60 protein-coding genes (1 of these 60 running past the window's edge) are annotated in these 56,405 nt (G+C 69.6%); 28 read left to right on the forward strand and 32 right to left on the reverse strand.

Features of this window, described 5'->3' with window-relative positions:
* On the reverse strand, positions 1-717 hold a 717-nt coding region (locus tag VET29_RS39525), incomplete at its 3' end, for a glycine betaine ABC transporter substrate-binding protein (RefSeq protein WP_324931024.1).
* A gap of 19 nt (positions 718-736) precedes the next feature.
* Entirely contained in the window at positions 737-1,543 is an 807-nt protein-coding gene (locus VET29_RS39530) for an ABC transporter permease (RefSeq protein ID WP_324931028.1), read from the reverse strand.
* 151 nt (positions 1,544-1,694) lie between these two features.
* Here VET29_RS39530 and VET29_RS39535 point away from each other — a divergent pair, with 151 nt between their 5' ends.
* From VET29_RS39535 to VET29_RS39545, 3 genes are all read left to right on the forward strand, one after another.
* Positions 1,695-1,934: a hypothetical protein gene (locus VET29_RS39535; protein WP_324931031.1), complete on the forward strand. Its 240-nt coding sequence runs from the start codon at positions 1,695-1,697 to the stop codon at positions 1,932-1,934.
* A gap of 113 nt (positions 1,935-2,047) precedes the next feature.
* Positions 2,048-2,605: a flavin reductase family protein gene (locus tag VET29_RS39540; protein ID WP_324931034.1), complete on the forward strand. Its 558-nt coding sequence runs from the start codon at positions 2,048-2,050 to the stop codon at positions 2,603-2,605.
* On the forward strand, positions 2,569-3,771 hold the full coding sequence (locus VET29_RS39545) for a sulfite oxidase (RefSeq protein ID WP_324931037.1): 1,203 nt from the start codon (positions 2,569-2,571) through the stop codon (positions 3,769-3,771). The genes VET29_RS39540 and VET29_RS39545 overlap by 37 nt, the downstream gene beginning before the upstream one ends.
* Positions 3,772-3,785: 14 nt before the next feature.
* On the opposite strand, the gene VET29_RS39550 is transcribed toward VET29_RS39545, so the two are convergent.
* A complete protein-coding gene (locus VET29_RS39550) occupies positions 3,786-4,133 on the reverse strand; it encodes a hypothetical protein (RefSeq protein ID WP_324931040.1) in 348 nt (115 codons plus the stop codon).
* A complete protein-coding gene (locus VET29_RS39555) occupies positions 4,085-4,234 on the reverse strand; it encodes a hypothetical protein (protein WP_324931043.1) in 150 nt (49 codons plus the stop codon). Before VET29_RS39555 ends, VET29_RS39550 begins: the two co-directional genes overlap by 49 nt.
* Before the next feature lie 91 nt (positions 4,235-4,325).
* On the opposite strand from VET29_RS39555, the gene VET29_RS39560 reads away from it, so the two are divergent.
* Positions 4,326-4,541 carry a hypothetical protein gene (locus tag VET29_RS39560; RefSeq protein ID WP_324931046.1) on the forward strand — a complete coding sequence of 72 codons (216 nt, stop codon included), beginning with the start codon at positions 4,326-4,328 and terminating at the stop codon, positions 4,539-4,541.
* Between the two features lie 29 nt (positions 4,542-4,570).
* Here the strand turns inward: VET29_RS39560 and VET29_RS39565 are convergent, their stop codons facing one another.
* Complete coding sequence (locus VET29_RS39565) at positions 4,571-5,185, reverse strand: HSP18 transcriptional regulator (RefSeq protein ID WP_324931049.1); 615 nt, start codon at positions 5,183-5,185, stop codon at positions 4,571-4,573.
* A 102-nt stretch (positions 5,186-5,287) separates the two neighbouring features.
* Here VET29_RS39565 and VET29_RS39570 point away from each other — a divergent pair, with 102 nt between their 5' ends.
* Positions 5,288-5,731 (forward strand): Hsp20/alpha crystallin family protein, encoded by a 444-nt coding sequence (locus tag VET29_RS39570; protein WP_324931052.1) that lies wholly within the window; start codon positions 5,288-5,290, stop codon positions 5,729-5,731.
* A gap of 71 nt (positions 5,732-5,802) precedes the next feature.
* Here VET29_RS39570 and VET29_RS39575 read toward each other — a convergent pair whose 3' ends face one another.
* Positions 5,803-7,323, reverse strand: coding sequence for a multicopper oxidase family protein (locus VET29_RS39575; protein ID WP_324931055.1), 1,521 nt, complete (start codon positions 7,321-7,323; stop codon positions 5,803-5,805).
* Entirely contained in the window at positions 7,281-7,703 is a 423-nt protein-coding gene (locus VET29_RS39580; RefSeq protein ID WP_324931058.1) for a hypothetical protein, read from the reverse strand. The genes VET29_RS39575 and VET29_RS39580 overlap by 43 nt, the downstream gene beginning before the upstream one ends.
* A gap of 100 nt (positions 7,704-7,803) precedes the next feature.
* Between VET29_RS39580 and VET29_RS39585 the strand changes: the two genes are divergently transcribed.
* Positions 7,804-8,136, forward strand: a complete 333-nt coding sequence (locus VET29_RS39585; protein WP_324931061.1) for a PadR family transcriptional regulator — start codon at positions 7,804-7,806, stop codon at positions 8,134-8,136.
* Positions 8,133-8,828: a permease prefix domain 1-containing protein gene (locus VET29_RS39590; RefSeq protein WP_324931064.1), complete on the forward strand. Its 696-nt coding sequence runs from the start codon at positions 8,133-8,135 to the stop codon at positions 8,826-8,828. The genes VET29_RS39585 and VET29_RS39590 overlap by 4 nt, the downstream gene beginning before the upstream one ends.
* Before the next feature lie 9 nt (positions 8,829-8,837).
* On the opposite strand, the gene VET29_RS39595 is transcribed toward VET29_RS39590, so the two are convergent.
* The 5 genes from VET29_RS39595 to VET29_RS39615 form a co-directional block, all read right to left on the reverse strand.
* Entirely contained in the window at positions 8,838-11,621 is a 2,784-nt protein-coding gene (locus VET29_RS39595) for a hypothetical protein (protein ID WP_324931066.1), read from the reverse strand.
* A gap of 121 nt (positions 11,622-11,742) precedes the next feature.
* On the reverse strand, positions 11,743-12,855 hold the full coding sequence (locus VET29_RS39600) for an AAA family ATPase (RefSeq protein WP_324931069.1): 1,113 nt from the start codon (positions 12,853-12,855) through the stop codon (positions 11,743-11,745).
* 15 nt (positions 12,856-12,870) lie between these two features.
* Entirely contained in the window at positions 12,871-14,205 is a 1,335-nt protein-coding gene (locus VET29_RS39605) for a VWA domain-containing protein (protein WP_324931072.1), read from the reverse strand.
* Complete coding sequence (locus VET29_RS39610; RefSeq protein ID WP_324931075.1) at positions 14,202-15,578, reverse strand: hypothetical protein; 1,377 nt, start codon at positions 15,576-15,578, stop codon at positions 14,202-14,204. Before VET29_RS39610 ends, VET29_RS39605 begins: the two co-directional genes overlap by 4 nt.
* The gene (locus VET29_RS39615; RefSeq protein WP_324931078.1) at positions 15,578-16,072 is read right to left on the reverse strand and encodes a hypothetical protein; all 495 of its coding nucleotides are present in this window, start codon (positions 16,070-16,072) and stop codon (positions 15,578-15,580) included. The genes VET29_RS39610 and VET29_RS39615 overlap by 1 nt, the downstream gene beginning before the upstream one ends.
* A 569-nt stretch (positions 16,073-16,641) precedes the next feature.
* On the opposite strand from VET29_RS39615, the gene VET29_RS39620 reads away from it, so the two are divergent.
* Entirely contained in the window at positions 16,642-17,220 is a 579-nt protein-coding gene (locus VET29_RS39620; protein ID WP_324931081.1) for a hypothetical protein, read from the forward strand.
* 18 nt (positions 17,221-17,238) lie between these two features.
* Here VET29_RS39620 and VET29_RS39625 read toward each other — a convergent pair whose 3' ends face one another.
* Positions 17,239-17,790: a hypothetical protein gene (locus VET29_RS39625; RefSeq protein WP_324931084.1), complete on the reverse strand. Its 552-nt coding sequence runs from the start codon at positions 17,788-17,790 to the stop codon at positions 17,239-17,241.
* A gap of 88 nt (positions 17,791-17,878) precedes the next feature.
* On the opposite strand from VET29_RS39625, the gene VET29_RS39630 reads away from it, so the two are divergent.
* The 4 genes from VET29_RS39630 to VET29_RS39645 all read left to right on the forward strand — a co-directional run bounded on the left by VET29_RS39630 (position 17,879) and on the right by VET29_RS39645 (position 21,296).
* Positions 17,879-18,616: a hypothetical protein gene (locus tag VET29_RS39630; protein ID WP_324931086.1), complete on the forward strand. Its 738-nt coding sequence runs from the start codon at positions 17,879-17,881 to the stop codon at positions 18,614-18,616.
* Positions 18,617-18,790: 174 nt separating this feature from the next.
* Positions 18,791-19,060, forward strand: a complete 270-nt coding sequence (locus tag VET29_RS39635; protein WP_324931089.1) for a hypothetical protein — start codon at positions 18,791-18,793, stop codon at positions 19,058-19,060.
* 1,058 nt (positions 19,061-20,118) lie between these two features.
* Positions 20,119-20,457: a PadR family transcriptional regulator gene (locus VET29_RS39640; RefSeq protein ID WP_324931092.1), complete on the forward strand. Its 339-nt coding sequence runs from the start codon at positions 20,119-20,121 to the stop codon at positions 20,455-20,457.
* Positions 20,454-21,296, forward strand: coding sequence for a hypothetical protein (locus VET29_RS39645; protein WP_324931095.1), 843 nt, complete (start codon positions 20,454-20,456; stop codon positions 21,294-21,296). Before VET29_RS39640 ends, VET29_RS39645 begins: the two co-directional genes overlap by 4 nt.
* A gap of 632 nt (positions 21,297-21,928) precedes the next feature.
* On the opposite strand, the gene VET29_RS39650 is transcribed toward VET29_RS39645, so the two are convergent.
* The 9 genes from VET29_RS39650 to VET29_RS39690 form a co-directional block, all read right to left on the reverse strand.
* Entirely contained in the window at positions 21,929-22,789 is an 861-nt protein-coding gene (locus VET29_RS39650; protein ID WP_324931098.1) for a hypothetical protein, read from the reverse strand.
* Between the two features lie 865 nt (positions 22,790-23,654).
* Positions 23,655-25,571 (reverse strand): tetratricopeptide repeat protein, encoded by a 1,917-nt coding sequence (locus VET29_RS39655; RefSeq protein ID WP_324931101.1) that lies wholly within the window; start codon positions 25,569-25,571, stop codon positions 23,655-23,657.
* The gene (locus VET29_RS39660; RefSeq protein WP_324931103.1) at positions 25,568-25,978 is read right to left on the reverse strand and encodes a hypothetical protein; all 411 of its coding nucleotides are present in this window, start codon (positions 25,976-25,978) and stop codon (positions 25,568-25,570) included. The genes VET29_RS39655 and VET29_RS39660 overlap by 4 nt, the downstream gene beginning before the upstream one ends.
* Positions 25,979-26,118: 140 nt before the next feature.
* Positions 26,119-26,622 carry an SRPBCC family protein gene (locus VET29_RS39665; RefSeq protein WP_324931106.1) on the reverse strand — a complete coding sequence of 168 codons (504 nt, stop codon included), beginning with the start codon at positions 26,620-26,622 and terminating at the stop codon, positions 26,119-26,121.
* 259 nt (positions 26,623-26,881) lie between these two features.
* The gene (locus VET29_RS39670) at positions 26,882-27,523 is read right to left on the reverse strand and encodes a hypothetical protein (RefSeq protein WP_324931109.1); all 642 of its coding nucleotides are present in this window, start codon (positions 27,521-27,523) and stop codon (positions 26,882-26,884) included.
* A gap of 54 nt (positions 27,524-27,577) precedes the next feature.
* A complete protein-coding gene (locus tag VET29_RS39675; RefSeq protein ID WP_324931112.1) occupies positions 27,578-28,294 on the reverse strand; it encodes a response regulator transcription factor in 717 nt (238 codons plus the stop codon).
* Positions 28,284-30,266, reverse strand: coding sequence for an ATP-binding protein (locus tag VET29_RS39680; RefSeq protein ID WP_324931115.1), 1,983 nt, complete (start codon positions 30,264-30,266; stop codon positions 28,284-28,286). The genes VET29_RS39675 and VET29_RS39680 overlap by 11 nt, the downstream gene beginning before the upstream one ends.
* Before the next feature lie 30 nt (positions 30,267-30,296).
* On the reverse strand, positions 30,297-30,638 hold the full coding sequence (locus VET29_RS39685; protein WP_324931118.1) for a hypothetical protein: 342 nt from the start codon (positions 30,636-30,638) through the stop codon (positions 30,297-30,299).
* A gap of 368 nt (positions 30,639-31,006) precedes the next feature.
* The gene (locus VET29_RS39690) at positions 31,007-31,300 is read right to left on the reverse strand and encodes a hypothetical protein (RefSeq protein ID WP_324931121.1); all 294 of its coding nucleotides are present in this window, start codon (positions 31,298-31,300) and stop codon (positions 31,007-31,009) included.
* Here VET29_RS39690 and VET29_RS44260 point away from each other — a divergent pair.
* From VET29_RS44260 to VET29_RS39720, 7 genes are all read left to right on the forward strand, one after another.
* Complete coding sequence (locus tag VET29_RS44260) at positions 31,254-31,370, forward strand: hypothetical protein (protein WP_414636726.1); 117 nt, start codon at positions 31,254-31,256, stop codon at positions 31,368-31,370. The genes VET29_RS39690 and VET29_RS44260 overlap by 47 nt on opposite strands.
* A 116-nt stretch (positions 31,371-31,486) precedes the next feature.
* Complete coding sequence (locus VET29_RS39695; RefSeq protein WP_324931123.1) at positions 31,487-32,359, forward strand: helix-turn-helix transcriptional regulator; 873 nt, start codon at positions 31,487-31,489, stop codon at positions 32,357-32,359.
* 44 nt (positions 32,360-32,403) lie between these two features.
* A complete protein-coding gene (locus VET29_RS39700; RefSeq protein ID WP_324931125.1) occupies positions 32,404-33,318 on the forward strand; it encodes an SAM-dependent methyltransferase in 915 nt (304 codons plus the stop codon).
* 192 nt (positions 33,319-33,510) lie between these two features.
* Positions 33,511-34,272 (forward strand): GNAT family N-acetyltransferase, encoded by a 762-nt coding sequence (locus VET29_RS39705; RefSeq protein ID WP_324931128.1) that lies wholly within the window; start codon positions 33,511-33,513, stop codon positions 34,270-34,272.
* A 14-nt stretch (positions 34,273-34,286) separates the two neighbouring features.
* Positions 34,287-34,511 carry a translation initiation factor IF-1 gene (infA, locus tag VET29_RS39710; protein ID WP_324931131.1) on the forward strand — a complete coding sequence of 75 codons (225 nt, stop codon included), beginning with the start codon at positions 34,287-34,289 and terminating at the stop codon, positions 34,509-34,511.
* Positions 34,512-34,553: 42 nt separating this feature from the next.
* Positions 34,554-34,880, forward strand: a complete 327-nt coding sequence (locus VET29_RS39715) for a metalloregulator ArsR/SmtB family transcription factor (RefSeq protein WP_324931134.1) — start codon at positions 34,554-34,556, stop codon at positions 34,878-34,880.
* On the forward strand, positions 34,877-35,272 hold the full coding sequence (locus VET29_RS39720) for a VOC family protein (RefSeq protein WP_324931137.1): 396 nt from the start codon (positions 34,877-34,879) through the stop codon (positions 35,270-35,272). The genes VET29_RS39715 and VET29_RS39720 overlap by 4 nt, the downstream gene beginning before the upstream one ends.
* A 54-nt stretch (positions 35,273-35,326) precedes the next feature.
* On the opposite strand, the gene VET29_RS39725 is transcribed toward VET29_RS39720, so the two are convergent.
* The gene (locus VET29_RS39725; protein WP_324931140.1) at positions 35,327-37,024 is read right to left on the reverse strand and encodes a discoidin domain-containing protein; all 1,698 of its coding nucleotides are present in this window, start codon (positions 37,022-37,024) and stop codon (positions 35,327-35,329) included.
* A gap of 271 nt (positions 37,025-37,295) precedes the next feature.
* On the opposite strand from VET29_RS39725, the gene VET29_RS39730 reads away from it, so the two are divergent.
* Both VET29_RS39730 and VET29_RS39735 read left to right on the forward strand, forming a co-directional pair.
* The gene (locus VET29_RS39730) at positions 37,296-38,144 is read left to right on the forward strand and encodes a DUF1996 domain-containing protein (RefSeq protein WP_324931143.1); all 849 of its coding nucleotides are present in this window, start codon (positions 37,296-37,298) and stop codon (positions 38,142-38,144) included.
* 32 nt (positions 38,145-38,176) lie between these two features.
* Positions 38,177-38,668: a DUF305 domain-containing protein gene (locus VET29_RS39735; protein ID WP_324931146.1), complete on the forward strand. Its 492-nt coding sequence runs from the start codon at positions 38,177-38,179 to the stop codon at positions 38,666-38,668.
* Between the two features lie 111 nt (positions 38,669-38,779).
* Here the strand turns inward: VET29_RS39735 and VET29_RS39740 are convergent, their stop codons facing one another.
* Positions 38,780-39,418 (reverse strand): class I SAM-dependent methyltransferase, encoded by a 639-nt coding sequence (locus VET29_RS39740; protein WP_324931149.1) that lies wholly within the window; start codon positions 39,416-39,418, stop codon positions 38,780-38,782.
* A gap of 70 nt (positions 39,419-39,488) precedes the next feature.
* Here VET29_RS39740 and VET29_RS39745 point away from each other — a divergent pair, with 70 nt between their 5' ends.
* On the forward strand, positions 39,489-40,415 hold the full coding sequence (locus tag VET29_RS39745) for an AraC family transcriptional regulator (RefSeq protein ID WP_324931153.1): 927 nt from the start codon (positions 39,489-39,491) through the stop codon (positions 40,413-40,415).
* A 38-nt stretch (positions 40,416-40,453) separates the two neighbouring features.
* On the opposite strand, the gene VET29_RS39750 is transcribed toward VET29_RS39745, so the two are convergent.
* Positions 40,454-41,350, reverse strand: coding sequence for a LysR family transcriptional regulator (locus VET29_RS39750; protein ID WP_324931156.1), 897 nt, complete (start codon positions 41,348-41,350; stop codon positions 40,454-40,456).
* A gap of 100 nt (positions 41,351-41,450) precedes the next feature.
* Here VET29_RS39750 and VET29_RS39755 point away from each other — a divergent pair, with 100 nt between their 5' ends.
* Positions 41,451-42,242, forward strand: a complete 792-nt coding sequence (locus VET29_RS39755) for an inositol monophosphatase family protein (RefSeq protein WP_324931159.1) — start codon at positions 41,451-41,453, stop codon at positions 42,240-42,242.
* Entirely contained in the window at positions 42,242-42,850 is a 609-nt protein-coding gene (locus VET29_RS39760) for an NAD(P)-dependent oxidoreductase (protein ID WP_324931161.1), read from the forward strand. The genes VET29_RS39755 and VET29_RS39760 overlap by 1 nt, the downstream gene beginning before the upstream one ends.
* 38 nt (positions 42,851-42,888) lie before the next feature.
* Here the strand turns inward: VET29_RS39760 and VET29_RS39765 are convergent, their stop codons facing one another.
* From VET29_RS39765 to VET29_RS39790, 6 genes are all read right to left on the reverse strand, one after another.
* Positions 42,889-43,593 (reverse strand): S1 family peptidase, encoded by a 705-nt coding sequence (locus VET29_RS39765; RefSeq protein ID WP_324931164.1) that lies wholly within the window; start codon positions 43,591-43,593, stop codon positions 42,889-42,891.
* Positions 43,594-43,745: 152 nt separating this feature from the next.
* On the reverse strand, positions 43,746-44,006 hold the full coding sequence (locus VET29_RS39770) for a hypothetical protein (protein WP_324931167.1): 261 nt from the start codon (positions 44,004-44,006) through the stop codon (positions 43,746-43,748).
* 120 nt (positions 44,007-44,126) lie between these two features.
* Entirely contained in the window at positions 44,127-44,909 is a 783-nt protein-coding gene (locus VET29_RS39775) for a hypothetical protein (RefSeq protein ID WP_324931170.1), read from the reverse strand.
* Positions 44,906-49,348 carry an RHS repeat-associated core domain-containing protein gene (locus tag VET29_RS39780; protein ID WP_324931172.1) on the reverse strand — a complete coding sequence of 1,481 codons (4,443 nt, stop codon included), beginning with the start codon at positions 49,346-49,348 and terminating at the stop codon, positions 44,906-44,908. Before VET29_RS39780 ends, VET29_RS39775 begins: the two co-directional genes overlap by 4 nt.
* Positions 49,345-49,671 carry a type VII secretion target gene (locus VET29_RS39785; protein WP_324931176.1) on the reverse strand — a complete coding sequence of 109 codons (327 nt, stop codon included), beginning with the start codon at positions 49,669-49,671 and terminating at the stop codon, positions 49,345-49,347. The genes VET29_RS39780 and VET29_RS39785 overlap by 4 nt, the downstream gene beginning before the upstream one ends.
* Positions 49,668-50,147, reverse strand: coding sequence for a YbaB/EbfC family nucleoid-associated protein (locus VET29_RS39790; RefSeq protein WP_324931178.1), 480 nt, complete (start codon positions 50,145-50,147; stop codon positions 49,668-49,670). Before VET29_RS39790 ends, VET29_RS39785 begins: the two co-directional genes overlap by 4 nt.
* A 384-nt stretch (positions 50,148-50,531) precedes the next feature.
* Here VET29_RS39790 and VET29_RS39795 point away from each other — a divergent pair, with 384 nt between their 5' ends.
* Genes VET29_RS39795 through VET29_RS39810 form a run of 4 tightly spaced genes read left to right on the forward strand, consistent with a single transcriptional unit; the run spans position 50,532 to position 53,710 of the window.
* Positions 50,532-51,047: a toxin-antitoxin system HicB family antitoxin gene (locus VET29_RS39795; RefSeq protein WP_324931181.1), complete on the forward strand. Its 516-nt coding sequence runs from the start codon at positions 50,532-50,534 to the stop codon at positions 51,045-51,047.
* 54 nt (positions 51,048-51,101) lie between these two features.
* Positions 51,102-51,947: a DUF4097 family beta strand repeat-containing protein gene (locus VET29_RS39800; protein WP_324931184.1), complete on the forward strand. Its 846-nt coding sequence runs from the start codon at positions 51,102-51,104 to the stop codon at positions 51,945-51,947.
* A gap of 18 nt (positions 51,948-51,965) precedes the next feature.
* Positions 51,966-52,910, forward strand: coding sequence for an ATP-binding cassette domain-containing protein (locus VET29_RS39805; RefSeq protein ID WP_324931187.1), 945 nt, complete (start codon positions 51,966-51,968; stop codon positions 52,908-52,910).
* Positions 52,907-53,710, forward strand: a complete 804-nt coding sequence (locus VET29_RS39810) for an ABC transporter permease (protein WP_324931190.1) — start codon at positions 52,907-52,909, stop codon at positions 53,708-53,710. The genes VET29_RS39805 and VET29_RS39810 overlap by 4 nt, the downstream gene beginning before the upstream one ends.
* Positions 53,711-53,756: 46 nt before the next feature.
* Here the strand turns inward: VET29_RS39810 and VET29_RS39815 are convergent, their stop codons facing one another.
* Positions 53,757-56,405 carry the final stretch of a non-ribosomal peptide synthetase/type I polyketide synthase gene (locus tag VET29_RS39815; RefSeq protein WP_324931193.1) on the reverse strand. It continues 5,328 nt past the right edge of the window, so the window shows 2,649 of its 7,977 coding nt (coding positions 5,329-7,977); the start codon falls outside the window, past its right edge; the stop codon is at positions 53,757-53,759.

Genomic DNA, 56,405 nt, shown 5'->3' on the forward strand with positions numbered 1-56,405 from the left:
GGCGAGCCATTCGTCCAGCACCTCGGTGTCGGTGAAGTCCTTGCTCGCCACGGTGAACGTGAGGGTCGGCCGGCCCTGTCCCGCCAGCTTCGCGCTGTCGGTGAGCGTCACGCCGTCCTGCTGCAGCACGCTCAGCACCGGGGTCCAGACGTAGGCGCCGTCGATGTCGCCGCGCTGCCACGCGGCCTGGATGTTCTGCGGTTCGAGGTCGACGATCGTGACCTTGCTCGCGTCCACTCCGGACAGTTCGAGCGCGGCCAGCAGGCTGTAGTGGGAGGTGGAGCTGAACGGCGCGGCGACCTTGCGGCCGACGAGGTCGGCGATCCGCGTGATCCCGCTTGCCTTGCGCACGACGAGCGCCTCGCTGTCGCCGATGACGTTCAGCAGCTCGATGACCTGGTACGGAATGGAAAGCGGCGGGCAGAGGCCGGCGGCGGCGGGACTGCTGCCGATCACCGCGAGGTCGATGGACCGGCCGAGGAAGGCGGTGTTGATGCTCGCGCCGGAGTCGAACGCGGTCCACTTGATCGTGTGGTCCGGCAACGCCTTCTCCAGCGTCTTGCGGTCCTTCACGAGCAACGTGCTGTCCGCGAAGTTCTGGTAGGCGATCCGCACGGTCTTGCCGCCGACGCCGGACGACGAGCCGCCGACGCCGCACGCGGCGAGCACCGGCGCCGCCGCCAGCAGTGACAGGACGTTCCTGCGCGAGAGGGACATCAGTTTTCTCCTCGGAAGGTCATACCAGGCCACGCCACGGCGACAGGGCACGTTGCGCGGCCACGATCAGCGAGTCGATGACGAGCCCGGTGACGCCGATGACGAACAGACCGAGGATCACCACCGCGGTCTGGTTGTAGCGCTGGGCGTTGAGCACCATCCCGCCGATGCCGTCCGCGCCGTTGACGGTCTCGGCGGCCACCACCGAGCTGTAGGCGATGCCGACGGCGAGCCGCACGCCCGTGATGATCTCGGGTGCCGACGCCGGCAGGATCACCCCGCGGATCACCTCGAACCGGCTGGCGCCCAACGCCTGCGCGGCCTCGACGTACTGCCGGTTGACCCCGCTGACCGCCGCCGCCGCGGCCACGGCGACCGGCGGGAAGGCGGCGACCATCAGCAGGTAGACCTTCGGCTCCTCGTCGATGCCGAACCAGATCACCAGCAGGCTCAGGTATGCCAACGGAGGCAGCGCGCGCAGGAAGGTGACGGCCGGCTCGGTGACCGCCCTGACGACCGGGATCAGGCCCATCGCCAGACCGAGCACGACACCGATCACGATCCCGTACACACAGCCGTAGCCGACGCGCCGCAGGCTCACCCCCAACCGCTCGACCAGCGTCGACCCGGCGTACCCGCCCTGCCCGTTCGCGGAGTCCGATGTGGACAGAAGCTGGTGCCACACCTGGCCGGGCCCGGGCAGGATCGCCGGCGGCCAGATCCTCGCCGACGCGGCCAACCACCAGATCGCGAACAGGACGAGGACCGCGATCACCCGCACCAACAACGACCGAGACCGCCGGCGGACGACCTGTCTTTCTGACACGACGGCCAACGTACAGACGTACACACCGGCGGTCCGGATCGTTCCGTATCGTGGATCGCGAGCAGCTGCCCCTTGCGCGGAGGCAGGCGCATAGGGCAGGGGACGCGATCACCACCCGAACACACCGCGCACCGGGACAGTTGAGTCCGAAGTGGACGAGCCGCTACGCAAACGCCTGCCCGCGGGACCCCCGAGCCGGGTCCAGCCGAGGGCGGGGGCCACCGTCCTGGCGCGGTCGGTGAGCAGCCGGACGTTCTCCGCGAGCCCGAAGGCCGGCGGGAGGAAGAGGACGACGAACGCGAAGTCGACCGTGCCCCCTGCCGACGGCCTCGGCGAGCCGGGGACCGGCCGATCATCAGAGCTGATGCGGCATGGTTTCCGGGATGCGTGACCGGCATGTGGGACGCGTCGACAGGAGCACCCGCCATCGATCACACTCCCTCATGGGAAGCGATCGGGAAATGCGTTTGGACGCGAGTTCTTGTCGCGGGTGAAGGTGGTGTGGTGACCACGGAACCGTGTGCTCTTGACCCCGTTCGGTTACGCGCCGCCTTCGGCGCCTTCCCGAGCGGTGTCGTCGCCGTCGCCGCATGGGTCGACGACCGGATCGTCGGCCTGGCGGCGAGCTCGTTCACCTCGGTGTCGCTGGACCCGCCGCTGGTGTCCTTCTCCATCGGCAACACGTCCAGGACGTGGCCGCTGCTGCGCCGTGCCGCCCACGTCGGCGTCACCGTCCTCGCCGACCACCACGACGACGTGGCCCGGCAGCTGGCCGGTCCGGTCGAGACCCGCTTCGACGGTCTGGACATGGCCCAGCACGACGGCGGCGCGGTGACCCTCACGGACGGCATCGCCTGGTTCGACACGACGATCGACCGGCACGTGGCAGCCGGCGACCACACCATCGTCCTGCTCCGGCTGCACGCGGTGGCCCACGCCGACCGCTCGCTCCCACTCGTGTTCCACCGCAGCGGGTTCGGCCTCGCACCAACCAGGATGAGGAACTCCACGAGAGGGCACGGGGAATGGATCTCACCGACGAAGCCGACTACGACCGGGTGAGGCTGGGCCGGCGGACGTTCCTGCGCGCGACCGCGCTGACGGCCGCGTTCTTTCCACTGTGGACGTCGCCGGCGGTCGCGGAGCCGGGCCCGATCGTGAAACCGCTGCCCGCCGACAGGTTCATCGTGCGCGGCACGAACGCCGAGACCCGCTGGGAAGCGCTGGCGGGCACGGGAAACCTGGTGCCGATAGACCGCTTCTTCGTACGCAACCACACGTTGACACCGCTGCTCTCGGCGCAGACGTGGCGGCTGCGGCTGTTCGGCACCGGCCTGCGGGGCGCGCCCACGGCCGGCAACCCGGTCGAGCTGGGCTACCAGGACCTGCTGGACCTGCCCGCGCGGACGGTGACGGCACGCATCGAGTGTGCCGGCAACGGCCGGAGTTTCTACACCACACAGCAGAACCAGAGCGTGACCGGTACGGCGTGGCAGCTCGGCGCGGTCGGTGTCGCGCGCTGGCGCGGTGTGCCGCTGTCCACTGTGCTCGAACGGGCCGGGCTGCGCCGTTCCGCCGTCGACGTGCTGCCCGCCGGGCTCGATCCCGACTACGTGACCGGCGGCGTGAACCTCGGTCCGGTCCGGCGCCCGCTCCCGATCCGCAAGGCGCTCAAGGACGTCCTGGTCGCCTACGAGATGAACGGCGAGCCGCTCCCACCCGACCACGGCTTCCCGGTCCGGCTGGTGGTGCCGGACTGGATCGGGATCGCGTCGATCAAGTGGCTCGGCGGGATCGAGGTCTCCGACACCCCGCTGGTGTCGCCGTGGAACACCCAGTTCTACCGGCTCGTCGGACCGGACTACCCGCCCGAGGGCGAGCTGATCGGCAGGCAGAACATCAAGAGCGCCTTCGAGCTGCCGTGGGGCGGCACGCTCGCCGCCGGCCGCACCCACCACCTGACGGGCCGGTCGTGGTCCGGCACCGGTGGCGTCCGCGGGGTCGAGGTCAGCACGGACGGGCGTACCTGGCGGCACGCGGCGCCGCGGGGTCACGACGGCGCCTGGCTGCGCTGGTCGTTGCCCTGGCGCCCAACGGGTCCCGGCTCCTACACGCTGCGCGCCCGGGCCACCGACCGCACCGGGGCCGGCCAGCCCGCGGTCGCGCCCTACAACACCCAGGGCTACCTGTTCGGGGCCGTGGTCGGCCATCCGATCACGGTCGCCTGATCCTCACCGGAGGATCAGGGCCGAGAGGTCCTCGTCGGAGAGGGAGCGGGCCGGGGTGTTCTCCGCCGTGGCCCGATGTCCGGCACGACCTCCAGCGACAGGTGGGCGGCGGCGAAGTCGGCCGCGACCTCGTCGAGGCGGCGGTCCGTGCGGGACGGGTAGTGGCCGGCCCAGAACACCTCCACGACCGACGCCGCGGGCGAGACGACCTCGCCGGGCCGGAGGTGGCTCGCCGGTGACCACGACACCGCCCCGAACACGGTGGCGAAGCGGCGCAACGCGCTTCGCTCGCTGTCGAGCCCGTTCTGGAGGGTCAGGACCGGCAGCTCGGTGGCCGCCACGCCGGCGCGACCGGCCGCCACGCCCACGCCGCCAGCGCCGCGTCGGCGTCCTGGGTCCTGGTCGCCAGCAGAATGCTGTGCACGGACGGCACTCGGCACCGCACCGAAATCCTGATGACCATCGATCGGGAACCGTGATCGGAGCGGACGCGTTTGCCCGGGTCGCGGGGTGGGTAATGGATCACCGACCGCTGTTATGACTGGGAGGCGCACATGTCTGGTGAGACCCGATGGACCGTGGTGCCGAGGACCGTCGGCGCCTGCGCGATAGCGCTCTTCGCCGGGGTCGTCCTGCTCGGCAGTGTGATCTGGCAGATGGCCGACGCCGGCGAGGTGGCCGTCTTTCCCATGATCGCCGCCGTTGCCGCCGCCGCACTCGTGGTCGTGGCGCTGGTCGGCCTGGTTCGCCCGAACACCCGCGGCCGGTAACGACTTCGGTCCGATCCGCGTTCGCCGGGTCAACTCCCGGCTGCGCCGCGACGGTGCCCGGCCGCGTCGCGGCGCAGCTGGTCGGTGTGCTCACTGATTGCGCCCAACCGGTCGGCCAGTCCCGCATGGTCGCGCGGCAGGTGCGCACGGACCGCGGCCAGCGGCGGCAGCAGGGTCGTGACATCGTCCTCGCCGAGTGCCGCGCCGAGCCGGTCGGCGCCCTCGCGGCCCGCCGCGTCGAGACCGTCCAGCGCGCTGACCTGACCGGCGAGCTGCCGTAGGACCGCGGCGTTGCTCCGCGCCCAGTCCGCGACCGCGCGGTCACCCGCGCGCCGGTCGCGTTCGGCGTCGACGCGCCCCTCTCCGGTCGTCTCCCCCGTCGCCGATGGTCGCAGCCGCAGGAACCGCCGCTCGGCGGCCTGCCGGCTCGCCACCCCCAACGCCGGCGCGAGTGACGCCCAACTGGCGCCACCGGCCCTGGCCGCCGCGATCAGCTCCGGCTCCCAGACGCCCAGCTCCTCCCGCACCGACCGCAACGCGGCCAGCGCGGCCACCACCCGCTCGGCCGGCACCTCGCCCCCACGGGTGGCCACCACCACCTCGTGCACCCGCTCGACGACGCGCGCCGGGTCGACGTCCATCATCCGTCATCCTTTCGACGACTCAGTACTTGTCATCCTTTCGATGACATGTTAGAACAGTGGTGCGTGTTGACACCAGAACGTCGAACTCAGGAGGTGGAACCGATGTTGATGCGCACCGACCCGTTCCGTGAGCTGGACCGGCTCGCCCAGCAGATGCTCGGCACCGCGACCCCCGGAACCTGGTCGAAGCCGGCCACGATGCCGATGGACGCCTACCGCGCCGGCGACGAGTTCGTCGTCAGCTTCGATCTCCCCGGCGTCGACCCCGACGCCATCGAGCTGGACATCGAACGCAACGTCCTGACCGTCAAGGCCGAACGCCGCCCCCTGCCCGGCGGGGACGACATCCAGATGCAGGTCTCCGAACGCCCCCTCGGCGTCTTCTCCCGCCAGCTGTTCCTTGGCGACACCCTCGACACCGACCGCATCGCCGCGGACTACGAGGCGGGTGTGCTGACGCTGCGCATCCCGATCGCCGAGCGGGCCAAGCCCCGGCGCATCGAGATCGCCGGCGGTCGGTCCGACCGCCGGGAGCTCCAGGCCTGACCCGGTGTGTCCGGGTAGGGCCGCGCCGGTCCTACCCGGACACACCGGTCCGGTCAAAGGGTCAGGACGGGTCAGACCGTCCGCACCGTGGCCATCATCGCCATGTCCTCGTGTTCCAGGTTGTGGCAGTGCATGACGAAGCGGCCGCGGTAGTCGGTGAAGCGGACCGCGATGTCGACCACCTCCGCCGGGCGGAGGTCCACCGTGTCCTTCCAACCCCGGTCGGTGGGCCTGGGCTTGCGGTCCCCCCTGCTCAGCACCTGGAAGTGGTCCAGGTGGACGTGCACGGGATGGTGGACGTCGGTGACCAGGCGCCACCGCTCCACCTCGCCCAGCGGGCTGTCGGCCTGCGCGGAGCCCGGCGCGAACGTCCGGCCGTTGATCGTCCAGCCCTTGTGGTCGCCCACGGCGCCGCGGTTGAACTGGAACACGCGTGTCCGCACCGGTTCGGGCAGCGGCTCGACGGCCGCCAGCCTGGCCGGGACCCGGCTGTCGTCGGCCGCCTTCCGGACCACGCGGAAGCGCATGATGCCGGCGGTGCCGCCGGTGCCGAGCCCGTTCGTCATCGTCACCTCGGTGCCCACCGGGACCGCCGAGAAGTCCACCACCACGTCGAACCGTTCCCCCGGCGCCATGTCGATCGAACCGTGCGTCACGGGCGCGGCCAGCAGACCGCCGTCCGAGCCAATCTGCACCAGCGGCAGGGCGGGGCTCATGGCCACCCGGTACCGCCGTGCGTTCGAGGCGTTCAGCAACCGCAGGCGATAGCGGGCCGCGTCCACCTCGTGTACCGGCCACGGTGCGCCGTTGACCAGCACCACGTCGCCGAGCACGCCCTCCATCCACTCTTCGCGCACCCCCGGCACCGACCGCATCGCCTGGTCGAGGCCGGGATAGGCGAAGGAGCCGTCCTCCTCGAACGAGCGGTCGCAGATCATCAGCGGCAGCTCACGGTCACCGCGCGGCAGCGGGAGCGCGTCCTCGACGTCGTCACGCACGATGTGGAAGCCGGCCAGTCCTCTGTAGACGGCTGGGCCGGTGAAGTCCATGCGGTGGTCGTGGTACCAGAGCGTCGCCGCGCGCTGTGCCATCGGATAGTGGTAGTCACGCGCGCCGGTCGTCGTGTCACCGGTCATGCCGTGCGGGAACGCGTGCCAGCCGCCGGTGGGCAGCACCAGGTCCAGTGGCCAGCCGTCGTGCTCGTGCGGTGTGTGGCCGCCGTGCAGGTGGGTCGCCGTCGGCACGGACAGCTCGTTGCGGTGCCGGACCACGATCGGCCGGCCCCGGCGGCTCTCGATCGTCGGGCCGGGGAAGATCCCGTCGTAGCCGAGGATCGGCGTGCGCAGGCCGGGCAGGATCTCCACGGCGGCCTCGCGCTGGGTCAGCTCGTACACGTCACCGTCCGGGCGCTTGACCGGCGGGATCGGCAGCGGCACCCGGAACCGGGCGGGCAGCCGCGACGTGCTCGACAGCTGTTCGCCGGTCTGGTCCACCCCGCACCCGGCCAGCACGGCGGCTCCGCCCAGCAGCCCGAGGAAACCGCGGCGGTTCACCGCGCACGTCCGCGTGGGCGGGCGGCGGCCGGCGTCCATGCCCATACGGCCAGCAGGACCGACATCGCCACGATCACGACGCCGAGCGGGATGTGGAACTGCAGGGCGCGGTTGTAGCCGACCGCCATCTGTAGTCCGACGGCCACGAGCAGCGCCACCGACGCGGGGAGGACCCACAGGCGGCCACGAACGACGGTGTAGGCGACCGCGACGCCGATCAGCGCCAGCTCGACGAACGCCAGCGCGGTCGCGACGGCGGCGTGCACCTCGATGGCGTCGACGTCCCCGGTCAGGAAGAGGCCGGCCAGCACGGGCTGCACCAGCACGAGTACCAGCTGGATGGTGGCCGTGATCCGCAGCAACCACAGCGTGAGCCGGGGGCGTCTCGCGGTCCCGGCAGGTTGGGCGAGAGTGTTCACAGGTTGGCACGCTATACGTAGGGTTCCTACATGTTCATCAGGGATGTCCCTGATGCGTTCCCTGATGACGGCCCGGCGTCGATGCGTAGACTTGCTACTCGTGCGACCCGCTGCCGTTCGCGGCCATCTCGACGCCCTGATCCTCGCCGTGCTCGAGGACGGTCCACGGCACGGCTATGCCGTCATCGAGGCCCTGCAGGCACGCAGCGGCGGCGCGCTCGACCTGCCGACCGGCACGGTCTACCCGGCCCTGCGGCGGCTGGAGCGGGCCGCGTTGCTGTCGGGCACGTGGAGCAGCGTCGGCGGCCGCGACCGCCGCACCTACACGCTCACCCGCGCCGGCAAGCACGCGCTGGCCAGGCAGCGCGCCGAGTGGACGGAGTTCACGACGGTGGTCGACTCGGTACTGCGGCCGGCGGGCGGCACGGCATGAGCACGGACCCGATCGCCCTGCACATCTCGGCACTGGAGATCGCGCTGCGCGGTCCGCGCCGAACCCGCCGCGACATGATCTCCGAGGCCCGCGCCGGCCTGCGCGACGCCGCGACGGCCTACCGCGAGGGCGGCCTGCCGGCCGACCAGGCGGCGGTGCGGGCGGTCCGGGACTTCGGCACGGTCGACGAGGTGGCGCCGGACTTCCAGGACGAGCTGACCGCCCGGCAGGGCCGCTGGTCGGCGTTGCTGTTCGCGCTCGCGTTCCCCGGGATGATGCTCGCGTGGGACCTGTTCTGGGCGTTGGGTTGGACCAGCAGGGCGGCCGGTCCCGCGGCGCCGACGGTCGGCGTGCTGTCGTCGGTCGAGGACACCGCGACCCTGGTGGTCGCGTCGGTCGCGGTGCTGCTGCTGGCCGTCACCTTCCGCCGGAGCGTGCCGCCCCACCGCCTCACCCGCGCGATCGGCGTGACGGGGGTGACGGGCGCGCTGCTGTGCGGCGGCCTGGCGTTGGCCATGAACCTGACGAGCACCGACCAGGCGGGCGGTTTCGTGGTCACGAACCCGGCCGCCATCGGCGCCTACGTCGGCAGCGCCGTGGTGATGCTGCTGATCATCTGGCAGTCGCTCCGCACCCTCCGCGTGGCCCACGCGTCATGGCTGGCCCAGGAGTCCGGCGCTCTGCAACTGTGAGCCAGTGCCTCACCCGGCCGGCTCCTGGTCCGCCAACAGGTCGGCCAGGGCGAGAGCCGTGCCGGGGAACCGCCCCACCAGCGCGGCACCTCGCGGAGCCGAGCCGGCCGTCGCCCAGGTTCCGTCGTAGCCCAGCAGCCGTGCCACGGCGTCGCAGGTGGCCGGGTGGGCCGCCAGCAGCGGCAGGCCGCGACCGCCGGACGTTCGTGGCCCGGCGGGTGCCGGTTCTTCGGTGTGCCACGGCGGCACCCACTCGTCGAGTGCCGCCAGCCTGCCCGGGAAGATCCGGCCCGCCTCGCGGATGAGAAGCGGAGCGAGTTCGGCGCCACCGGCTCGCAACGTGCTGATCAGGGTCGGCAGCCACGGTAGTAGAACGGGGTCCGGCAGCCTCGCGAACGCGTTCGACACCGCCTCGACCACGAAGTCGGCCAGGCCGGGGGCGGGTTCCAGTGCGTGCACCAGACCGCTCAGGTAGCGCGGGTACGCGGGCAGCACCAGGGGGTTGGCCAGCAGTTCGTCACAGCGCGCGCGGAGGTCGGCGCGGGTGAGGTTGCCCAGCTGCACCTGCGCCGCCCACATCAGCGCCACCTTCGCGGGTTCCTTCGGGTGGGATTGTGCCAGCGCCAGCTCCAGCTGCGTTCGGTCGCAGCCGAGCGACAACGCCAGGCCCTCCATGCTGAACAGGAAGCCCAGCATCGCGGCCACCTGGTCCACGCGTGCGTCCTCGTCGGTGAACGCCATGGGCAGCAGGGTGCAGTAGTGCGCGTAGCCGGTCTTCACGAACGACTCGATCCAGGCCGGCAGCACGGGTTCGCTCGTCCGGTAGAACGTCAACAGCCGCCGCACCCGGCGCAGGACCTCCGGGGCACCGTCGATGCCGCGTTCGGTCTCGAGCACCTCCAGTGCGCGTGTGCCCAGCTCGCCCGCCAGCCGGTGGCTGCGTAGGTACAGCGTCGCGTCCTCGACCGACGCCAGTACGGTCGCCGCGGTCGCCTGTGGACCGTTGGCCACGCGGCGAAGACGCTGCTCCAGGACCTGCTCGATGCTGACGCCTTCGTACCCCAGCTCGATCAGGGCCCGCTGGTGGGTGCCCAGCGCCAGGTCCCACGACTCCTGGATGGGCCGCTCGCCCAGCCGCCGCTCACCCATGATCGGACGCGCGGCGCCGTGGGGCATCAGGTAGCGCAGCATCCACAGCAGGTCGGAGCAGCGCTCCAGCTCCGGCCGGGACGCGATGTCCAGCAGTGCCCGTTGCACACCACGCTGCTGCAGCTTGAGGTTCAGCGGCCCGAGCCGGTCGTGCACGTCCCGTGCCAGTGGCGGCAGCGCGTCGTAGCCGACCTGCCCGACACGGTCGCCACCCATCATGATCTCGACGATGCGCCGCACGTCGCGACGTCCCGGCACGGTGTCCTTCTCGATGCACGTGACGGCCGCGTCCTGGAAATCGTACGGCGTGGGCTTGGCCCGGTCGCGCATGCCCGCCAGGAGGATCGACGTCTCGAACACCGCGATGGCGTCGGCCGTGGACGCGAGGTAACCGTTGCGGCGCGCGGCACGCACGACCTCCACCGACCAGCCGAGCAACTCCGCCTCGTCCAGGCGGTCGAGCGTGGGCGGTCGCCGCAGGAAGCCGGTGAGCTGGTCCGACGGCGTGCCGGCCGGCGCGGGATCCGGCATCTTCTTCTGTTTCGCACCAGCCTGACCGGCGAGCCGGAACGGTTGCACACGGGTGCGTCTGACGTTCTTCGCCCACTCCGCCGCCGCGATCGACACCGAGCCGGCCGCGAGGCCGAACTGCGCCTCGATCGCCGCGTGGCTGGACGGGATCAGCCCGTGCTGCCAGGTGCTCGCGCTACGCGGACTGATCTCGAACGTGTCCGCGCCGGCGGCACCGAACTCCGCGACCCGGCTGGCGGCGTGGAACGCGCCGCAGACGTACAGGCAGTCCGCGGGATCGGTGCCGGTCGCGGCGAGGTGCGCACGCATCCGCGTCCACATGTAGCGTTCGCGGTCCTCGTCCACCCGCACGCGCCGGGCGTCTCCGGGCGCCAAGCGCCGGAAGAGACTGCCGATGAGGAACATGACCTGCCGGTAGGTGTCATGGTCGCCGTCGTTCAGCGACACCTCGACGTACTGGTGCCACCACTCCGACCAGTGCCGCACCTTGCCGTGGCGCAGCAGGTGCTCCTCCAGCTCGGCGAACCGAGGGCGCAGGTCGCCGATCTCCACGCCGATCGCGTCACCGTGCAACGCGGCCTCGTCCTCGGGCGGCGGCGCGTCGGACTCGGCGGAGGGTGTGCCGGGCTCGGCGGACGGGGTGTCGCGGTGGTCCCACTGGAAGACGTGGTCGGAGGACCGGTCGACCAGGACGATCTCGGCGCCGGGTGTGTCGTGTGCGTAGGCGATCGCCTGGTACTCGGCGGACGCCTCGGTGATCGGCGCGACCACCGACAGCGGCGCCCACTCGGCGGGGAAGCCGTCGACCTCCGTCGCGAAGGCCTGCACCGCCACCGGCAGGCGGCAGTTGCGCAGCTCGGGCAGCAGGGGCGCCATGTCCTCGCACAGCTCCAGGTAGACCACCTTTGGCTGTTTCTCCCGCAGCCGCCGGGCCATCGCGAGGGCCGAGGCCGGTGAGTGGTGGCAGACCGGGAAGATCTCGAGGGGCTCCCGCAGGGCGCGGTCGACGTCGTCGACGATGCCGAGCAGGATGCCCTCCAGTGCGTCCGGTCCGTCGGCGAACGTGGCGGCGGCGTCCCGTAGCTGCGTGCGCAGCGCCTCGAACGTGCTCACGTGACCTCCTCGCCCTGCCTGCCCGACGCTCTTTCCATGGCAACGAGCGCACCGTCCACTTTGCTCCCGGGAGCCGCACGAAAGTCCCATTCGTGCGGACAGCCGCCGCGATATGTTCCACTCACGACAATGTCGCGATCGCGTCGCGGCCGCCGGCGAGGAAGTCCGGCCAGTCCCCGCCCTCGTCCTTGCTGCGTGGTTCGACGACGCCGTGCAGGTACTTGTTGAGGATCGCGAGGTCCTCCGGCTCGCGCCGGGCGAGCGAGCCGACGAGCGAGGACGCGAGCGCCCTGGCGGTCAGCGCGCGCTGGCCGAAGAAGTTGCTGTGCAGGACCGCGTCCTCGAGCACGCCGATCTGCTCCGCCGTGGACAGTGCGGACTCGAGCTTCTCGTCGTCGCTGCCCGCGGCGGCCGCGGAGGCACGCAGGTCGGCGAAGCTGCGTAGCAGCACGTCCAGCAGCGTCGGCGGCACGTCCAGCTCGATCTGGTGGCGGCGCAACAGTTCCTCGGTGCGGAAGCGGACGATCTCCGCCTCGCTCTTCTTGTTCGTCACCACGGGAATCCGGACGAAGTTGAAGCGGCGCTTCAGCGCGGAGGACAGGTCGTTGACGCCACGGTCGCGGCTGTTCGCGGTGGCGATGACCGAGAACCCGGGCTTGGCGAACACGATGTTGTCGCTGTCCAGCTCGGGCACCGAGATGTACTTCTCGGACAGGATCGAGATCAGCGCGTCCTGCACGTCGCTGGTGGAGCGGGTCAGCTCCTCGAACCGGCCGATCGAGCCCTGCTCCATCGCGGTCATGATCGGCGACGGGATCATCGACTCCCGCGACTGCCCCTTGGCGATGACCATCGACACGTTCCACGAGTACTTGATGTGGTCCTCGGTGGTCCCGGCCGTGCCTTGGACGACCAGCGTGGAGTTGCGGCTGATCGCGGCGGACAGCAGCTCGGCCAGCCAGCTCTTGCCGGTGCCGGGGTCGCCGATCAGCAGCAGGCCGCGGTCGGAGGCCAGCGTGACGATGGCCCGCTCGACGAAACTCCGGTCGCCGAACCACTTCTGCGCGATCTCCCGGTCGAGGCCGTCGGCGCGTTCGGCGCCCAGGACGAACAGGCGGACCATCTTCGGCGACAGTCGCCAGGCGAACGGTTTGGGGTTGTCGTCGACCGACTCGAGCCAGTCCAGCTCCTCCGCGTACTTGAGCTCGGCGGGGGCGCGCAACAGGTCGGACATGCTGTGAGGGCCTCTCTAGGTCAGGAAGTTCTTGAGTTCGTGGACGAGCTTGCTGATGTGGCCGGAGATCACCGGCGTGCCCAGGTCCTTGAAGCGTTCGCGGAACCACGGGTTGACCGCGCCGCGACCGCCGCTGGTGACCGAGCCGACGGGGATGAACTTCGCGCCGGAGCGGTGGATCGCCGCCATGGCCTCGAAAAGCTGCTCGACCCGCGTCTCGTAGAAGTCCGAGATCCACACCACGACCGTGTTGCGCGGTTCGGCGATCTTCGGCTGGGTCAGGCCCATGGCGACCATGCCGTCGTTGCCGCCGCCGAGGTTGGTGCGCAGCAACGTCTCGAACGGGTCGTGTACCCACGGCGTGAGGTCGAGCGCCTGGGTGTCGTAGGCGATCAGGTGGACGTCCACTTTGGGCAGTCCGGCGAAGATCGAGGCGAGGATGGCGCAGTTGACCATCGAGTCGACCATCGACCCGGACTGGTCGACGACCGCGATCAGCCGCTGCGGCGTCGTCTTGCGTGCGGTCTGCCGGTAGTAGAGGCGGTCGACGTAGAGGCGCTCCTCGTCGGGGCTGTAGTTGACGAGGTTCTTCCAGATGGTGCGGTCGAGGTCGAGGTTGCGGAACACCCGCTTGGGTGGCACGGACCGGTCCACCGGGCCGACCGTCGCCTTCTCCACCTGGGTCCGCAGCACCTCGGTGACCTCGTCGACGTACCGGCGAATCAGCGACTTCGCGTTGGCCAGCGCGACGCCGGAGAGGTTCTTCTTGTCCCGCAACAGTTGTTCGATCAGCGACATGCTCGGGGTCAGCTGCGCGGCCAGCGTCGGGTCGGCGAGCACCTCACGCAGTTGCATGCGGTGCACGAGGTCGGCCTCGAGATCGGCCAGCTCCGGCCCGATGCCCGGCACGAGGGTGCCGAGGTCGGGTGCCGGCGCGTTGCCGCTGGTGCCCCGGCCGGAGCGGCCGCGCAGCTCGCCCGGCCGGCAGCCGAGCGCGCGTTCCAGCCAGCCCGCGTCGGCCTGCCACCGGGACAGCTGGCCCGTGGTGACGTTGCCGTGCCCGGTGGCGAAGACGTTGAGCAGGACCTTCGACACCAGGGCCGCGCGCCGCACCTCGTCGTCCGCGTCCGCCTCGGGCACCATGAGGCCGTCGAACTCGGCGGCCAGCTCGGGGTGGCGTTGGACGATCGCGTCGACGGACGCGTGCGGGTCCAGCAACGCGGTGGGCAGGCCGAGGTCCTCGACGACGGCGACGCTCGCCGACTCCAGGCTCGGTTGCTCCTCGTCGTCGAAGAGCCGGGCGAGGAGCCGCCAGTACAGGACCTGGCGGCGGTTGTCGTGGGTGCTCATCCGCGCAGCAACCTCCCCGCCCGCTCACGCAGCACCGTCACGGCGTCGGTCGCGGCCTTCTCCGCCCTGACGCCCACCTTGTCGGTCGTGCCGCCGGCCCACGCTCCCGCGTGGACGGTCACCGCCTTCTTCTTCACGGTGGTCTCGACGGCGAGCGGCTGGATGGTGAACGTCCCGGCGTCCCAGCGGAGCAGGCCGAGGCACGCGCCCGACGCGGCGACGGCCTCCGGGGTGAGTGGACCGGCGGCCGGGATGCGGTCGGTGTCGACGGGCAGCGGGTGCCCGGCGACGGTGAAGACCGGCCCGTCCACGGTGTGCCCCGCCAGGAAGACGGGCACCGCGATGCGGGCCGGATGCCGGTCCAGCGGCGCGGTCGGCGACGCGGTCGCGGTGGGCAGGGCCACGCGCGCGGTGACGAACGCGTCGGCGGGCTCACCCAGGCGCGCGTTGTCGTCGTGCCAGACCAGGTCGCCCTCGGCGGTGACCGGCATGTCCGTGAGGTCCATGGCGCGACCCGCGCCGACGGCTTCCAGAAGGGACAGGTGCGGCCGGAGCAGCTGCCAGATCCCCGCCCCCACGACGGTGTCCGGCTTGGGCGCCGAGACGCTGGCCCGCACGAGCCGGGGCGGAGCGCCGTCCTCGGGCTCGAACACCGCGTGGACCTGGGCCTGCGCGGCGGTCGCGTGCTCGTGGAGGTCGACACCCAGCGGCAGGAGCCGGCCGGTGACCGTCCCGGTCGCGGGCACGCCGGCCGCGCCGGGCACGGTCAGCAGCATCGCGCGCGACCACAGGTCACCCCAGCGGCGCACGGGAATCCGGTCGAGTGCGGCGCCGGGACAGGACGCGGCGAGCTCGGCGGCGAAGCCGTCGAGGAGCGTGGCGAGGCGGCGCAGCGCGGGGTCGGGCAGCATCGCGGAGACGACCTGCGCGGCGCCGGACACGAGGTCGTGGTCGATGCCCTGCCACCCGGTGCGGGCGAGGTCGGACAGCCAGGAACGAGCCGCGGCGAGGAGGTTCGGGGAGTGCGGTCCGTCCGGGGTGACCTCGGCCGGCTCGGCGGCGGGCTGGCCGGTGGCCTCGTGGACACGGGTCATGAGCGCGTCGTGCACCGAGCCGAGGAGTGCGGTGCGGGCGGCGGCGAGCGCGAGGAAGTGGTCCTCGCCCGCAGCGCCGATCGCGGTTTTCTCGGCCGCCTCCGCGACCCGCTCGGCGAGCGGCGTGCCGGCGACGGCGTCGGCGAGCTCCCGCAGCCCGGCGACCTGCGCGGGTTGCGGCCGGCGCAGGCCGGCGACGAGCGCCTGGTCGCCGCCGTCGACCGCGGCCATGGCCTCGTCGAGCCCGTCGACGGGCTCGACGAGAAGGTCGGCCCGCATCACAGCACCGCCCTGGTCGGCGGGAACCACTGCATCTCCGGCAGCGGCACGGTCGTCGGCGCGAGCTCCAGGTAGGCGAGGTGGCGCAGGAACTGGCTGAACACGGTCGCCGCGGCGTTGGTGCCCGCCTGCGCGGGGCCGGTGCGCATCATCTCCGCGGCGATGGCGTGCCCGGTCGGCTCGGCCTCGACCCGCAGGTAGCGGGCGACGCGCTCGGGGCCGTACTGCAGCACCGCCTCCCCGACCATCGCGAGGATGTGGTTGCAGAAGGAGCCGCGCGCACCACCGCAGGGCCGGTTGTTGTTGGTACTGCAGGCGAACGCGTAACCGCCCACCTCGACCGACGACACGTAGACCCGCCCGATGTCCGAGCCGCTGGACACCACGCCCTGCAGGCGTCCGTCCGCCAGCTCGACGAACGGAACCTTGGCGAGCTTGCGCGGCCGGGCGGGCGGTAACACCCGCGCCGTGCTGGCCTTCTCCCAATCCGACAACGCACCATCTCCCTCGTGTGAGGGCTCCTCGACGAAGCCCGGGGAGAACATATCGGCGGCCACCGACAATCCTGATCACCGCAGGTCAGGGCGGGTGTGAGGAGCGTGAGGCGGGCGAGGGACGCTCGGCGGCGCGTCCTGTGGCACAGTTCGTGCGATGCCAACCGCAGGCGACCTCGCGGCTTCCCTGGCTTCCCGCAGCGACGTCGAGCTTGCCGCGCTCGTCGAGTCCGGGCGGTCCGGCGGCGTGGGCGTGGGTGGCGGCACCGCGGTCCTCGACGTCGAGGGTGTGCCGGTGTTCGCCAAGCGGATCCCGTTGACCGACCGCGAGCTCGCCAACCCGCGCGCCACGGGGAACCTGTTCGACCTGCCGGTGTACTGCCAGTACGGCGTCGTCAGCCCGGGGTTCAACGCGTGGCGCGAGCTGTCCGCGAACATCATGGTCACCGAGGCCGTCCTGGCCGGCGAGACACGGTCGTTCCCGCTGCTCTACCACTGGCGGGTCCTGCCCGGCCGTCCGCCGGTCGCGGCCGAGCACGCCGACATCGAGAAGGTGGTCGCGGCCCTTGGTGGCAGCCCGGCGGTGCGGGGCCCGTCTCGAAGCGCTGGCCGCCGCGTCGTGGAGCCTGGTGCTGCTCTGCGAGTACATCCCGCGCCCGATCGTGGAGTGGCTGCACGAGAACCCGGCGGACAAGGCCGCCACGGTCGAGCGGCAGTTCGCACACATCGTGACGTTCCTGCGCGATCGGCAGCTACTGCACATGGACGCCCACCTCGGCAACATGCGCACCGACGGCAACAGGATCTGTCTGAGCGACTTCGGCCTGGCGACATCGCCGCATTTCGAACTGTCGGCCGCGGAACGCGACTTCGCGCACCGCCACGCCGGTCACGACGCCGGATATGCCGCGATGCGACTGGTCAACTGGCTGGTGACCGACGTGTGCGGGGTACCGGTGCCGAACACGGGCGGCCCGGTCGCCCGCAACGAGTACGTGGCCCGGTGCGCCGCCGGCCACATCCCGGATGACGTACCGCCAGGCGTGGCCGAAATCCTCACCCGACACGCACCGGCCGCCGCGAAGATGAACGCCTTCTACTGGAAGCTGTTCGACGGCGACATCCACGCGGAATACCCCGGCGGGTAGTCGTCGTCGGTCGCGACATCAGGGTGTGATCCAGGGCGGTAGGCGTTCGCCCGCACGGTGCACGAGACGAAACTCGTGCCGGCTCCAGCCGGGTCGTTCACCACCCAGCACACCGATGTCGAACTCGATGTCATCGGTTTCGATGAGACAGATGAGCCGCCGGCCGAACAGGAGATGCCATCGGGCGATCGACGCCAGAAGATCCAGCAGAGTCAGCACGGAAACCTCGTGCTTGCCGCGAACGTGGTCGAGACCGTTCTGAACCAGGACAACGAGCGGACGCTCCGCGTCGAGCAGATAGTCCATCGGGCCGTCGTTGAAACCCGGCCAGCTGCCGCGTCCGTAGTCGCCGGGCCACTCATCGACCGCACCGATCACCGCGTCGCGCAGGCTGTCCGTACCGTCGCATGACGTCACATCCACCTCGGCGACCACATATCCCAGCCCGGAGAGATCAGCCACGAGACGAGACAACGCCCATGCGTGCCGGAACAGATGGAGATGTCCGTAGTGAAGCAGTTGAAAGTCTTCCGGGTGCCCGCGCCGGGAATTGTCATTGACTGCCACCACCAGCGAGCCCTATATGCCCCATCGCAAGCTGTCCTGGCCGCGCGGATGCGAGACTGACGGACAACTCGACGAAGTAAAGGAGCTCCCTGTGGCCTCTGACGCCCTTGAAGGACCGGTCCCGGCGTCGAGCGGGCCGGGGCAACTCGTCCCTGAGCTGCTGGACAAGGCCATCGGCTTGCAGACACCACTGGTGCGCAAGAACATCGCCCGGGCCCGTCAGCGCAACCCGGAAGCGACACCGGCGGAGGTCGTGCGCACCCTGGAGCGGATGTACGTCAGCGCCCTGGCGGGCACAGGGGCCGCGGTCGGGGCCACCGCGGCCGCGCCCGCCGTCGGCACCGGGGTCGCACTGGCGCTGTCGGCGGGCGAGGCATTCTCCTCGCTCGAACTGAGCACCCTGTTCGTACTTTCGGTCGCCGAGGTCCATGGCGTTCCGCTGGACGAGATCGAACGCCGCCGGACGCTGGTCATGGGGATCCTGCTCGGCCAGTCAGGTTCCACGACCATTGTCGGTAAGGTCGCCGAGCGCACCGGTCAGCACTGGGCACGTCAGCTCGTCAGCAAGGTGCCCACGGCGACGCTACGCCAGATCAACAGCGTCCTGGGCAAGAACTTCATCACCAAGTACGGCACCAAGCAGGGCATCATCGTGCTCGGCCGGGTGGCACCGTTCGGCATCGGCGCGGTGATCGGCGGTGGCGCCAACGCCACCGTCGCCGCCCTGGCGGTCCGAGCCGCCCGACGCGCGTTCGGTCCCGCACCACAGTCATGGCCCGAGACAGAGCTGGATCCCGCGCCTCCCGAGTCAGGGCTCGCGGATCGTTGAGCGCGTAGGCCGCGGCCCGCACTGCGGCAGAAGAGGATGTTCGAGGCGAGTTCGCTGGACGGGATCGGCAGGCCAATGCAGCATCACGGCGATGACCAGCGGTATCGCCCGAACCCGCAAAGGCTGTCGGATTTGACATAGCGCACGACTGAAGCGAATGTGCACTATTAGGAGATGACCTACTGGCAACATGCGCATCTCGTTGTGACCTTCGAAGGTGAGCACACGGAGGAGACCGGCTTCATCTTCAAGAAGCAGTTTCAAGTTCAGGACTGGACCGTCTATTGGGCTGGGCCGGACGGCGAGAGCGAGGATACCCACAGTGGGCATGCTGGATCGCCGATGCAGATCCTGAACGGCCTCGGCGCGGAAGGTTGGGAGGTCGTCGCAGCCTTCCACAAGGAAAATCGATTCGAGTATGTCCTGAAGCGTGACTTTGCTTAGGAGTGCCAGCGTCTGGTCAAGGTGTCGCGGATGCCGAGGGACGGGTGCGGTTGGGTCGGACGGGGATGGTGTTGGCCTCGTTGCAGGGGCGGTCTGCGCCGGAGATTGCGGTGATGTTCGCGGCGAAGGAGCAGACGGTGCGGGAGGTGATCTCGAATTCAATGATCGAGGTTTTTCAGCGTTAGAACCAAAGGACACCGTGGATCGATGCCGAGGATCGGCCTGGTGGTGCGTGAGGTGATCTGCCGCACCGCGAAATCCGACCCAGCCCGACTGGGCTGCCGTTCACGTGCTGGGGTCTGACCAAGTTGCGGGACTACCTGGCTGAAGGGTATTCGTCTCAGTCGGGAGAAGATTCGGCAGGTGCTCAAGTACGCAGGCATCTCCTGGCAGTCCACGAAGATGTGGGAGCGCTCGATGGATCCGGAGTTCACGAAGAAGGACAGGATCCTCGAGTTATACGATCGGCCGCCACCCGATGGACGACTCCGCGTGTGGATGGGTTCGGCCCGGTGAACCTGCAGCCGCGGACCGGTAAGGGCCGGCTCCCACACAAGCAACCGAAGCGCTTCCGCGCTACTTACGAACGCACCGGCGGGGTGCGGCACATGTTCGTCGCACTCGACCTCGCCCTCGAAGAAGTGTTTTATCGGTTCCTTTGACCACAAAGGGTGGCGAGAATTCCTGGGTTTTCTCGAGCAACTCCGCCGCCGCTTGACCCCCGACAGCAGCGACTACCCCAGCCACCATGCCCAAGAAACGCAAAACGCCACTTCGTCGTCGGATCCACGATCCGACGAACCGCTTACCTCATATGCGCAGTCAACTACCGGTCGTCGCGCGCCACGCCTGCAGGCACGGCCTCCTTGAACTCGGCGAGGTCGTCTGCGGGCGGATCCAGGTCCGCCACGGGCAACGCCCGGATCTGGTCGCCTAGGGCTTACACACTGACGGCTCCCTATCCCTGCAGGTTGGCCGGCGACACCGGCGGTACCTGGCAGGACGACAGGTGAAGATGTACCGGATCGGGCTAATCCTTCCTAGGTAAGATAAGCGGTATGGCAGAGACCAGGCGGATCACCCGCCCGCTCTTGGACGTGTTGGAGGTGCTCGTCGCGGGCTTCCAGCAGGGCCAGGACCCGCACGGTTGGACGATCATGAAAGCGACCAAGCGCTCCGGGCCGACCGTGTACGGAATCGTGGAGCGCTTGGAGGAGTGGGGGTGGATCACCGGCACCTGGGAGGAACTGCCCGCCGGCGAGTCCCGACCGCGTCGCCGCTACTACCGGCTGACGCCGACGGGCCGTGTTGAGGCGACCGCACTGCTGGCCCAACGCCGCCCCGACTCGGCCGGCGGCTCGGCGATCCGCCGCTTCATACCCGGAGGTGCCTCGTGAACGGCTGGCTGGACGTGATGGTGGGGGTTGTTCTCGGGCTTGTGGTCAACGAGTGCACCGAGATGTCGCCGTGGCTGGCCTACAAGGCAATGCGCTGGGTGGAGGTGATCCGGCGGCCCGAGGAGGTTGAGGATTTCGCCGAGGCGCGGTTGGCGACCGTCTACCACCGGCCGGGCAAGTTGTTCAAGCTGTTCACCGCACTCGGCTTCCTGTTCGCGGCCTTGGCGCACCGGGCCGTCAAGGCCGAATCAAAGGGCCGTCCGAGTTTTCTCTGGGTGCTGCGCGTACGCGTCCTGGCGGCAGGTCTCGCCGGTGTGTTGTACGCCGTGTCATGGGGCCTGTGGTGCCTCTTTCTGGGCAAACCAGCATTCATGGTGATGATCGTCATCGGGTCGACGCTGTTTGTCACCGCCCTGGTGGTGTTTCATCTGCCGCGGCCGAGGTCGGTGACGGCCCTGGGCTGGGCGGTGCTGCCCACTGCGCTGGTGTCTTTGCTGTGGATCGGGGCGGTGCCACAGCAAACCGTCATTCTTGCGACCGTGATCGCGCCTGTGTACGGCGTCGCCCATGCGGTACGGACGTCGTTGCGTGGCAGCCGTCTGCTCACCAAGATCGGATTGGTGGTCGCGGTCGGCGCCTTGATCACCATCGCTGCGGCGATACGACTGGACGCGATGTCGTACGACGTCGTCTTCTCGTGGCTCCTGTGCGTGATCGGCTTGGGTGTGGTGGGTGGCCTGCATGTGGGCGTGGGCCTACTGGTGATCGAGCACGTCAAGAAGCGGGGCACCACGAGCGTCACGCCGTCGGGCGCCGTCCCGGCGCCCAGACCGAACTGACGGCGAGAAGCACACCGACCAGGCGGCGGTTCAAGGCGGGACCCGCTGCACAGCTGTCAAGACGCTTCGAGCGCCCTGTTCATGATCGCCTTCTCGGGGCGGCTCGTCGGCGCTGAGTAGGTCGGCGATTCCATAGATAGCGGCCGCCGGCGACAGCACTAAACCCGCCGACGGCAACGGCTCCGCCGAGCGCGGACCCCGAGCCAGTAACATGGATCAGAAGACCGACCATGATCGTGCACGCGAGGAAAACGAGCCCGATCGTCGCGATGACATGGGCGGCTCCTTTCGACACGGACGTCACGATCTTGGTGGCGCTGGCGGTCCGGGCCGGGTCAGCTAGCGTGCGGTTGACCAGGTCAAGTACTGAGGTGGGTGATGGTTCCACCGCAGACTGGCCGTTGGCCGGTGGCACGTCCGGGCCAGCCCCCGAGATGGAGTGCACACTCATCAGGGCCCACCTCCTTCCCGCTTCGCTGTTACCTCCCGGGTCCGCACCTGCCGGACCAAGAGAAACCGCGGCGTGGGTCGGCCCCGCTTCTGCCGGGCTGTAGGTCGGGACGCGCTGGTCGGTCTACAAAAGGCTCGGGACCACGCTCCCGCCTGAAGATCTCGCGAAACCCTACGACCCATCATCGGCCGAACTCGTGCAGCACGGTAACGACGATCCAGGCCACGATCAGCGCCAGGCCGACGGCGAGCCACAAGTTGACTGCTCGTCGCCGCAGCGGGGGACGTTCTTCCGGGAGCGGAGGGCCCAGCTTCGGGCGGTGTGGTCGGCGATGGGTCGCCATTCGCAGCGAGAGTCGTAGCGTGAGCCTGCGACTGACGGCTTTGCGGTGCGCGCCGGCCGGGCGGTTGCTGGTCCCGACGACGCGACATCGCTCGCCGTGTCCGGCTGACACGAGCCGTACTGTCGTGTCCTCGTTGCGCTCGGCCGTCGTGCTGGCCGGCTCGTCCGCCGGAACAGGTGTCGGGTCGGTCGCGGCAATGGGGGACCCCACCTGAATTTCGGCGGCGAGCTGGCGGGTGAGGGCCGGCAGCTCGCCGGCCAAGGGAACCGCCGCGCCCAACGGATCCGTCGCGCTCGCACGGCGGATCACCGAGACAGGCGATCCGTCGTGCTGTGCCGGGTCACTCTGTGATGGGTCAGGGTCGTAGATCGGACTGTGGAGCGATATCGGTCTGAAAGGAACCGTGGGCAGGTTCTGGAGGCGCCTCTCTTCCTCGATCTCGAGCTTCGCGGCCTCCCACCGCCCTCTCCACAGCTGGACATCGGTGTCGCAGGCAAGTACGAACGCCTTGGTGGTCTCCCAGGTGGGAAAGCGGTCACCCTTCGCCGCGCGGGACAGCGACGTGTGACAGATACTCGCCCGCTCCCCCATCTGCCGATAGGAAGGGCTTCCTACCGCCTGCCGCAGCGCGTACAGCTTCTGCGCGAACGCCGCCGTTGCTCCCTGGCGGGGATCGGGCGGCGGCTGCTGACGTGGCATCTCAAAACACCCCAGTGGCGCCCAGCTACACCCTCACCTCCTCGTGTCAGTGCACTGCGGGCGCACGCGGCCGCTCGCGCGGCACGGACCACCAGGGCGACATCGCACCGGGGAACCCATAGCCGGACGGCGAACAACATCAGCACGATCGGGGTCTGGCATCGACGGTCCGGCGCCCTTGACCGGCGGCGAGACAAACCCACCGGAGACCTGGATGACCCTCGTTCGGGGGATCATAGACAAACACCTTTCACTAGTTCGCTCCTGGACAAAAAAGTTTCTGACAGAGCGGTGTTCTTGAGGCGGTAACCCTCAACGGTTGTCAGAGACGACAAGTCTGGCGGTCACAGAGGGGTTACGGAAGAACCGGGCGAAGATCCGGCGAAACTGGCAACAACTGTTGGTGCAGACGCCAAGTCGGAAACAACCCTTGCACCAACGGCTCGACGGAACGAGGCCGGGTTCACTCATCCAGGGCCACAATTATGGCCACCGCGCCATAGTCGCAGGTCAGGCGTTGGTGCAGGATGGTGCATTGGTGTCGGTTACCTGGCAGGGGTTGTGAAGGTAGCGCCGAACGTCGTTAATCAGAGGTGAGCGTGCATGTCACCCGATCGAGTGAATGCGGGGCGCTCCGGGTTCCCTCGCCAGTTCGCTCCTGGACGACACCCGACTGTGCGGGGTTGGCCGCTGGTAACGGCCAACCCCGCACTACCTTGACCACATTGGGCCGCGGCACCGTGAACAAGACAACGGGCCGTCGACGCGTTCGACTTACGGGAGGTTGCCGCATTGGTGCACACAGACCTACCCACACGTTGCCCCCATGCCTTGACCGTTCGAGGATCTCCAGTGGTCCGCAGCACTAACCCTGACCTGACCCCTCTTCCTCCTCCCCAAAAGCTAGCTCTGCCCAATAGTTGAGGGTCTCTCGGGTAGTCGAGATACCCGGGTCCCTGACATGCGGCACTCGCTCCAGGGCCAGCCGCAATTCGGCCCATAACTCCTGCGCGCGCGCCACATCTCCTGCCTCCCCCGTCCAATGGGCCAGCTCGCGTCGGATGTAGAGCAGGAAGCGGTCCTCTTTTCTGCATATCTGTTCGACAACTGGAACCAGTTCGACATACTGGTCCCGGGCTCCCGCCGCATCTCCCGCCTTTCCTGTCCAGCGCGCCGCATTGACACGGGTGATCAGAGTGTCAACATGGTCATTTCCCAGTAGTCGCTTCTGGATAGGCACCAACTCAACAAACCCGTCCCTGGCTCGTGCGGCGTCACTCAGGTAGTCGGCGGTACATTCCGCCAGCTTGAGCCGGGTATGCAGAGTTTGTGGATGCTCGGCACCCAGAGCCCGCTTGCGCATCGAAAGTAGTTCCGCGTAAAGGTCCCGCGCCCGGGCAACGTTCCCCAACCTCGACGTCCAGTAGGCGATCCCATCGCGCGTTCGCAAGGTGTCGATGTGTTCGACACCCAGCACCCGTTCCTGGATTGGTAGTAGCCGGACGAACTGTCCGTACCCGGCTACCATGTCTCCCGCCACCGCGGTCCAATGCGCCAGGAGGTGCCGGGTCCTCAGTGTGTCGGGATGCTCGGCACCCAGGACTCGCTCCCGAATCGGCAGCAACTCGGCCAGCAGGTCCCGTGACCGCTCCACGTTCCCGATCCAGTCCGCCAGCGAGTGACGTATGGCAAGCGTTTCCGGATGCTCCTGCGACACGTGACCGAGAAGTGCGCGCGTGTGGGTGCGCAGGGCATTCCAGATATCAACACTGTTCCTGGACGACAGGACCCGGTCCTCGTGCGGCATGGCCGCCGCAACGAGAGCGCGGGCTCGCGCCGCCCACGGGTGTACTTCTGGACCGAGCAGGTCACGAGTCGCCACCTGCACGAGGCGATGCATGGTTACCGTGCCCACATTTTCCGCCTGCATGATCAGACTGTTCTCGACAAGCTCACCGATCGTGCGAACACGGTCCCATTCATGCATCTCACGGAACAACAGCTCCATCGGGATCGCGTCAGGAGCATAGAAAGCGAGGATGTTGAGCATCTCCCGGGCCGGCTCGCTGAGGTGGTCGATGGCGAGCCGCCAAGTCGTGGCGACCGTGTGGGGATAGTCAGCCGGGCGACCCTCGCGATGCAACTCGGCACTGCGATCCCGATACAGCCGATGGTAGGTAGCCAGATCGATCGCGTTCTTGTGGGCGAAACCCGCAGCCTGGATCAGGGCCAACGGCAGACCACCCAACTCCTGCGCCAGCGCCTCGGCCGCCGCCGGGTTGACGTCGCCGGACCGGACGGTGAGCAGCTCAATCGCCGCGGCGGTGGCGAGCGGCTCAACCGTTGTCGCCTTCGGCGATATGTTGGCTCGGCTGGTGATCAACACATCACAGTCACCAGCCGGCAGCAAATCGTGCGCCACCGCGGCATCCGGCACATTGTCCAGCACCAGAAGCCAGGGCTTGCTCTGCTGGGAAAGGTGGGTGAATGCCGTCATCCGGGCGTTTGGCACCCGTGCCGCCTCGCCCGGCGGCAACAGAACCTCCAGCAGTGGCCGGAACTCCGCGTCGATGGCCGCTGGATCCTCGGCCCGCACCCACCACAACACGCCGTAGTCGTCACGGTGTCGCTGAGCATATGCCCTGGCGAGACTGGTCTTGCCCACCCCACCCATCCCGGTGAGCACCTGGACGTTGGTGGACCGGAATGCGGCGCGCAGGGCATCGAGTTCGGATGCGCGCCCGACGACCGTGGTGAGGCTGGCTATGTGCGGGGAGATCACCCGCCCGACACGAAAGGGCCCGACTGCTCCATGGTCATCGAGCCGCCGGTCATCACGATCGAGACACCGCTGTCGGCGCGGACGTCCCCACCGATCGCTACACCGTGGTCGCCGGCCGAGACCTGCAACCTGGCCACCGCGGACTCGAGGTCGGCGGCGAACCTCGTGTCCTGCTCGGCAGCCTCTTCCAAAGCCAGGCGCACGCGGGTCCGGGTTCGAGCGCTGGCGTCGCCGCTGGTGGCGGCTTCCGCTTCAAGCTGTTTCAAGGCGGAGTCGCCGGCCAGCTTGGCCATCACCACGTCATGCAGCTTGTCCAGGCCAGCGTCGAGCGCCTCATCGGCCATGCCGTCAACACGCTTCCAAGCGCGGCCCGCCTTGCGGGCGAACCAGGCGATCACGAAGCCCACCGCAACCTCTAGTCCAGGCACCATGTGCTTATTGTCGGTCACCGGCCCAGATCTCGTCGCAACTTCGCCAATGTCAGGGGTAGTTGAGCCGAGTAACAGGGTTCCCGCAGGAACTACGCAGGTCGGTCCTCGTTGATCGCTTACGGGATCGGCTGGTGTTCCAGGTGGTTTTTGAGGCGGTGCAGTGTTTCTCGCATCGACTGGCTGTTGTGTGTCGCTCGGTCGCGGATTCCCGAGACCAGGACGGCGATGACGCGCATGAGGCGGCCTCGGTTGTCGTGCCAGATTTCTGTCACTCGGGTGCCGGTGGTGGTGGGTTCGAGTTCGTAGCGCCAGGTCGCGATGGCCAAACCGACCGCTCCGCTGCGGAACTCGAAGCACCGGGCGGCGTCGGCGACCGTCACCTCACAGTGGGTGGTCCAACGGCGCGCGCCGCGGCGGTTGTGGCCCGAGAACCTGTCTCCGACCCGCAGCTCTCCCCCGTCGTCCTGGCAGCTCGCGCCGGTGGTCTCCGGGCTGAACCGTCCCCAGTTCTCGACATCGACGATGGTCGCGTAGATGAGGTCCGGCGGCGCGGCGATGTCGATCGACTCCTCGACATGGACTGCGTATCGCATAGCCCATTCTCCCGAGCGCCATTCCATCTGTTGGTAACGGTCGCCGACCGCTGATCGGGCTCGGCGCCGACGTCGTACCGGGCGGGTACGGTGCATGCAGACCACGGAGTACCGGGACTTCGAACCACGCACACCCGCCGAGGTACTCGCGGCAGCCAGAGCCGAGTTCCCCGACTTCGCGGCGATGGTCGAGTCGTGGTGTCGCTGATGGGGGATCGACGTGAGTGATCTCTCGATCCGTTTGGCTGGGCCGCGGTGAGCATCGCGGCCCAGCCACCGGTGGGCGTCATGTGGTTACGGATGGTTGGCCTGCGAAGTCGCCGTCGAGGAGAGGATGGTTGACCTGGCCGGGCACGTGGAGCCAGCCGGAGTCCCAGGTGGTCGAGTTGCGTTTGGTCATGAACGCCGTGAAGCCGAGTGGGTCGATGCCGTCGTAGTTGTGGCGGATGATGGACTGGTAGATGTCGTCCGACACGGCTAGGACGAGGGGGACGGTCATCCTGCGCAGGGCGCGTTTGGCCACGGGCGAGTTGAGTAGGCGGAACGCGATGTCCAGGGTCTCACCAAAAGCCGCGCGAGAGTCGTAGTGCACCTCGCCGGCGTGTAGGACGGCGCGGAGGCGGAGGCGGTCCCCCGGGCGGTGTGTGTTGTGGTCGTCGATCAGTCGGCCCAGTGTCGGGACGACGGAGTGCAGCAGCAGGGTCTTCGGCACCCGGTCGATCGGGCGGAGCAACGCGACGAGGCCGTCCCCGCTGTCGAGGAACGGGTCGTGGTCGTCCGCGGCTATGTCGTTGCGGACGAACGCCTCCGTGACGAGGTCGTACATGGCGTCGCGCATCCGTGCCTTCGCGCTGTTGTTCCGCTTCGTGGAGCTCTCGACGTCGACCCCGAAGACCGTGCGGTAGCAAGGTTGTTCTTTGCTGATCATGTCAGAGACGCTGCCCTTCCCACCTTCCCAGGCGACAGAGCGGGATCACCTGGGTTATCCCGAGTTGCTGGGGGCCTTGTCGTCCGGCCGGAAACCGTTGCCACGAGCCAGCTCGATCGCCGCCTCACGGGTTGGCACACCCAGCTTTGTCCTGATGTTCGTCCAGTAGTTGGCCACGGTCTTCGGCGCGAGGCCGAGCGTGCCGGCGATCTGCCTGTCGGTGTACCCGGCCGCGGCCAGGGCGAGCTGCTCGTTCTCGCGCGGGCCGAGCTCGGCGAACGACGTACCCCCGTTCCTGGAGTTGGGGAGGATCTTCTTCACGACCTCGCTGGCTTCGCGGTTCAACAAGCCTTTTCCCTGTGCGGTCAGGCGGACGGCGTGGACCACCTCGTGCGGCTCACCGTCCTTCGACACGTAGGACCGCGCACCGGCCTTGAGTGCCTCGCGTACCCGTTCCTCGTCGTCGAACATGGAGATCACGGCGATGTTCGCCTGTGGCCAGGACTTCCGGATCTCCGTGATCGCCTGGGCGCCGCAGTACGTCGAGCGCGCGCCGGACTTCCACGGCAGGTGAAGGTCCATCAGCACGACCGACGGACGTAACCTGACCACCTCCCGCACGGCCTCCGTCGCGTTGTCGAACTCCGCGATCACCTCGATCGCGGAGTCCGTCTCGAACTGGGCACGCAGCCCCTTCCTATACAGGGCGTGGTTCTCGACGATCACGACACGCAGAGTCGTGTCCGCCGGCACTCCTGGTTCAGCGGCCATCTGTTCCCTCGTGATGTGTGGCGGTGGCGGTGGGTTCCTCGATGGGGAGGAAGGCGACGATCCTGGTCCCCAGGCGCAGACGCTCCGTCCAGAACGACCCTCCTCGCGTCTCGCAACGGCGACGCATCGACTCGAGCCCGACCCCGGGCACGGCGTCCGCCGGGATGCCCGTGCCGTCGTCGGTGACGTTGATCTCGAGCCGTTCGGCGTGCCGGACGAGCCGGACCTCACAGACCGAGGCGCCGGCGTGTTCGGCGACGTTGCTCAGTGCCGCGCTGACGACCCGGTACGCCTCGTCCTCGACGTTCGCGGGCAGACGGTCGAGCATGCCGACGGGGGTGATGTTGACGACGAGGTCCTCGCTCGTGAACTTCGCGGCACGTCGCCGCACGGTCTCGACCAGGCCGGCATGCAGGCCGTGCGGGCGCACGGACCGGACGACATGGCGGATCTCGCCGAGCACGTTCGTGAGGTCCTCGACGATCAGGCCGAGTCGCCTGCCGAGCTGGATGTCCGCGCAGGCGAGCGTCCTGCGCAGCGCGTCGACCTGTAGCCGGACCGCGGCCACGCCCGGCGCGACGTTGTCGTGCACCTCGCCGGTGATGTAGACGAGGTCCTCGACGTGTTCCTCGCCGACCCGCTGGAGCTCCTTCGCGAGCCGGGCCGACCTGGCCGCGAAGGCGGCCTGGCGGGCGAGGTCGTCGAGGAGGCGCCGCTCGCTTCGCCCGAAGTTCTCCTCCGGCGCACGGGCCTCGACGATCAGGGTGCCCATGTCGTCACCGTTGTACCTGAGCGGAAGCGTGAGCTGGGGCCATTGCCGGCTGGCGCCGTTCGTGGCGAGCAGGCTGTCGACCCGGACCGCGACGTAGGGCAGCTTGAGCGCGCTGCCGACGGAACGGGCGATCGTCCTGAACACCTCGTCGGGCTGGAGCAGGTTCTCGAGCTGCTCGCCGAGTCGTGAGAGCGCACGGTAGGGGTCGGCGCGCTCACCGAACAGCCAGCGGTCCAGCAGTGTGCGCAGCAGCCGGTAGAGCGGGGCCAGCAGCAGCACCACCGCCACGGTGCCGATGACGTGCCCCGGGGTCGGCGGCGCGGTGAGGACCACGGCGGCGACCGTGTAGGCACCGGCAAGGACGATCGTGAGCAGTCCGAACAGCACCGATCGGTGCACGAGCAGATCGATGTCGTAGAGGCCGTACCGGAGGATCGCGACCAACGTGGCCACCGGGAACGCGGCGGCCACGGCCGCCCACGCGACCCAGAGCGTGCCGGGGCCGGCCATCTCGAGGAACAGGGTGGGGGTGAGCAACGCCGTGCAGCCGACCGACCAGACGAGCAGCCGCCGTTCGTCGCGGGGCGCCCGCAGCCACCGGACGAGAAGGGAGAGCACGGCACCGGCCAAGCCGGCGAAGAGACACACGATGCCGATCACCGTGAGGACCACGGGTAGGCCGCCCCTCGCGGTGCCCGCGACGACGGCGTCCCAGAAGGTGGCCGGTGACGACCACGAGGCCCACGCGATGCCGACCATGGGAAGCACCAGGCCGAACGCGGCGACGGCGCCGACCGGCCGCCAGCGCGCCGAGGTCAGCCGGCCGGTGGGAAAGACAAGGGCCAGCACCGGCAGGAGCGCGTAGCTGGGCCACCACGACCAGGTGCCCACCCAGGCCGGGAGGAACCAGATCGACACGGCCTGCGCACCCACGGTGAGCGCACTGCACAGCCCGATCGCCAGGATCAGCCAGCCGACGGCGTTGCGCTGGGCGTACGCCACGATGCGCACGCCCAGCACGGTGCATCCCACGGCCACCACCCAGTGGCGTGGATGGGCATCGTGCCCGCTGCCCAGGTCGAGCAGCTGTGTGGCGGCGGCGGTCACCAGGCACGCCGCCGCCACCACCGCGAGCAGGCGGGAGACGAGCAGTTCCTTGTCGGGAACGGAAAACCTCAGGAAAGCTCTGTCGCTCTGCACGTGTGTCCCCCCTCGAACAGGTAGTCGCCGTCAGCTGCCGTTGATCCAGTGCCACAGGTTGTGGCACGGAGAACCGCTGTCGAGGGTTGTCATGTCGCCGCGGGGATGACACCGCGCGGCCAGCTCGGCACGCAGCTGCTCGAGCGTCGGCAGTGGTACGGCGTCCAGTTCGGTCCCGTGCTGGGCCTCGAGCCAGCGAAGGCCTTCCTCGACCCGCTCCAGCGGTGCCGGCACCGCGACGTGTGGCCCGTGGAAGTGGGCGTTGTCCCGCGGCGCGGAGGCCGCGTACACCTCGAGCGTCCGGTACCAGATCTCGAGGTCGCCATGTCCAGGCTGCCAGAGGGACGGCTGGCCTTCTGCGGTCGCGGACATCATGCTCCTTGGTCCGACGGGTGCCCCGAAGGGCCTGATGTGTGCAGCGTGGACATCCCAGGCCCCCAGGAGTCAGAGAGCAGAACTCCCGGGCCGCCGGGAACAGCCGCGAGTGTGTCCACACTGCGACGTGTGTCGATGAGTGCCTTTCAGGGAAAATGGCCCGGATTGCTCGACTACGACCACTCGAGGCGATCGTGCCGGGTGACATGGTGCCCTATGACAAACGCGTCGGCAACTTTCCCTTGACCGCATCTCGCACCTGGAATAGTCCCAACCAAACTGTTGGTCACTGCCCGCTGTCGCCGGGGAATATTCCATGAGAATAATCCGGTCACCGGACTATTCCGATCCGCCGGCAAACCGGGTCAACAATTGATCAAACGCCGCGGCGTCGCGCTCGGGATCTTGTCCATAATTTGTCCACTGAAGGTCACGTATCGACTATCGATTCGGTGCGCGGGTTGCTCCCGGGAATATTCCGGCGGCAGGATTATTCCCAACGTTCTTGCGTCCTTGGGAGGGACCGCCATGGCGGCCGGCGTGCGAGACATCAGCTCCAGTCGAACCTGGGTCAGGTCGAGCGCCTGTACACCGGAAAAGAACTGCGTGGAGGTGGGCCGCACCCGCGCCGGCGTCGTCATTCGCGACTCGAAGAGCAAGACCGCACTCCACGCGCTGGCCGACGTCCCATGGACGGCATTCCTGGCGCACTGTCGAACAGTGGACTGACCCGGCGATCAAGACGAAACCGCGTTCGACATCCCGCGCGTGATCGTTGTCTCAACTCCGTAACGTCACTATTCTCGCCGTCAAACACCACTTACGAGTGAACAGGTGACTATCGGGTGAACGATGAAGCCACCGCCCGTCGACAACAGCTGGGTCGACTCCTGCGCCGGGCACGCGAAAGGGTCCGGCCCAAACTCACCCAGAAGGCAGTGGCCGGGCGACTCGGGTGCGGCCAGGCCAAGATCAACAAGATCGAGACGAAGCTCGTCCGGATCGAACCGAGCGAGCTGGAGATACTCATCAAGCTGTACGAGGTCTCGCCGCAGGACGCGGTCGAGCTGCGCAAGCTGGCCGCGCTCGACCTGCAGTACGGTCCGACACGGACGAAGCACTCGGACACGATGGCGGCGTTCGGCACGCTCAGCGAGGTCGAACCGGAGGCTCGCGAGATCCGGTGCTGGCACAGCGAACGCATACCGGGCCCACTGCAGTCCGAGATGTACATCCTCGAACAGCACAGACTCCAACTCAACGACACCTACGAGATCACTCGCGTGCTCCGCGGGTGGACGGCCCGCACCAAACTGTTCACCGTGCCCAACCCGCCTTCGTACCGCGTGATCCTCAGCGAGTCGTCGTTTCACCGGATGCCGGGCGGACGCAACGCGAAAATTGTGGTCGATCAGGCCGACCACCTGCTCAGACTCCTGGCCGCCCACGGTCAGCTGGAAGTTCGGATTCTGACATTCGATGCCGACATCCGCTACGTGGACAGCGATTTTCAACATCTTCTGTTCGACGAGAAGCACGCCCACAGCGAATTCGTCTACATCGAGTATCCGGGTGGTTCGCGCAAGTGCCGGACCGCGTTCGAGCTGGATAAATGTCGCGAGCACTGGGCGGACCTGTCCGCCGCAGCGCTCGACGTCGCGGACAGCCGGGAATTCCTGAAAGGACTGACCAGGAGCGGTCAGTCGTCGGACCTCTGAGTTGCTGCGTTCTGCAATTGACTGTATGCACCTGTCCGCAGGATGTGTACGATGAACAGGACTCGGCATCTTTGGGGAAGGGCCGCATCGTGCCTGACGCACTCTTATCCGCGACCACGTCACCGAAAGTGGGCCTGCAACATCCCAGCGTTGCCCGCGTGTACGACTTTCTGCTGGGCGGCTCCGCGTACTGGGCGATGGATCGATCGTTCGCCAGCCGAATACTCGACCAGTTCCCGGAATTCCGTGACATTGCCAAAGCCAACCGGATGTTGGTCCATCGCGTGGTGAGACATCTCGTCCGGCTCGGTGTCCGGCAGTTCGTCGACATCGGCTCCGGGATGTTCAGCACCGAGAACACTCATCAGATAGCGAACGGCGTCGCGCCCGACACCAAGGTCGTGTACGTGGACAACGACGGGGTCGCGGTCGCACACGCCGAGATTCTCCTCGACCAGGAGGGCGATCCCGACCGGCACGTGGTCGTCAACGCCGACCTGCGAAGTCCGGACGAGCTGTGGCGTCGGGTGAGGAGCACGTGCGTCCTCGACTGGGACGAGCCGGTCGCGGTGCTGATGTTCTCGGCACTCCACTCATTGCCCCCGGAGCCGGGCGAACAGGATCCGGCCGTGGCGCTCATGGCCCGCTACCGTGAACTGATCCCGGTTGGTTCGTACCTGGGGATATCCCACATCACCAGCGAAGGCGTGCCGACCGAGCTGACCTCGAAACTCGTTACCCTGCACCATTTGTGCGACGACTGGCACATCAGCGAGGCCTACTGCCGGTCACACGGCGCGGTCGACGTCCTACTCGGCGACTTCGACCTGGTCCAGCCCGGCATGGTGTGGGCGCCGCTGTGGCACCCCGAGGAATCGGCGAGCAACGTGAAGTTCGCTGAGCCCAGCCATTCCGTCCTCTGGGCCGGCGTCGGCCGCAAGCCGCCGGCCAGCCGGTAGCTCGGCGGAAAATGGCTGGACCGGGTGGTGTGGCGTGCTGGTATGGTGATCAACGCCGTGACACGACCTCAGGAGGTGAGACCCATGAACAGTTTCGACGTGGGTGCTCCCCTCGTCCTCACGGTTGGGCGACTGACGTAGGCGTCGCCCGGGAGCGCCTTGACGAAGGCAATCCCGAAAGGCGACAACCTCATGAAATCCTTGATCACGCGTGTCGCGGACTCGCGGTGGCACGCTCTGGAGGACGACCGGGTGGTCGGTCGCGGTGACGTCTCCCGCAGGCCCGACGGCCGGTTGTTCCTCAGCATCGACGCGTGGCACACCCCGGTCTTCGACCAGCTCGCCGATGTCATGCTGGCGGACCTGCCCAAGCCCCTTTACACGGTGGTCGACGAGGCCGACCACGACCTGGCGTCCAGCTGGGCACGTGCGGGCTTCACGACTCGGCGCCGCGAGTGGGAGTACCTCGTGCCCACGGACCCTCGGGTCACCGGGCTCGGCTCGGCACGACCGCCCGCTGGCGTGACGGTCGTCGCCGCCGGTGCGGCGGAGGAGGGCCGGCTGCTGGCGTTGGACCGCGCGGTGCGCGCCGAGGTCGGGGCCACGGTCGGCTGGCACAACATGCCGGCCGAGGTGTTGCCCCGCCTCGACGGCGACACCATGCGGGACCTGTCGAAGTACACGGTGGCCGCACAGGACGGCGAGTACGTGGGGCTGGTCCGGGTGGCGGCACTGCCCCGGCGGCCACGGATCGGGCTGGTCGCGGTCCGGGCCGACCTGCGCCGCCGCGGCGTCGCTCGGGCACTGCTCGCCGACGTGCTGGGCTCGCTGCACGGCCGTGGGACCGAGTCGGCGTCGGCCGAGGTGCACGAGGCCAACGTGGCGGCCTCGGCGCTGTTCGACGGCGTCGGTGCCCGGCGGGCCGGCAGCAACCTCGAGCTGGTACTCGGCTGAGGGCGGCGGGAGACATGGCCAAGGCGACCAAGGGCATCGAGGTCGAGGGCACCGTCATCGAGTGCCTGCGCAACGCCACCTTCAGGGTGGAGCTCGAGAACGGGCACAAGGTGCTGGCGCACATCAGCGGGAAGATACGGAAGAACTACATCAAGATCCTGCCGTACGACCGGGTTCTCGTCGAGCTGACCCCGTACGACCTGAACCGCGGCCGGATCCTGTTCCGGTACCGGTCGTGACCGTGGTTGACGATTATTAGCGAGTTCGCTAATAATTCGACGGTGCACGAATCGCCCGATGGCGCCGCCTACGATCGGCTGTTCGCCGCCCTGTCCCATGCGACACGGCGGCAGATCCTGATCACGCTGTACTTCGAAGGCGGCGCCATGGGGGCGGGCGACATCGCCCGGATGTTCGAGCACGCCTGGCCAACCACCTCACGCCACCTGCAGGTACTGGAGGACGCCGGCCTGGTGACGACCCGACGTCAGGGCCGGTCGAGGACCTACCTCCTCGACCTCGAACGCATCGACCTGGCAACGCGGTGGCTCAACTGGTTCGCCAAACCCCTGTCCGAACACCAGTCCGCACCGGAAGGCAAGCCGTGACCGACGAGCCACAACTGTTCCGTCTCAACATCGAGGTCGCCGACCTCGAGCAGGCGTTCACGTTCTACTCGACCCTGCTCGACGTCACCGGCCGCGGCCAGGCCGGCGCCCGCTACTACTTCACCTGCGGCGGCGTCACCCTCCAGGTGCTCGACGTCTCCGGGCACCAGGCCGTGCGGCCGCTGCCCAAGTCGCTGTACTTCGCCGTCCACGACCTCAAGGCGGTGCACAACCGCGCCGCGGAGCTGGACTGCCTGTCCACCGAACAGGTCCACGGTGAACCAGGCGGCGAGATCACCGTCCGCCCCTGGGGGGAACGGTCCTTCTACGTCGAGGACCCCTGGGGCAACTCACTCTGCTTCGTCGAGGCCGGCACGGTCTACGCGGGCTGACGGCGAAGGTGCGGTGGAGACGGCCGAAGTCCCCACCGCACCTCCCCCTGCCGGCTAGCGGTAGACCCTGACGTAGTCGATCGTCAGGTTCTGCGGGAACTGGGTGCTCGCGTTCGGCGGGCCTGGCCAGTCACCGCCCACCGCGTTGTTCAGGATGATGAAGAACGGGTGGTCGTAGACCCACGGGCCTCTCGTCGACTCCACGGTGGCGCGGCTCGCCGTGAAGAAGTTGTTGTTGTCCACGAAGAACCGCATCTGGGTCGCGTCCCACTCCACCGCGAACACGTGGAACTGCGAACCGGCTGGTGTGGACAGTGCCAGCGGCGAACCGTAGCCACCGCCACCGTTGTAGGCCGGGGCGTGCAGTGTGGAGTACACGTTGTTCGGCTCCTTGCCGACGTGCTCCAGGATGTCGATCTCACCGCAGTACGGCCACGGCCGGCCCTGGAAGAAGTTCGCGCCCAGCAACCAGAACGCCGGCCACAACCCCTGTGTCGTCGACACCTTGATCCGGGCTTCCACGCGACCGTAGGTGAACTCGAACTTGCCGGCCGTGTTCAGCCGGCCCGACGTGTACTGGCACGTCGTGCTCCCACCCGACAACGGGTCCGGAGGGCAGCTCGACCCGGCCGTCACCTCGCGCCTGGCCTGGATCACCAGGTTGCCGCCGCCGTCCATGCGCGCGTTGTTGTTGTTCGTGTAGTACTCCAGCTCGTTGTTGACGCCCGGCCCGACCTCCGGTGTCCACTTGGCGGGGTCGGGCGTCGAGTTGGCCGCGCCGTTGAACTCGTCGCTCCACGCCAGCCGGGTGAAGTTCGGCGAGGGTGTGGCCGGCGGTGCCGTCGGGTTGCCGCCGGTGCCGTAGACCTGGAACTCCCACAACGAGTAGCCGTAGCCGTTCGACCTTGCGGTGCCGTACATGCGGACGTACCTGCCGCTGCCGGAGACGGTCAGCGTCTCCTTGAAACCGTGGCCCTGCGTGGTCTGGTAGATCGTGGTCCAGGTCGAGTTGTTCGGCGACACCTGGATCTGGTACGCGGTGGCGTATGCCGGATCCCATTGCAGGACGACCTTTGTGACGGTCGCCGTCGCGCCGAGGTCGATCGTGACCCAGCCGGGGTCGACCCAGCCGTTCGTCGCGCTGGTGGCCCAGCGGGTGGCCGGGTCGTAGTCGGTGACCCGTGCCGGGACGCAGCCCGAGCAGGCGCCGTCGTCCTGGTAGGTCGACGCGGTTGCCGGTTTGTTGTACGACAGCAGGGTTTCCGTCGGCGACGGGCCGCCGCCGCCCGTCGTGCCGTAGACCCCGAACTCCCACAGCGAGTAGCCGTACTGCGTGGCTCTGGTCGTGAGGCTCAGGCGGACGTACCGCGCCGAGGCGTTGAGCGGAAGTGCTTGCGTGCCACCGGTTCCACTGGTGGTCGTGTACACGGTGGACCAGTTGGCGGCGTCCGTCGAGACCTGGACCGAGAAGGCACGCGCGAAGGCGGCCTCCCAGTTCAGCGTCACCTGGTCGACGGTGTAGGTGGCGCCGAGGTCGACCTGCAACGACTGCGGGTCGCTGAACGCACTGGACCAGCGGGTGCCGAGGTCACCGTCGACCGCGGCGGTCGCCGGGAACGCGGCCGACTCGGTGGAGGAGGCGGTGACCGGACGGCCCTGGGAGAGCAGCGCGCCCGCCGCGACGGACGGGGTTGCCTGGACGAGGGTGACCGCCAACGCCGCGGCCAGCCCTAACGAGAGAAGCGATCTCATGCGTGCTCCTTTGCACGCGCCGGTACCCGGAACGGCCGGCGGTACTGGGGGACGGAACAGGGGCGTGAGAGCGCTCTCCCAAATCAAAGGGTGGTAATTCGGACGAACTCTGTCAAGACTCTGCGACAGATGACCCAGCACGTTACGCTGTTCGGCCCTATTTGTTCCTGTTCAGAACAAAACCCGTTGACCGTTGCTGTGAGTCACGTCATCCTCACTGTGAGAGCGCTCTCTCGGGCCCCTGCAAAAAAGTCGAGGGAGTTTGTCTTCAATGAGGAAGAACAGAACCAGATGGTTGACCGTCGGGCTGGCGGCGCTTCTGTCGCTCGCGGCCCTGTCGGTGAACCAGAGCGCTGCGTCGGCGGTGATCCGGGTCGCCGAGTTCCCCGCCGACTGCCAGCTGAGCCACCGACTGCCCGACGACCCGATCGTGCTCCCCGGCCTCGCCGGTGCGTCGCACTCGCACGACTTCTTCGGTAACCACGCGACCAACGCCAACTCCGACTACACCCAGCTGGCCGGTTCGACGGGCAACTGCGACCCGGCCGTGGACATCTCGTCCTACTGGGTGCCGACGCTGTACCGGAACAACCAGGCGGTGCAGCCGAGCATCATCACCTTCTACTACCTGGGCGAAGGCGTGAACAACCCGGCCGCGATCCGGCCGACCCCGGTCGGCCTGAAGATCGTCGCCGGCAACGCCAAGGCGACCGGCGACGCGGACAGCATCGCCCGTTGGTCGTGCCTGCACGCCGGACAGGTGAACCCGTCGAAGAACTTCGTGAACTGCCCGGCCGGCACGCAGCTGGAGACCTACCTGGACTTCCCGCAGTGCTGGAACGGGACGTCGCTGGACTCGACGGACCACAAGTCGCACATGGCCTACCCGGTGGCGGGCAACTGCCCGTCGTCGCACCCGGTGCCGGTGCCCAAGCTCCGCATGGTGATCCGCTACCCCGTGAGCGGTGACCCGTCGGTGCTGCGGCTCGCCTCCGGCGACGGCAGGACGTTCCACGGCGACTTCTTCAACGTCTGGCCGGCTGGCGAGATGGAACGACGTGTGCGGGACTGCATCAACGTGGTGGTCAAGTGCGGGCACGACGGACGACCGCTGCAGTAGTCGCTCTGCTGCTCACGTTGTGTGCATGCGGTGTGCGTAGTCCCGCAGCGCCGCGGGACCCTGCCCCGCGGGCTCGTGCGGTCGCGTCCGGGCTTGACGCGACCGCACGGGCGTTCGTCGAGCTGACGATCGCGACCGACGACCAGGCGGTGAAGCTGCTGGACCTGGGCGCCTCCCACGCGGCCTCCCCCGGGCTGCGTGCGTTCGCCGGGGCACTGGCCGCGACCCGCCGGACGGAGCTGGGCGAGGCACACGCGATCCTCGGCTCGGTCCCGTACGTCAACAACCACGCGGGTCACGACATGCCTGGCATGCCAACGGAAGCCGAGCTGATCGGCCTGTCGTACTCGACCGACTTCGACACCGACTTCGTCCGCCTGGTCCGCGCTCACCTGAGCGAGTCCACGACGGTGGCCCGGTCGGGTGCGACGTCGGCCAGGGACGAGCGGACGAGGTCCTTCGCGTCGACCATGCTGGCGGAACGGGGTGCGTCACTGCGCGAGCTGGACACCCTGCCGCGGTAGTCCGGGGTGGATGCGCCGCGGTCGTTCCGGCGACGGCGCGTCCACCGTTCCGGGGCCGAGCAGGGTCCGGAACCCGTTGCCCGGCAACGCGAACAGTGGGTCCGGCGGAGGTCAGGACACGCGGCCCAGTTCGATGCCGATCGCCGTTCGCCGGCCCAGCGTGGTCGTGCGGGTCGGCTCGACGGTGAAGCCGGCCGCGGCCACCCGGCGGGACACGGCGTCGCCGACGTTGTCGTGCAGCCGCGCGCGCATGCGGCGCGAGCCATGGTGTCCGTGCTCGTCGACCACCAGGTCGGCGACGATCAACAGTCCGTCGGGGCGCAGCACCCGCCGCGCCTCGGCCAGGAGCTGGTCCTTCGCCGTGTCCTCCAGGTGGTGCAGCATCAGGCTGGAGAAGACCCGGTCGAACGAGCCGTCGGGATACGGCAGCTCCTGGGCGAACCCGCGGTCCAGCCGCATGTCGAGTCCGGCCCGCCGGGCCTTGCGGCGGGCCCGGGCCAGCGCCTTCGGGTCGGGGTCCAGCCCGACCAGCGCGACCCCGGGGCGCTGCCGGCCGATCGTCCGCAGCAGGTTGGCGGTCGCGCAGCCGATGTCGAGCACGCGGTGCCCGTCCCGGAGTGCCGCCAGGTCGATCATCTCCTGGTGGACCGGCTGCAGCCCGAACACGTGGTGCACGACGTCGTACAGCGGGGTCAGGAAGTGCCTGCCCAGTCCCGGGATGTAGTCGCCATGAGACGTTCTTTCGGTCATGTGGACATTCTGGCGGTTTCTGGAGCTGGGGATCTGTACCGATCCGTGGGTCTGATGGGACGATTCGACGGTGCGTACCGTGCGAACGTCGCCGACCGGGACCCGGCCGGCGACCTACTCCATGCGACTGGCGCCCGGCGAGCTGCCGGTGGCGACGTGGCGGCTGGAGCACGGCTGGCGGCCCGACGGCTCGTTCGAGGAGCACGCCCACGACTTCCCGGGCCTCGCCTACTTCCAGACCACCGCCGGCCGGCTGCGCACCGGCCGCCAGGTCTGGCCGATCGAGGCCGGCGACCTGTTCGTGATCGCGCCCGGCGACATGATGGGCGACATCCACGCCGGCGACCTGGCCGGCGTCGAGGGCTGGGGCGTGTTCTTCACCCCCGACGCGCTCGGCCAGGACGTGCCCGGCGCGCACCTCGCCTGGCGCACGCACCCGTTGCTGTTCCCGTTCGTGCGCGGCGGCGCGATCGGCGCGCTGCGGCTGCGGGTGCCCGAGCCGGACCGGCAGGGGTGGGTCGACCGCATCCGCGCGCTGGGCGAGGAACTGGCGCGGCGGCGCGACGGCTACCGGGAGGCCGCGCTGGCGCATCTCACCCTGCTGCTGGTCGGCGTGTCCCGGCTGGCCGCCGACGTGGTGGGCGACCTGCGCGAGAACCACGAACCGCTGCTGGCCGAGGTGTTCGAGGTGATCGAACGGCGTTACCCGCAACCGCTGTCGCTGCGCGACGTCGCCGCGGCGGTGAACATCTCCCCCGGCCACCTGACGTCGACGGTGCGCCGCCAGACCGGCCGCACCGTGCAGCAGTGGATCAACGAGCGCCGCATGGTGCAGGCCCGCCGTCTGCTCACCACCACCGACCTGCCGATCGGCGAGGTCGGCCGGCGGGTGGGCTTCCCGGACGCCGGATACTTCGCCCGCACCTTCGGCAAGCTGCACGGCACGAGCCCCGCCCGCTGGCGTCAGGCCGGCGCGCGACCGACCGGCGGAGGGTGAGGCGGTTCCGGCTCCGGTCAGCTCCGTTCGACGACCGATCAGCCGCCGAGCATGGTGTGCAGGATGGTCCGGACCTGGTCGCGCAGCCAGGCGTGCGCGGGATCGGTGTCGTAGCGGTGGTGCCAGGCGAGGATCAGCGGCACCGGCGGCAGCTCGGCCGGCACCGGACGGGCACCCAGGCCGAACCGGGTCAGGCTGGGGCGGCACACCTGCTCGGCCGCCACGGTCACCAGGTCCGTCTGGGCGACCAGTTCGAGCGCGGCGGTGGTCGTGGGCAACGCGGCCAGCACCCGCCGGCGAAGACCATGGGCGGCGAGGACCTCGTCGAGCACGCCGTGCAGGCGGCCGCGGCGGGACACCGTGACGTGGCCGGCCGCGGCGAACCGTGCCAGGGTCAGCTCGCCCTCGGCGAACGGGTGGCCGGCGCGGAACACCGCCACCACCCGGTCGCTGCCGAGCACCTCGGCGGCGATCTCGGGGCGCGCCGGCCGCGTCGCGCCGACTTCCAGGTCGGTGTGGCCGCGGGCGAGGTCGGTGACGTCGCCCGCCGGCTCGGCCAGGAACCGGATCCGCACGTTCGGGGCGTCGCGGGCGATCGTGGTGGTCAGCGCGGGAGCCAGGAGGGTGCCCAGCGCGTCGTGGCAGCGCAGGGTGAACGTCCGGTCCAGCGAGTCCAGGTGCAGGGTCTGCACCGGGGTGAGCACCGCCCGCGCGCGGTTGACCAGGTCCCGCGTCTCCTCACGCAGTGCCAGCGCCCGCGGTGTGGGGGTCATCGTCCGGCCGGTGCGGACCAGGATGTCGTCGCCGGTCGCCCGGCGGATGCGGGCCAGCGTGCGGCTCATCGCGGGCGCGGACAGGCGCATCCGGTCGGCGGCGGCCGCGACGCTGTTCTCTTCCAGCAGGGCGTCCAGCGCCATCAACAGGTTCAGGTCCACATGCGTCAGAGTAACTGTTGGGCTAACAAGAGTGCACTGGCCATCATGTTCCATCGCTCCTAGTGTCCGTGGTGACACACCGACACCGAGGAGACATGAGATGACCGACGACCTGGCCCTGCTCGCCGCCGTCACGGAGCTGGCCCACACGGCGGGTGAGAAGGTGCGCGCGGAGTTCTCCCCCGACGCGCGCCCGTCCAGCCGGGCGGACATGGCCGCCGTAGGCCATCGCCTGCGGGACGTCATGCTGGACGACCTGCGCGCGGGGCTGACCGCGCTGCGGCCCGGCGCGCGCTGGGTGGAGGACGAACAGGAGACCGTGCCGCTGGACGACGGCGAGTGGTGGGCCGTCGACGACGTGGAGGGCGCGGTCAACCACGTGCACGGCATGCCGGAGTGGTCGGTGAACGTGACGCTCGTGCGGGACCGGAAGCCGGTGCTGGCCGTGGTCCGCCAGCCGGTCGGCGACCTGACCTACACCGCGGTCCAGGGCGGCGGCGCCTACCGCGACGACCGGCCGCTGCGGGTCGGCACGAAGTCCAGGCTGAACGACGCGCTCGTGGCGACCGGACAGGCCGAGGCCGACCAGGAGAGCACCTACCGCCGCATCGGCGAGTCGGTCACCGCGATGCTGGACCACGCCCTCCTGGTGCGCATGTTCGTGCCGTCCACGCCGCCGATGCTGCTGGTGGCGAGCGGGCAGCTGGACGTGTTCTGGCAGTACGAGCCGGTGCTGCCCGGCGTCGCGCCCGGCATCCTGCTGATCACCGAGGCCGGCGGGGTGGTCAGCCGGATCGACGGTTCACCGTGGCTGCCGGGCGCGAAGGACATCCTGGTGACGACGCCGGCACTGCACACGGCCGCGGTCGCGGTCCTGACGACGGTCGCCTGATGCACGTCACCGTTCTTGGCGCGTCCGGGGGCACCGGACTGGAACTGACCCGGCAGGCGCTGGAGCGCGGCCACACCGTCACCGCGGTCGCGCGGAATCCCGGCAGCATCCCCGACTCGCCGCGGCTGGTCCGGGTGGCGGCGGACGTGCGCACCGCCTCGATCGCCGAGGCGCTGGACGGCAGCAAGGTGGTGCTGTCCGGCCTGGGCAACGCGAAGGGCGACAAACCCGGCGCGCTGACGGCCGGTGCCCGCGCGGCGGTCGATGCGCGGCCCGCGCACATCGTGTGGCTGGGCGCGTTCGGCTCCGGCCCGTCCGCGGCGGCGGCCGGCTGGGCGACCCGCAACCTGTTGCGACTGATGGGCGCCGAGCTGGTGGACAAGGTGACGGCGGACGCCTCGGTGCTGGCGGCCGGCGGCACGGTGTTCCACGCGGGGCCGCTGTCGTCGGGGCCGCTGAGCCAGGAGCGGCGCGTCGTCGGGCTGGACTCGGCGCCACACCGGGTGTTCCCGGCCCGCGTCAGCCGGGCGACCGTCGCGGCGGCGATGCTCGACGAGGCGGAGAACCCCCGCTATCTGGGTGCGATCGCCGTTCCACTGGAACGCTGAGGCTTGGGGGTGGCGCCGGCCACCCCCAAGCGGCCGGCTCAGACGCCTGCCGTGGACCTGATCCACGAGCGGTTGGCGGTGACGCTGGCGTAGTTCTGCGTGCCCTGCGGGTTGGAGCCGGAGTTGCTGCCCGTCGAGCAGACGCCCACCTGCTGGCCGTTGTAGAGCTCCGGGCCGCCGGAGTCGCCGTGCCAGGCGGAGCCGTTGACGCCGCGGCTGGCGATGGCCTGACCGTTGTAGGCGTCGCGGCTGGTGCCGGTCACCTGGACGTTGGCCGTCTTCAGCACCGACGACGGCGGGCTCTGGTTGAGGGTGCGGCCCCAGCCGTAGATCTGGTTGGTGGCGCCGACCGGCGGGTTGCTGGACGCGAGCGTCATGTAGGTGGTCGACACCGGCGAGGTCAGGTGCAGCAGGCCCATGTCGCCAGCCGTCGAGGCCACCTTCCGGTCCACCGCGACCAGTGTGCCCTGGCCGAGGTTCACGTTGCCCACCCGCACGTGCATGCCGGCGGAGTTGAGACAGTGCTGCGCGGTGAGCACCCACTGCGCGGCGATGATCGTGCCGGAGCACTCGAACCCGTTGTACGTCGACACGTTGTCCCAGTAGATCTGCGCGCCCCACGGCGCCGAGCTGACCGTGCCGCCGCCGATGATGTCCGGCTGCGCGGTGGCCTGGCCCGACATCGCCAGGCCCAACGCGGCCACGGTGCCCATGACCGCGGCCAATGCCCTCGACTTACGCATGCTGATGTCCTTCCGAACGCAGGGGGTTGTTCAGGGAACAGCAACAACCAACCTAGGTTCCGCGCGGTGGGCGCGACTGCGGCCGAAAGTCGTATCGGAATCCCAGATTCCCAGTCCTGCCGGTTCGCGTGGTCCCGCCGCGGCACCGCGGATCACTGCATCACGAAGAGATAGGTCCCGTCGTCGACCAGTTCCTCGGTGTCGGGCAGGGACGCCATGTGCTCGGTGTCGGTGATGTCGAGGATCGGCGTGTAGTCGACGAGCGCGAAGTCCGTCGGCGCGTGCGCGTGCCCCGCCAGCACGAGCATCTCCTTGAGGTCGGCGATGGTCGAGCCCTCCCCCGGGCGCAGGGTCAGCTTCTCGGTGCGGTCGAAGTACACGTTCACGTCAATGACGTTGATGTCGAAGGACACGGCGTAGTCCTCTGTAGTCGGGTCGAACTGTCTGGACAATTCGACCCGACAACACGGGCATGCCTAAGTCCTCGCCGTGAGGCTGGCAAGGCAAGCCCCGCTGCACGAACGGGAAGCGGCTCAGCCGTCCAGCTGCTTCTGCAGGAAGGCGGCGTGGCGCGTCTGCCGGTAGGTGCCGTCGGTGAGCCCGAGCTCGCCGGCCTCGTCCTCGCTGATCGGCGTCATGGTGCCGTCCGCGGTCTCCGCGGCGCCGAACTCGCCGGTGTCGATACCCGGCCACGCGTGCGGCGAGTGGTAGATCGGCGGGTCCGCGGGGAACAGCTCCAGCAGCGACTCGTCGTGGTCGACGACCGGCCACGTGCCGTCCTTGATCAGGCTCTCGTCGGTGTAGACGGGTCGCCCCGGCGCGCTCCGCAACCTGCCGACCTGGCCGTTCGGCGAGATGCCGGTGAACAGGCCGAGCGCGGTGCCGAAGCGGTTCCTGGCCAGCACGACGGCCGGGCGGTAACCACCCGCCGCGGCCGGGATGGCCACGACGTCGCCCGGCTTCGGCTTGGCGACACGCTTCCTGGGTGTCTCGACGGTGAGCCCTCCGATCTCGTCCGGTTCGACATCGGCGAGGATGATCCGCCCGCCACGCAGCTCGGCCAACAGGAAGTCCGCCAGCTTGGCGCCGCCCAGCCCGTGCGCATACTCGCCGGCCTCCGCGAACACGTCGTCGTCCAGGTCGGGCACCCGCGACGGCGACTCGCTCCGGTACGGCTCGCCGCCGACGAGCGTCACGGCGAACCGCGACGGACCGCCGTCGGCCGACGCCCAGCCCAGGACCTCCAGGAACTCCGCCAGCGTGGGTGGACCACCCAACTCGTCCGCCATCTCGGCGACGAACCCGACGTCGGTCACCCACACCCTCCTGTCCCGCCACCGGTCTTGCGCTGCGTGTACTCCTGGTACTCCGCGAGCTTCTTCGAGTCCATCGGCTGCTGCCGGTTGCCACGATAGTTGTCGCCGTCGCGCCCGATGAAGGTGCCGTGCTGGCGGGCGAGGTCCTGCTCCATCAGCCGGGACTCGCCGTAGGTGCGCCTGCCCGGCACGACCTCCATGGTGTCGCCGTTCGCCGCGTTGAACCGGTTGTGGTTCTCCGCGTGCCGGGCCTCGGTCTTGGCCGCGGTCAGGTTCGGGCCGAACATGCCGGAGTAGTAGACCTTCTTGTCGGCGTCCTTGAGGACGTAGTTCGTCCAGCCCGGCCGGTCCAGGTGCGCGAACCGGTCCTCGGTGATGAGACCGAGCGGGTCGAGGTAGGCCAGCGGGTTCGCCACGTAGGCGTGGTGGTTGGGCCCCGGCTCCAGGCCCAGCGGGTCTGGCGTGGTGTACCGGCCGGTCTCCGGGTCGTAGTACCGGTGGACGTTGTAGTCCAGGCCCGTCTCGTGGTCGTGGTACTGACCGGGGAACCGGAGCAGGCAGTTCGTGCCCGACCCCGCGGTGCGGTACTGGTTGCCCCACAGGTCGGCGTGCCGGCGCCAGTCGACGCGCCCGTCCTGCGTGATCAGCTCGGTCGGCGCGCCGACGAGGTCGGTGACGATCACGTGGAACTGCCGGTCGATCACGTGCTGGGGCGCCTCGGCGTAGAACGTGCGCCGGTCCTGGCTGACCGGCGACCAGGTGGCGGGCTCGTGGTCCCAGGTGGTCGCGGTGACGACACCGGCGGCCAGCTGCTCCTGCTCGACCATGATCTCGCCGTCCCAGGTGAACCTGGTCTCCTCGACCAGGCCGCCGTCGTCGCCGAGCCGCTGCTTGGCGACCCGCCTGCCGAGCGCGTCGTAGCGGTACTGCCACAGCTGCCCGGCCGGGTTGACCGCCTCGATGAGGCGATCCCCCATGCCGTACCGGTAGTGCCAGACGTGCCGCGTGCCGGACGGTGTGGTGCGCAGCTTCCTGACCAGCCTGCCCTGCGGGTCGTAGTCGAAGTGCGTGCGCCCGGCGCGGCGCAGCAACGTGCCGGTGGCCTCGCGCGGACCCGCGACCGGAGAGTCCGCGGCGCGGGTGTCGGCCGCGAAGGTGATGTTGCCGGCCAGGTCGTACGCGTAGTGCTCGGTCCAGTTCTCCGCCCGGACGGTGGTGACGCGGCCGAGCGGGTCGAGGTCGAACCACTGCGTGCCGGCCGCGCTGTCGGCGACCGACTCCGGCACGCCGTCGGCGCGGTAGGTCCAGCTCCGGCTGTGCCACACGCGGCCGGCGCCGGTGCCGTCGGCACCCACCAGCTGGCGGCCGGCCAACCGGCCGGCACCGTCCCACGAGCTGACCACCGCCACCCGAGGGCCGAGCCAGCGGCGGGTCTCCTGGTTCGCGGCGTTGTACTCGAAGGTGATCGGGAGGGCGGCCGAGGTCAGCCGGGTGGGCAGGCCGGCCTGGTCGTACTCCCACGTGGACGTGTGGCCCGCCGGCGTGGTCCGCGAGAGCCGCCTGCCGAGCGGGTCGTAGGTGGCGGTGAGCGTGCGCCCGTTGACGGACTCGGTGAGCACCCGGCCCATCGGGTCGCGGGACAGCTGGATGTCCGCGTCCGGGTTGACCGCGCCGACCAGGCGGCCCGCGGGGTCGTAGCGGAACGCCGTGCGCAGGCCGTCACCGTGCTGCGCGATGATCCGGCCCAGCGCGTCGTGCGTGACCTCGACGGTCTGGCCGGCGCCGGTGATGAGGCGGGCGAGCCGGCCGGCCGCGTCGTGCGTGTAGGCGACGGTGCGGCCGTTGAAGTCCTGCTCGCCGACCAGGTTGCCGCCCGGGTCGTAGGTGTACTGCCAGCGCAGGCCCTGCGGGTTGAGGACCTCGGTCAGCCGCAGCTCGGTGTCGTGGCCGAAGGCGTGCCGCGACCCGTCCGGGTCGACGCGCGCGGCCACCTGGTGGAACGGCCCGAGCTCGTAGCGGGTCACGAACCCGCCGCGCGTGGTCTGCTCGACGAGGTCGCCGTTGACGTCGTACCGCCAGGTCTGGCTCGTGCCGTCCGGGAAGGTCCGGCGGACCGGCCTGTCGACCGCGCCCCACTCGGTGGCGGTGACCGCGCCGAGCGGGTCGGTGACGGCGACCACGCGGCCGCGTTCGTCCAGGGCGTACCGGGTAGCGCGGCCACGCGAGTCCGTGACGGAGGTCGCGAGCCCGGCCGCGTTGGTGGTGATGGTGGTGGCCTGGCCCAGCGCGTCCACGATCAGCCGCGGCTCGCCGTGCCTGCCGTGGCTGTAGCTGGTCACCGCGCCGGCCGGGTCGACCTCCGCGGTGAGGTTGCCGCGCTCGTCGTAGACGTAGCGCCACAGCCCGCCGTCGGGTCCGGTGATCTCGACCGGCTGGCCGAGGTCGTTGTAGGTCGCGTGGACCGCCGTGCCGTCCGGGCGGTCGATGCGGGTCGGGTTGCCGTCGGCGTCGCGGGTGTAGCGGGTGGTGTTGCCGAGCGGGTCGGTGTGTGCCACGAGGTGGTGGTACTCGTCGTACTCGGTCAGCTCGGTGTTGCCGAGGGGGTCCACCGTCCTGGCGAGGTGCTGGTTCTCGTCGTAGTGGTAGACGGTCCGGCCGCCGAGGCTGTCGGTGACGGTCGTGGTCCGGTTGACGAGGTCGTAGTCGAAGTCGGCGGTCAGGTAGCCGCCGTCGCCCTCGCCGCGCACGACCCGGCCGGCCGGGTCGTAGAAGTAGCGGTACCGGTAGCCGGAGCGGTCCACCCAGCCGTTGACCCGGTCGGAGCCGTCGACCTCGTACCGGTAGGGCCGGCCGGTGGCGTCGACGACCTCGGTGAGCCGGCCGCGGTCGTCGTAGCGGTACTCGGCCAGGGTGACGTCCGCGGCGTGCGTGGGCAGCAGGCGCAGCGCGCCGATGCGTGGGCCGCCGGGCGTGGTCACGGTCGTGACGGCGACCCGGTAGCCGGGGTGGACGACCTCGGTCGGGTGGCCGTCGTCGTCGTACACGAAGTCGACGCGGTTGCCGTTGCGGTCGGTGAGGGCGGTGATCGGGCGGGTCGCGTAGCCGGCCGGGTTGGGGCCAACTGTGCCTGATGTTCGCTCCGCGAGCTTCGCGAAGTGCCGGACCAGGCCGGTCGCGGGGTCCTCGACGCGGTAGGTGTCGGCGTCGGCGTCGAAGGTGAGCGGCCAGCGCGCGCCCGCGACGGGCAGGGTGCGGCCGTTCGGCTCGCGGTACAGCAGGACCTGGGCGTCGTCACCGAAGTAGCCGACGGCGTCGGCGCCGACCTCGAGCCGCTGGTCCAATGTGGACGACCAGCCGGGGCCGTGCAGCCGGCCGCCGAGGTAGCCCGACGCGTAGGCACGCCGGAGGGTCAGCGGCAGCAGGCCGGGCAGGTCGACGTCGGTGGCGCTGGTGATCATCTGGCCGGAGACGGCGTCCACCGGGTCGCCGCCGCGGGCGTCGGTGCCGTGGTTGCCCTCCGACTTCTGACCGCCGACCGCGCCTTCCTCCGAGGCCGCGTGGGTGCCCTGGCCGTTCGGTGTCTCGTGGGGCGTGGCCGGGGTGGGCTCGTGGACGCGGGGCGGCGACACCGTCTCGACGGCCGCGGACGGTCGCACCGGCGTGTGCTCCATGGCGCGGGCGCCCTTGGGCGCGAGCTTCGCGACGACGGTGTCGAACGCCTCGACCAGCTTGGGCAGCATGCCCTTGAGGTTGGCGAGCGAGCGCAGCAGCTTCGCGACCGTGTTGCTGATCATCGCGGTGACGCGGCCGATCTCGGTGACCGCGGTGCGCACGGCCTCGCTGGCGCCGAACGGCCCGGTGAGCACGGTCAGCCCGATCGACTTGACCAGCCACGCGACCAGTGCCGAGATGGCCTCGCGGACCATCGTCCGCACGACGCCGACCAGCGTGCCGACCATGGAGACCTGCTTGCCGCCCGAGGCGCACAGCTTCGCGGCCTCGCGCATGGCGGTGACCTTCTCCGCCGCCTGCCCGCGGTAGGTGTCCGCGGCGTCGCCGTGCCAGCCGGCGATGTCGGTCTTCACGGCCGACTCCAGCTGGTCCGCGTTGCTGGACAGGGCGCCGGAGATGTTGGTCCACGTCTGGGCGTAGGCCTCGATGACCGGCGGGTTGCCGCCGAGCTTGTCGAGCATCCGGCGCGAGGGTTCCAGGTACTCCATCACCCAGGAGGCGGCCCAGCGCAGCAGGGTGCCGATCGGGTCCCAGTAGGCCGAGGCCGCCTCGAGGACCGTGCCGCCCGCGCCGAGGCCGGCCTCGATCCAGCTGCCGTTCTCGATCCCGCTGATCAGCCCGTCGAGCCCCTCGATCGCCCCGATCCCGGTGAACCAGTGGCGGGTGTCCTGCACCGGCGCGACCAGGGGGTTGGTTTCGGTGGTCATAGGTGCCGTTCCTGGTCGGTGAAGACGTCGGCCTTCTGTGCCTCGATGCTGTCGTAGGAGCTCGCGACCGTGCCGAGGAGTTCCTTTATCTCGTCCGCCCGCGCGATCGCGTTGGACACGGCGGCGACGCCCCGGTCGTGCAGCGGGGTGACGAGCCAGCCGGCGATCCCGAGCTGTGCGCAGATGATCCCGAACGCGTCGTCCGGCACGCTCTGGGCATTGGCGGCCTGCAGAGGCTGGTCGAGCTGGCCGACGATGCGTGCCACGTTGGTCGCGTGCCGCTGGACCATGTCGATCTCGACGTCGTAACCGTCGGCGGTCATTCGTCCGTCCAGACCTTGGTCGGCATTTCGTCCTCGTCACCCTGCCGCGGCGGTTTCGGTTTCTCCTTGGGAGGTTCGGCCTGGGGGAACCGCTGCTGGTACTGCTCGACGAGATTCCCGCGCACTGGGTCGTCGCCCATTGTTTCCTTTGCGGTCTCGGCGAACTTCTCCGCGAGCGTGCTCTGCGCCCGTTTCAGGCACTGCAGGATCATCGGCCCGATTTCGGTTGAGTCGACGGAATCCAGCTCGTCGGTGGTGACGATGTCGACGACCTGCCCGCTCACGTCGACGGTGACCTTGATGCCGCCGTTGGCCGCCGTCTCGGTGACCCGCAGCCCGGCCGCCGCCTGCTGCAGCCGGTCGAACCCTTGCAGGTGCTGGTCGAACTCGCGCTGCCATTCCTCCAGCCGGTCCGCCATCCGCGCCGGATCCCCACCCCGGAAGATCTCGTCGAGGTCATCGTTGAACGCACCCACGTCACTCACCCACCTGTTTGACCCGGAGTCGGTGCCAGGATAGATCCCGCCCTCCCCCAGCTACACCGCTTTCACTTGCCGGACAAGGAAAAGACACCTAATGCACGCATTCGGCCGCATCGCGGCACCCGATCAGCGCCATGCGAAAGGAAATGCGCGCCCCATTCTGGCAGCGGAACGGTGTTCTCGGCCGGTGTTCGAGGGCGGAGGTTTCCGCTTGTCCGCGGCGCGGTGTGCCTGCGCCGACACAGGCCCGCCCTTCGGGCAAGCCGGCGGCGCGTGACCGGCCCGTTGGGCGGCGAACCATCAGCCTGGCACCACACCTGAGCCAATTTGGCACCACTGACACTTGCAGTGGTACCACTCGTGTGCCATAGTTGTGCCATGGACTTGACACCATATGTCGACAACGTTCGCCGGGAGTTCGCGGTGGCCGCCGAGGCCGGCGGCGACGAGACCCGTGCGCTGGCGGAGCGCCTGGCGCCGGCACTGGTGTCGGCCATTCGCCTCACGCTGCTGGACGCGCTGGCGGCCGCGGCCGAGGAGATCACCCGCGACCTCGCGCCCGGCTCGGTCGAGGTCCGGCTGCGTACGGGTGAGGCGACCTTCGCCGTCACGCCCCCGGCCGTCGAGGCGCCGGCCGCGGTCGGTCAGCCCGTCCCGGAGCCCGAGGACCCGGCGGCGGCGGACGACGAGGGCACCATGGTCCGCATCAACCTCCGGCTCCCGGAGCAGCTCAAGGCCCGCGTCGAGGAGGCCGCCGCCGAGCAGGGTCGCTCGGTCAACGCCTGGCTCGTGCGTGCCGCGTCCTCGGCACTGCGGCCGGCCGCCAGGCAGGTCGCGGACACCCCGGCGAACGGCACCCGCACCGGGCAGCGCTTCACCGGCTGGGTCGGCTGACCCAGCGCCACGACCAGCACGAACACCCGACACACCACCTTCGAGGGGACAGCCATGCCTTCTTACGACACACCCGAGCCCATCCTGGTCAACGTCGAGCCCGAGGTCGGCAACGTCCGGATCATCGCCGGCGACCGCACCGACACGGTCGTCGACGTCGCGCCGACCGACCCGGCCAACGCCTCCGACGTCATGGCGGCGAAGCAGACGGTCGTCGACTTCTCCGGCGGCACGCTGTCGGTCAAGGGCCCGAAGCTGCGACCACTCAGCCTCTCCAAGCAGACGCGGTCGATCGAGGTGACGATCGAGGTGCCGTCGGGCTCCCGTGTGCAGGGCAGCACCGGCCTCGGCGACCTGCACACCACGGGCCGGCTCGGCGAGTGCCGGTACAAGTCCGGCCTCGGCCACATCCAGCTCGACCAGGTCGGCGAACTGCACCTGCGCACCGCGACCGGCAGCGTCGTCATCGAGCGGGTCGACGGCAACGCGGACGTCAGCACCAGCTCCGGACGGGTGCACGTCGGCGCGATCGCCGGCACCGGCGTGGTCAAGAACTCCAACGGCGCCACCACGATCGGCTCGGCCGGCCACGCGCTGCGGGTCCGCTCGGCCAACGGCGACATCACCGTCGAGCACGCCGAGGACGGCGTCGAGGCCAGGACCGCCAACGGTTCGGTCCGCGTGCTCGACGCGGCCCGCGGCGCCGTCACGCTCGAGTCCGCCATGGGCGACCTCGAGATCGGCATCCGCGAGGGCACCGCGGCCTGGCTCGACGTGAACACCAAGTTCGGCCGGGTGCGCAACGACCTGGCCTCGACCGGTGCGCCGGAGCCGGGCACCGACAAGCTCGAGGTGCGGGCCAGCACCTCCTTCGGCGACATCACCGTCCGCCGGTCCTGACCTCCGCGAAGGAACGACATGAACGCCATCACCGCCCGGGGACTGCGCAAGTCCTACGGGGACCACGTGGTGCTCGACGGCATCGACCTGGACGTCGCGCCGGGCACCGTGTTCTCACTGCTCGGCCCCAACGGCGCCGGCAAGACCACCACCGTCAACATCCTGTCCACTCTGGTCACCCCGGACGCCGGCACCGCCGCCGTCGCCGGGCACGACCTGGCGTCCGACCCGGACGGGATCCGTGCCGCCATCGGCCTCACCGGCCAGTTCTCCGCCGTCGACAAGCTGCTCACCGGCGAGGAGAACCTGCTGCTCATGGCGAACCTGCACCACCTGCCGCGGCGCGAGGGGCGCAGGCGGGCCGCGGAGCTGCTCGACCGGTTCGAGCTCACCGACGCCGCGAAGAAGGCGCCGGCCACCTACTCCGGTGGCATGCGGCGCAAGCTCGACCTGGCGATGACGCTCGTCGGCGACCCGAAGGTCATCTTCCTCGACGAGCCGACCACCGGGCTCGACCCGCGCAGCCGCCGCACCATGTGGGAGATCATCCGCACGCTGGTCGCGGGCGGCGTCACGATCTTCCTCACGACGCAGCACCTCGACGAGGCCGACCAGCTCGCCGACCGGGTCGCGGTGCTCGACGGCGGCCGGCTCGTCGCGGAGGGCACCCCGGCCGAGCTGAAGCGCCGCGTGCCGGGCGGGCACCTGAGGCTCGGCTTCACCGACGCCGCCGCACTGCGCCGCGCCGCGGGCGTCCTCGCGGAGTCCACTTTGGACGACGAGGCGCTGACGCTGCACGTGCCGACCGACGGCAGCGTCACATCCCTGCACCAGGTGCTGAACGTGCTGACGAGCGAGGCCGTCCCCGTCGACAACCTCACCGTGCACACCCCCGACCTCGACGACGTCTTCTTCAGTCTCACCGGCCACCGGACCGAACCGGAGAAGGAGCTGGCGCGATGACCACCCTGTCCTACGGGATGCGCGACTCGCTGACCATGCTGACCCGCAACCTGCGGCACATGCGGCGATATCCCTCCCTGTCCCTCCTGCTGCTCGGTCAGCCGCTCCTGTTCCTGCTGCTGTTCGTCTACGTGTTCGGCGGCACGCTCGGCGACGGGCTGGACGGCGCGGCGGTCGGCGGCGCGGGCGGGCGCGAGGCCTACGTCGGCTACGTGATGCCGGCGATCCTGCTGATGACCGTCGCCAGCGTGGCGCTCGGCACCGCGATCTCGGTCGCCACGGACATGACCGAGGGCATCATCGCCCGGTTCCGCACCATGGCGATCAGCAAGGCGTCGGTGCTGACCGGGCACGTGGTCGGCGCGCTCGTCCAGACGGTGATCGGGCTGGTGGTGGTGCTCGGTGTCGGCCTGCTGATCGGGTTCTCGCCGAACGCGAGCCTCGTCGAGTGGGTCGCGGCGGCCGGGGTGCTGCTGCTGCTCGCCGTCGCGCTCACGTGGCTGACGGTCGCACTGGGCCTGGCCGCGAAGAGCGTCGAGACGGCGAGCAACACCCCGATGTTCCTGACGATCCTGCCGTTCCTGGGCAGCGGCTTCGTCCCGACCGACTCGATGCCGGCGTGGCTGCGGTGGTTCGCCGAGTACCAGCCGTTCACGCCGGTCATCGAGACGGTCCGGGGCCTGCTCCTCGGCACGGGCATCGGCAACCGCGGCTGGCTGGCGGTGGGCTGGTGCGTGCTGATCGCGGTTCTCTGCTACCTGTGGTCGAGGTCCTTGTTCGCCAGGGAACGCGACCGCTGACCCCGGCTCACCACGCCGACGGTTCCGGCTCCGGAACCGTCGGCGTTCAGGCCGCCTTCGCCTGGATGAGGTCCTTGTCCTTCAGTACCACCGGGTCCGGGATCGCGTCCGGCAGCTCGTCCTCCAGCAGGCGCAGGCGGCGGTAGCGCCACGCGGCCACACCGAGTCCCAGCGACACGACACCCGCGCACATCACCAGGAACGCCATGCCCCTGCCGGGCTGACCGGCCGCGTCGGCCAGCGGTTCGAACACCCCGGACGCCAGGGGCCCGGCCAGCGCGAAGCCTGCCGGCACCATCAGCCAGCTGAGCATCAGGCTCGCCGCGAACACCCGCCCCTGCAGTTCCAGCCCGACCTTCGCCTGCACGATCGAACCCCAGTGCGCGTTGAGGATCGCCGTGGCGGCGCCCAGGAAGAACAGGCCCACGGCCGGGTACACCGGGTGCGCCGCCAGCCCCATCAGGACCATCGACACGCCGATCAACGCGAAGCTGCCGAGGATTCCGGTGGTACGCCGCCGGAACCCGCCCCACACGCTGGTCAGCACGCTCCCGCCCAGCAGGCCCAACCCACCGGCGGACAGGACCAGCCCCAGCGTCGACACCGCCCCCAGCGACAGGGTCAGCGGCGTCGCGATCACCTCCACGATGGCGACCAGGAAGTTCAGCGCCGTCGTGGCCAGGATGACCGCCAGCAACCCCGGCCGCCGCAGGATGTAGCGCCATCCGCCGGTCAGCTCACGCCCGAACGACTCCTCCGCCTTGTTGAACAGCCGGTCCGGGAACCGCACCGCCAGCAGGGTGACCACGGCGAAGCCGAACGTCACGAGGTCGATCAGCACGATGCCGGTCAACCCGATCAGCACCACGAGCCCACCGCCGAGCAGCGGCGCGACCACTGTGCCCGCCGCGGAGCCCAGCTGCGCGATCCCGTTCGCCCTGCCGTAGTACCGCTTCGGCACCAGCTGCGTCACCGCCGCCCGGTACGCCGGCTGCTGGAACGCGATCGCGATCGCGCCAAGGGCGACCAGCGGGTAGACATGCCACAACCGCAGGGAGTCCGTCCACAGCAACGCCGCGAGCGAACACGCGGCGACACCGGACAGCGTGTCGGCGGCCAGCATGATCGCGCGCCGGTCCCACCGGTCCGCGATCGCGCCGGTGAGCGGCGCCAGCACCACCGCCGGCAGCAGTGTCATCACGCTGATCAACCCGAACAGCGACACCGACCCGGTCTGCTGGTACACCCACACGCCGAGCGCGAACGTGGTCAGCCCGGAACCGATCAGCGACACCAACTGTCCGAACGCGACGGTCAGGAACGCCCGCAGGTCGGCAGGTGGCGCCGGGGTCACGGGCACCCCGTCACCCGCGTCGAGCACCAACGCCAGCTCCCCGGCCTGGTGCTTGTGGAAGTAGTGTCCGGCCTGGCCGATCACGTGCAGCGAGACCTGGTCGGCGAAGTGCGTCCACTCCGACACCCGCTCCTGGTACAGCTCCGTGACCCGGTCGCCGTCGCCGACCACACACACGATCGGCGCACGCAGCTTGCGGAAGCCCTCCTGGTGGAACGCCGCGGTGTAGAAGTCCTCGCCCTCCTGGGTGTCCTTGAGGAACACCCGCATCAGGAAGTCCTGCTCGCGCGGGTCGAGCACCTCGTTGAACAACCCGGTGGCACGCAGGAACTCCAGTGCGCGCCGGCGGGAGGTCGTGCGCTGCAACGGAAGCAGCCGGCGCATGGCCCGGAAGAACCGGCCGGGCAGCCGCGGCGACGGGAAGTGCCCGCCGATGACCACGCGCACCAGGTCGACGCCGTCGTCCTCCAGCCGCCGCGCCAGCGCCACGGTCTGCGCGCCGCCCATGCAGTGCCCGTACAGCACGACCGGGCCGGTCACGGTCGCCTCGATCTCCCTGGCGCACCGGTCGACCAGCTCGTCGAAGCCAAGCGCCGGCTCGGCCGGGTTGGCGAGGTCGTGCCCGGGGGGTTCGATGGCGTACAGGGACACGTCGCCGGCCACGGCCGCGGCCAGCTCCTGGTAGGTGAGCGCGCCGCCGGCCGCGAGCGGCACACAGACCAGGCTCACCCGCGCGGTCCTCGGCGGCGTCAGCTCGTGCAGCAGCCCCGTACTGGTCCTCCCGCCGCCGGTGTACTCGGCGAACCGCCGGATCGTCGGGTGGGTGAACAGGTCCATCACGGACGCCGGCACACCGAGGTCACGCACGGCGCGGACGGCCTTGAACGAGTCGCCGCCGATGGTGAAGAAGTCGTCGTCGATGCCGACGGACGGCAACCCGAGCAGCTCGCACCACCGCGCGGCCAGCATCTTCTCGAACGCGGTGCGTGGGGCGGCTCCGGCGGAACCGGGCTCCCGCCGCGGCGCCGGCAGTGCCTTCCGGTCGACCTTTCCGTTGGGGGTCAACGGAAAGGTGTCCATCACCACGAACGCCGAGGGCACCATGTAGTCGGGCAGCGACACCCGCAGGTGGTCACGCAGGTCGTCGGGCGCCCGGGTGCCGGCCCGCGGCGTCAGGTAGGCGACGATCGCCTTGTCCGCCCCGTCGGCACGGACCACCGCGACCGCCTCGCGCACCGCGTCGTGCCGGCCGAGCACCGCCTCGATCTCGCCAAGCTCGATCCGGTGCCCACGCACCTTGACCTGGGTGTCGTTGCGACCGAGGAACTCGATCGTGCCGTC

It is taken from the genome of Actinophytocola sp., from assembly GCF_035634895.1.
Lineage (GTDB): Bacteria > Actinomycetota > Actinomycetes > Mycobacteriales > Pseudonocardiaceae > Actinophytocola.

Bases quoted from the DNA above. Each gene is read 5' to 3' on its own strand.
- VET29_RS39545 (WP_324931037.1), top strand. From the start codon at position 2,569: ATGGATCTCACCGACGAAGCCGACTACGACCGGGTGAGGCTGGGCCGG.
- VET29_RS39555 (WP_324931043.1), bottom strand. From the start codon at position 4,234: ATGGTCATCAGGATTTCGGTGCGGTGCCGAGTGCCGTCCGTGCACAGC.
- VET29_RS39560 (WP_324931046.1), top strand. From the start codon at position 4,326: ATGTCTGGTGAGACCCGATGGACCGTGGTGCCGAGGACCGTCGGCGCC.
- VET29_RS39565 (WP_324931049.1), bottom strand. From the start codon at position 5,185: ATGATGGACGTCGACCCGGCGCGCGTCGTCGAGCGGGTGCACGAGGTG.
- VET29_RS39570 (WP_324931052.1), top strand. From the start codon at position 5,288: ATGTTGATGCGCACCGACCCGTTCCGTGAGCTGGACCGGCTCGCCCAG.
- VET29_RS39575 (WP_324931055.1), bottom strand. From the start codon at position 7,323: ATGGACGCCGGCCGCCGCCCGCCCACGCGGACGTGCGCGGTGAACCGC.
- VET29_RS39590 (WP_324931064.1), top strand. From the start codon at position 8,133: ATGAGCACGGACCCGATCGCCCTGCACATCTCGGCACTGGAGATCGCG.
- VET29_RS39600 (WP_324931069.1), bottom strand. From the start codon at position 12,855: ATGTCCGACCTGTTGCGCGCCCCCGCCGAGCTCAAGTACGCGGAGGAG.
- VET29_RS39605 (WP_324931072.1), bottom strand. From the start codon at position 14,205: ATGAGCACCCACGACAACCGCCGCCAGGTCCTGTACTGGCGGCTCCTC.
- VET29_RS39610 (WP_324931075.1), bottom strand. From the start codon at position 15,578: ATGCGGGCCGACCTTCTCGTCGAGCCCGTCGACGGGCTCGACGAGGCC.
- VET29_RS39635 (WP_324931089.1), top strand. From the start codon at position 18,791: ATGACCTACTGGCAACATGCGCATCTCGTTGTGACCTTCGAAGGTGAG.
- VET29_RS39640 (WP_324931092.1), top strand. From the start codon at position 20,119: ATGGCAGAGACCAGGCGGATCACCCGCCCGCTCTTGGACGTGTTGGAG.
- VET29_RS39650 (WP_324931098.1), bottom strand. From the start codon at position 22,789: ATGCCACGTCAGCAGCCGCCGCCCGATCCCCGCCAGGGAGCAACGGCG.
- VET29_RS39665 (WP_324931106.1), bottom strand. From the start codon at position 26,622: ATGGAATGGCGCTCGGGAGAATGGGCTATGCGATACGCAGTCCATGTC.
- VET29_RS39670 (WP_324931109.1), bottom strand. From the start codon at position 27,523: ATGATCAGCAAAGAACAACCTTGCTACCGCACGGTCTTCGGGGTCGAC.
- VET29_RS39675 (WP_324931112.1), bottom strand. From the start codon at position 28,294: ATGGCCGCTGAACCAGGAGTGCCGGCGGACACGACTCTGCGTGTCGTG.
- VET29_RS39685 (WP_324931118.1), bottom strand. From the start codon at position 30,638: ATGTCCGCGACCGCAGAAGGCCAGCCGTCCCTCTGGCAGCCTGGACAT.
- VET29_RS39705 (WP_324931128.1), top strand. From the start codon at position 33,511: ATGAAATCCTTGATCACGCGTGTCGCGGACTCGCGGTGGCACGCTCTG.
- infA (WP_324931131.1), top strand. From the start codon at position 34,287: ATGGCCAAGGCGACCAAGGGCATCGAGGTCGAGGGCACCGTCATCGAG.
- VET29_RS39725 (WP_324931140.1), bottom strand. From the start codon at position 37,024: ATGAGATCGCTTCTCTCGTTAGGGCTGGCCGCGGCGTTGGCGGTCACC.
- VET29_RS39730 (WP_324931143.1), top strand. From the start codon at position 37,296: ATGAGGAAGAACAGAACCAGATGGTTGACCGTCGGGCTGGCGGCGCTT.
- VET29_RS39740 (WP_324931149.1), bottom strand. From the start codon at position 39,418: ATGACCGAAAGAACGTCTCATGGCGACTACATCCCGGGACTGGGCAGG.
- VET29_RS39755 (WP_324931159.1), top strand. From the start codon at position 41,451: ATGACCGACGACCTGGCCCTGCTCGCCGCCGTCACGGAGCTGGCCCAC.
- VET29_RS39760 (WP_324931161.1), top strand. From the start codon at position 42,242: ATGCACGTCACCGTTCTTGGCGCGTCCGGGGGCACCGGACTGGAACTG.
- VET29_RS39765 (WP_324931164.1), bottom strand. From the start codon at position 43,593: ATGCGTAAGTCGAGGGCATTGGCCGCGGTCATGGGCACCGTGGCCGCG.
- VET29_RS39780 (WP_324931172.1), bottom strand. From the start codon at position 49,348: ATGACCACCGAAACCAACCCCCTGGTCGCGCCGGTGCAGGACACCCGC.
- VET29_RS39785 (WP_324931176.1), bottom strand. From the start codon at position 49,671: ATGACCGCCGACGGTTACGACGTCGAGATCGACATGGTCCAGCGGCAC.
- VET29_RS39795 (WP_324931181.1), top strand. From the start codon at position 50,532: ATGGACTTGACACCATATGTCGACAACGTTCGCCGGGAGTTCGCGGTG.
- VET29_RS39800 (WP_324931184.1), top strand. From the start codon at position 51,102: ATGCCTTCTTACGACACACCCGAGCCCATCCTGGTCAACGTCGAGCCC.
- VET29_RS39805 (WP_324931187.1), top strand. From the start codon at position 51,966: ATGAACGCCATCACCGCCCGGGGACTGCGCAAGTCCTACGGGGACCAC.
- VET29_RS39810 (WP_324931190.1), top strand. From the start codon at position 52,907: ATGACCACCCTGTCCTACGGGATGCGCGACTCGCTGACCATGCTGACC.